52 protein-coding genes and 1 tRNA gene (1 of these 53 only partly in view) are annotated in these 57671 nt (G+C 44.9%); 30 read left to right on the top strand and 23 right to left on the bottom strand.

What is annotated here, in order from left to right; translation table 11 throughout:
• Positions 1-104: 104 nt before the first annotated feature.
• Positions 105-701, top strand: coding sequence for a methyltransferase domain-containing protein (locus MTF70_RS08835; RefSeq protein WP_017820352.1), 597 nt, complete (start codon positions 105-107; stop codon positions 699-701).
• A 288-nt stretch (positions 702-989) separates the two neighbouring features.
• Here the strand turns inward: MTF70_RS08835 and MTF70_RS08840 are convergent, their stop codons facing one another.
• From MTF70_RS08840 to budA, 3 genes are read right to left on the bottom strand one after another with little or no spacing between them, the layout of a single operon-like run.
• Positions 990-1748: an SDR family oxidoreductase gene (locus MTF70_RS08840; protein WP_017820351.1), complete on the bottom strand. Its 759-nt coding sequence runs from the start codon at positions 1746-1748 to the stop codon at positions 990-992.
• On the bottom strand, positions 1745-3448 hold the full coding sequence (alsS, locus tag MTF70_RS08845; RefSeq protein WP_017820350.1) for an acetolactate synthase AlsS: 1704 nt from the start codon (positions 3446-3448) through the stop codon (positions 1745-1747). The genes MTF70_RS08840 and alsS overlap by 4 nt, the downstream gene beginning before the upstream one ends.
• Before the next feature lie 29 nt (positions 3449-3477).
• Positions 3478-4263, bottom strand: a complete 786-nt coding sequence (gene budA, locus MTF70_RS08850; protein ID WP_017820349.1) for an acetolactate decarboxylase — start codon at positions 4261-4263, stop codon at positions 3478-3480.
• Positions 4264-4360: 97 nt separating this feature from the next.
• Between budA and MTF70_RS08855 the strand changes: the two genes are divergently transcribed.
• The 3 genes from MTF70_RS08855 to MTF70_RS08865 all read left to right on the top strand — a co-directional run bounded on the left by MTF70_RS08855 (position 4361) and on the right by MTF70_RS08865 (position 6596).
• A complete protein-coding gene (locus MTF70_RS08855; RefSeq protein ID WP_205461066.1) occupies positions 4361-5242 on the top strand; it encodes a LysR family transcriptional regulator in 882 nt (293 codons plus the stop codon).
• A gap of 129 nt (positions 5243-5371) precedes the next feature.
• Complete coding sequence (gene hxpB, locus MTF70_RS08860; protein ID WP_017820347.1) at positions 5372-6097, top strand: hexitol phosphatase HxpB; 726 nt, start codon at positions 5372-5374, stop codon at positions 6095-6097.
• Positions 6090-6596, top strand: a complete 507-nt coding sequence (locus MTF70_RS08865) for a hypothetical protein (protein WP_020480907.1) — start codon at positions 6090-6092, stop codon at positions 6594-6596. Before hxpB ends, MTF70_RS08865 begins: the two co-directional genes overlap by 8 nt.
• Positions 6597-6729: 133 nt before the next feature.
• Here MTF70_RS08865 and MTF70_RS08870 read toward each other — a convergent pair whose 3' ends face one another.
• From MTF70_RS08870 to MTF70_RS08880, 3 genes are read right to left on the bottom strand one after another with little or no spacing between them, the layout of a single operon-like run.
• Complete coding sequence (locus tag MTF70_RS08870) at positions 6730-6858, bottom strand: DUF2474 domain-containing protein (RefSeq protein ID WP_005373267.1); 129 nt, start codon at positions 6856-6858, stop codon at positions 6730-6732.
• A gap of 20 nt (positions 6859-6878) precedes the next feature.
• A complete protein-coding gene (gene cydB, locus MTF70_RS08875) occupies positions 6879-7886 on the bottom strand; it encodes a cytochrome d ubiquinol oxidase subunit II (protein WP_017820345.1) in 1008 nt (335 codons plus the stop codon).
• Between the two features lie 28 nt (positions 7887-7914).
• Complete coding sequence (locus MTF70_RS08880; protein ID WP_005373264.1) at positions 7915-9279, bottom strand: cytochrome ubiquinol oxidase subunit I; 1365 nt, start codon at positions 9277-9279, stop codon at positions 7915-7917.
• A gap of 136 nt (positions 9280-9415) precedes the next feature.
• Here MTF70_RS08880 and MTF70_RS08885 point away from each other — a divergent pair, with 136 nt between their 5' ends.
• On the top strand, positions 9416-10849 hold the full coding sequence (locus MTF70_RS08885; RefSeq protein ID WP_205461118.1) for a PLP-dependent aminotransferase family protein: 1434 nt from the start codon (positions 9416-9418) through the stop codon (positions 10847-10849).
• Between the two features lie 9 nt (positions 10850-10858).
• On the opposite strand, the gene MTF70_RS08890 is transcribed toward MTF70_RS08885, so the two are convergent.
• Positions 10859-11407 carry a sugar O-acetyltransferase gene (locus tag MTF70_RS08890; protein WP_205461065.1) on the bottom strand — a complete coding sequence of 183 codons (549 nt, stop codon included), beginning with the start codon at positions 11405-11407 and terminating at the stop codon, positions 10859-10861.
• 334 nt (positions 11408-11741) lie between these two features.
• Between MTF70_RS08890 and MTF70_RS08895 the strand changes: the two genes are divergently transcribed.
• Entirely contained in the window at positions 11742-12608 is an 867-nt protein-coding gene (locus tag MTF70_RS08895; protein ID WP_005373258.1) for a mechanosensitive ion channel domain-containing protein, read from the top strand.
• A gap of 99 nt (positions 12609-12707) precedes the next feature.
• Here MTF70_RS08895 and MTF70_RS08900 read toward each other — a convergent pair whose 3' ends face one another.
• The 7 genes from MTF70_RS08900 to MTF70_RS08930 form a co-directional block, all read right to left on the bottom strand.
• Positions 12708-13028, bottom strand: a complete 321-nt coding sequence (locus MTF70_RS08900) for a DUF1840 domain-containing protein (RefSeq protein ID WP_025767896.1) — start codon at positions 13026-13028, stop codon at positions 12708-12710.
• A gap of 175 nt (positions 13029-13203) precedes the next feature.
• Positions 13204-14106, bottom strand: a complete 903-nt coding sequence (locus tag MTF70_RS08905) for a hydroxymethylglutaryl-CoA lyase (protein WP_025767895.1) — start codon at positions 14104-14106, stop codon at positions 13204-13206.
• Positions 14087-16135 (bottom strand): acetyl/propionyl/methylcrotonyl-CoA carboxylase subunit alpha, encoded by a 2049-nt coding sequence (locus MTF70_RS08910; protein WP_005373251.1) that lies wholly within the window; start codon positions 16133-16135, stop codon positions 14087-14089. Before MTF70_RS08910 ends, MTF70_RS08905 begins: the two co-directional genes overlap by 20 nt.
• Positions 16128-16910 carry an enoyl-CoA hydratase-related protein gene (locus MTF70_RS08915; RefSeq protein ID WP_005373249.1) on the bottom strand — a complete coding sequence of 261 codons (783 nt, stop codon included), beginning with the start codon at positions 16908-16910 and terminating at the stop codon, positions 16128-16130. Before MTF70_RS08915 ends, MTF70_RS08910 begins: the two co-directional genes overlap by 8 nt.
• A 104-nt stretch (positions 16911-17014) precedes the next feature.
• Complete coding sequence (locus MTF70_RS08920; protein WP_005373247.1) at positions 17015-18622, bottom strand: carboxyl transferase domain-containing protein; 1608 nt, start codon at positions 18620-18622, stop codon at positions 17015-17017.
• Positions 18623-18736: 114 nt separating this feature from the next.
• Positions 18737-19906 (bottom strand): isovaleryl-CoA dehydrogenase, encoded by a 1170-nt coding sequence (locus tag MTF70_RS08925; protein ID WP_005373245.1) that lies wholly within the window; start codon positions 19904-19906, stop codon positions 18737-18739.
• A 45-nt stretch (positions 19907-19951) separates the two neighbouring features.
• Entirely contained in the window at positions 19952-20338 is a 387-nt protein-coding gene (locus tag MTF70_RS08930; RefSeq protein WP_005373242.1) for a MerR family DNA-binding transcriptional regulator, read from the bottom strand.
• Between the two features lie 209 nt (positions 20339-20547).
• Here MTF70_RS08930 and MTF70_RS08935 point away from each other — a divergent pair, with 209 nt between their 5' ends.
• From MTF70_RS08935 to choV, 14 genes are all read left to right on the top strand, one after another.
• The gene (locus tag MTF70_RS08935) at positions 20548-21726 is read left to right on the top strand and encodes a thiolase family protein (protein ID WP_171345619.1); all 1179 of its coding nucleotides are present in this window, start codon (positions 20548-20550) and stop codon (positions 21724-21726) included.
• Between the two features lie 70 nt (positions 21727-21796).
• Positions 21797-23290, top strand: a complete 1494-nt coding sequence (locus tag MTF70_RS08940) for a CoA-acylating methylmalonate-semialdehyde dehydrogenase (protein ID WP_171345620.1) — start codon at positions 21797-21799, stop codon at positions 23288-23290.
• Between the two features lie 93 nt (positions 23291-23383).
• A complete protein-coding gene (locus tag MTF70_RS08945) occupies positions 23384-24538 on the top strand; it encodes an acyl-CoA dehydrogenase family protein (protein WP_005373226.1) in 1155 nt (384 codons plus the stop codon).
• A 49-nt stretch (positions 24539-24587) separates the two neighbouring features.
• A complete protein-coding gene (locus tag MTF70_RS08950; protein WP_205461064.1) occupies positions 24588-25364 on the top strand; it encodes an enoyl-CoA hydratase in 777 nt (258 codons plus the stop codon).
• Positions 25365-25374: 10 nt separating this feature from the next.
• Positions 25375-26505 (top strand): enoyl-CoA hydratase/isomerase family protein, encoded by a 1131-nt coding sequence (locus MTF70_RS08955; RefSeq protein WP_054577807.1) that lies wholly within the window; start codon positions 25375-25377, stop codon positions 26503-26505.
• Positions 26506-26524: 19 nt separating this feature from the next.
• Positions 26525-27421 (top strand): 3-hydroxyisobutyrate dehydrogenase, encoded by an 897-nt coding sequence (gene mmsB, locus MTF70_RS08960; protein WP_033906449.1) that lies wholly within the window; start codon positions 26525-26527, stop codon positions 27419-27421.
• Between the two features lie 9 nt (positions 27422-27430).
• A complete protein-coding gene (locus MTF70_RS08965; RefSeq protein WP_033906450.1) occupies positions 27431-28189 on the top strand; it encodes an SDR family oxidoreductase in 759 nt (252 codons plus the stop codon).
• Between the two features lie 435 nt (positions 28190-28624).
• Entirely contained in the window at positions 28625-30673 is a 2049-nt protein-coding gene (locus MTF70_RS08970) for a tetratricopeptide repeat-containing diguanylate cyclase (protein ID WP_205461063.1), read from the top strand.
• 605 nt (positions 30674-31278) lie between these two features.
• Positions 31279-31878 (top strand): transcriptional regulator BetI, encoded by a 600-nt coding sequence (gene betI / locus MTF70_RS08975; RefSeq protein ID WP_017820329.1) that lies wholly within the window; start codon positions 31279-31281, stop codon positions 31876-31878.
• 18 nt (positions 31879-31896) lie between these two features.
• Positions 31897-33357 (top strand): betaine-aldehyde dehydrogenase, encoded by a 1461-nt coding sequence (gene betB / locus MTF70_RS08980; protein WP_042523598.1) that lies wholly within the window; start codon positions 31897-31899, stop codon positions 33355-33357.
• 180 nt (positions 33358-33537) lie between these two features.
• Positions 33538-35253, top strand: a complete 1716-nt coding sequence (gene betA, locus MTF70_RS08985) for a choline dehydrogenase (RefSeq protein ID WP_005373209.1) — start codon at positions 33538-33540, stop codon at positions 35251-35253.
• Positions 35254-35289: 36 nt separating this feature from the next.
• Positions 35290-36228, top strand: coding sequence for a choline ABC transporter substrate-binding protein (locus tag MTF70_RS08990; RefSeq protein ID WP_017820327.1), 939 nt, complete (start codon positions 35290-35292; stop codon positions 36226-36228).
• A 75-nt stretch (positions 36229-36303) separates the two neighbouring features.
• A complete protein-coding gene (gene choW / locus MTF70_RS08995; protein WP_248393934.1) occupies positions 36304-37146 on the top strand; it encodes a choline ABC transporter permease subunit in 843 nt (280 codons plus the stop codon).
• 2 nt (positions 37147-37148) lie between these two features.
• The gene (gene choV / locus MTF70_RS09000; RefSeq protein WP_017633664.1) at positions 37149-38327 is read left to right on the top strand and encodes a choline ABC transporter ATP-binding protein; all 1179 of its coding nucleotides are present in this window, start codon (positions 37149-37151) and stop codon (positions 38325-38327) included.
• A gap of 96 nt (positions 38328-38423) precedes the next feature.
• On the opposite strand, the gene MTF70_RS09005 is transcribed toward choV, so the two are convergent.
• Positions 38424-39080, bottom strand: a complete 657-nt coding sequence (locus MTF70_RS09005) for an NAD(P)H-dependent oxidoreductase (protein WP_042523604.1) — start codon at positions 39078-39080, stop codon at positions 38424-38426.
• Positions 39081-39323: 243 nt separating this feature from the next.
• Between MTF70_RS09005 and MTF70_RS09010 the strand changes: the two genes are divergently transcribed.
• The gene (locus MTF70_RS09010) at positions 39324-39758 is read left to right on the top strand and encodes a globin (protein ID WP_031780773.1); all 435 of its coding nucleotides are present in this window, start codon (positions 39324-39326) and stop codon (positions 39756-39758) included.
• Positions 39759-39799: 41 nt separating this feature from the next.
• Here the strand turns inward: MTF70_RS09010 and MTF70_RS09015 are convergent, their stop codons facing one another.
• The gene (locus MTF70_RS09015; RefSeq protein WP_005373196.1) at positions 39800-40582 is read right to left on the bottom strand and encodes a slipin family protein; all 783 of its coding nucleotides are present in this window, start codon (positions 40580-40582) and stop codon (positions 39800-39802) included.
• Positions 40583-40592: 10 nt separating this feature from the next.
• Positions 40593-41969 (bottom strand): nodulation protein NfeD, encoded by a 1377-nt coding sequence (locus MTF70_RS09020; RefSeq protein ID WP_042523608.1) that lies wholly within the window; start codon positions 41967-41969, stop codon positions 40593-40595.
• Between the two features lie 498 nt (positions 41970-42467).
• Between MTF70_RS09020 and MTF70_RS09025 the strand changes: the two genes are divergently transcribed.
• The 3 genes from MTF70_RS09025 (at position 42468) to MTF70_RS09035 (ending at position 46353) form a co-directional block, all read left to right on the top strand.
• Positions 42468-43436, top strand: coding sequence for a cytochrome c peroxidase (locus MTF70_RS09025; protein WP_042523609.1), 969 nt, complete (start codon positions 42468-42470; stop codon positions 43434-43436).
• Complete coding sequence (locus tag MTF70_RS09030; RefSeq protein ID WP_238959067.1) at positions 43429-45786, top strand: ATP-binding protein; 2358 nt, start codon at positions 43429-43431, stop codon at positions 45784-45786. The genes MTF70_RS09025 and MTF70_RS09030 overlap by 8 nt, the downstream gene beginning before the upstream one ends.
• A 99-nt stretch (positions 45787-45885) precedes the next feature.
• Positions 45886-46353, top strand: coding sequence for an OsmC family protein (locus MTF70_RS09035; RefSeq protein WP_017820322.1), 468 nt, complete (start codon positions 45886-45888; stop codon positions 46351-46353).
• 76 nt (positions 46354-46429) lie between these two features.
• Here MTF70_RS09035 and gdhA read toward each other — a convergent pair whose 3' ends face one another.
• A complete protein-coding gene (gene gdhA / locus MTF70_RS09040) occupies positions 46430-47782 on the bottom strand; it encodes an NADP-specific glutamate dehydrogenase (RefSeq protein WP_205461060.1) in 1353 nt (450 codons plus the stop codon).
• A gap of 305 nt (positions 47783-48087) precedes the next feature.
• Here gdhA and MTF70_RS09045 point away from each other — a divergent pair, with 305 nt between their 5' ends.
• Entirely contained in the window at positions 48088-49098 is a 1011-nt protein-coding gene (locus MTF70_RS09045) for a DUF2804 domain-containing protein (protein WP_033906458.1), read from the top strand.
• 7 nt (positions 49099-49105) lie between these two features.
• Positions 49106-49963 (top strand): sterol desaturase family protein, encoded by an 858-nt coding sequence (locus MTF70_RS09050; RefSeq protein WP_005373167.1) that lies wholly within the window; start codon positions 49106-49108, stop codon positions 49961-49963.
• A 16-nt stretch (positions 49964-49979) separates the two neighbouring features.
• Here MTF70_RS09050 and MTF70_RS09055 read toward each other — a convergent pair.
• Positions 49980-50054: transfer RNA gene (locus MTF70_RS09055), tRNA-Gly, on the bottom strand.
• Positions 50055-50425: 371 nt separating this feature from the next.
• Between MTF70_RS09055 and MTF70_RS09060 the strand changes: the two genes are divergently transcribed.
• From MTF70_RS09060 to MTF70_RS09070, 3 genes are all read left to right on the top strand, one after another.
• Positions 50426-50944, top strand: coding sequence for a DUF4136 domain-containing protein (locus tag MTF70_RS09060; RefSeq protein ID WP_042522558.1), 519 nt, complete (start codon positions 50426-50428; stop codon positions 50942-50944).
• Positions 50945-51088: 144 nt separating this feature from the next.
• The gene (locus tag MTF70_RS09065; RefSeq protein ID WP_225478221.1) at positions 51089-51469 is read left to right on the top strand and encodes a hypothetical protein; all 381 of its coding nucleotides are present in this window, start codon (positions 51089-51091) and stop codon (positions 51467-51469) included.
• A gap of 50 nt (positions 51470-51519) precedes the next feature.
• Entirely contained in the window at positions 51520-52200 is a 681-nt protein-coding gene (locus tag MTF70_RS09070) for a DedA family protein (RefSeq protein WP_042522560.1), read from the top strand.
• A gap of 124 nt (positions 52201-52324) precedes the next feature.
• Here the strand turns inward: MTF70_RS09070 and MTF70_RS09075 are convergent, their stop codons facing one another.
• From MTF70_RS09075 to MTF70_RS09085, 3 genes are all read right to left on the bottom strand, one after another.
• Positions 52325-52648: a hypothetical protein gene (locus MTF70_RS09075; protein WP_042522561.1), complete on the bottom strand. Its 324-nt coding sequence runs from the start codon at positions 52646-52648 to the stop codon at positions 52325-52327.
• A gap of 86 nt (positions 52649-52734) precedes the next feature.
• Positions 52735-53193: a hypothetical protein gene (locus tag MTF70_RS09080; protein ID WP_017633653.1), complete on the bottom strand. Its 459-nt coding sequence runs from the start codon at positions 53191-53193 to the stop codon at positions 52735-52737.
• A gap of 328 nt (positions 53194-53521) precedes the next feature.
• Complete coding sequence (locus tag MTF70_RS09085; protein ID WP_025767877.1) at positions 53522-54163, bottom strand: murein L,D-transpeptidase catalytic domain family protein; 642 nt, start codon at positions 54161-54163, stop codon at positions 53522-53524.
• Positions 54164-54985: 822 nt separating this feature from the next.
• Here MTF70_RS09085 and MTF70_RS09090 point away from each other — a divergent pair.
• Positions 54986-55561, top strand: a complete 576-nt coding sequence (locus MTF70_RS09090) for a DUF1629 domain-containing protein (protein WP_205461117.1) — start codon at positions 54986-54988, stop codon at positions 55559-55561.
• 139 nt (positions 55562-55700) lie between these two features.
• On the opposite strand, the gene MTF70_RS09095 is transcribed toward MTF70_RS09090, so the two are convergent.
• On the bottom strand, positions 55701-57671 hold the 3' portion of the coding sequence (locus MTF70_RS09095) for an EAL domain-containing protein (protein WP_025767875.1). The gene runs 390 nt beyond the window's last position; only the last 1971 of its 2361 coding nucleotides appear in the window; its start codon lies off the right edge, out of view; the stop codon is at positions 55701-55703.

The following is a 57671-nucleotide window of genomic DNA, read 5'->3' on the forward strand; positions in this document are numbered from 1 at the left end:
TTGTCATAAAAAACTAACAACGTCAGACAAAAGGCTAGAAAAGGGATACCACATTGCGCTGCGTATCCCTTTATTTTTTACTACCGCAATCAGGGAGCGGGTAAATGAAACAGGCACCAATGATTAACACACAATTCTGGGATGATTTGTTTATCCGAGGCACTATGCCTTGGGATGCCCAATCGACACCTCAAGAACTCAAGGACTATCTCGACAATTCACTTCATGTAGGCCAGTCAGTGTTTATTCCTGGGTGTGGTGCCGCTTATGAACTGAGCACTTTTATTCAATATGGGCATGACGTGATCGCGATGGATTACAGCCAAGAAGCGGTAAAAATGGCGCAATCAGCGTTAGGTAACTACAAAGATAAAGTCGTATTGGGTGATGTATTTAATGCCGATTTTTCTCACTCGTTTGATGTCATTTACGAGCGGGCCTTTCTCGCAGCACTACCAAGAGACATGTGGTCAGAATACTTTGCTATGGTGGATAAATTATTGCCAAGCGGAGGTTTTCTAATTGGTTTTTTCGTCATTGATGATAATTACCTATCACGCTTCCCTCCATTTTGTTTGAGAAGTGGGGAACTGGCATCTTTTCTAGAGCCCACGTTTGAACTTGTGGAATCCTCAGTGGTGGTAAACAGTGTTGAGGTTTTTAAAGGCAGAGAGCAATGGATGGTGTGGCAGAAACGTTAGTCGTCACTGAGACTTCTTTAGAAAGTATTCGCGGAAACTGTCTGGTTCTTTGTGAATCGCTGATACATAAGTCTTCACTCTATACCTGATGGAATGCTCACATAGTTTGTCGGTTTGTGTGAAACATTAATTTCTCGTTGCTGGTTTAAGTTGTTGAGATATCTCTAACAGCGGTTGAGTGGTTGAGTTTATTGCTGGCATGGGTTGTGTGCTCAGAGCGTAAAGCGACAGATCAGCATCGATCCGAAAGGTAGTAGAACGTCTCTTACTGATCTGTCTATTTCATGCTTATACTATTTTAGGTTGACCATCTGATGCGGTGGCACCGCCGTCTACAGGTAGGTTTACGCCATTAATGAAAGATGCGTCATCACTTGCCAAGAAAGTCACGACAGACGCAATTTCTTCAGGTTCGGCTGCTCGGCCAAGCGCAATGCGCTCATTGAATTTATCGCGGATGTCCTGCGGCCAGCCGTTTGTCATGTTGGTTTTTACTAAACTTGGGCATACGGCGTTAATTCTTACCCCATCCGCACCATGGTCCAATGCCATCGCTCGGGTAAGGTTCACCACTGCACCTTTACTCGCGCAATAGAATGCGGCACCCCAGTCACCACCCAAACCGGAAACGGACGCGGTATTTACCATACAACCTTTCGTTTTTAAGAGTTCAGGCAAAGCAAACTTCGCGCAATAAACGACGCCGTCAATGTTTACACCAGAGATCTTCTTCCAGTCTTCCACACTACCTTCAATCACGGAACCAGGGACATGTACGCCAGCATTGTTTACTAAAATATCCAGTTTACCGAAACGGGTAACAACATCAGAAATCAGTGCTGCGACTTTTTCTGGGTCAGAAACATCAATAGAATGCGCAGACACACGCTGTTTATCAAAGCCCTCAACGGCGTTTGCCAACTGCTCTTCATTCCAATCGGCAAGAGCGACGTTTGCGCCTTCTTCATACAAACGTTTTGCGATGGCCAAACCAATGCCATTGGCAGAACCAGTGACGAGTGCGACTTTATTTTTTAATCCTCTCATGCGATTTCTCCTTCGAAACTTACAAAAACGGGATCTTGATTTTTCTCTGTGCGCGGCAACATCAGTTTGTCGTTGTCGCTGTAATCTACGGGGATAGCCACCACTGCTGGTCCTTCAACGTCCATGGCTTTATTCAATGTCGGTAGCAATTCGTGTTGACTAGTCACTGCGAAGCCTTTCGCGCCAAATGACTCGGCGTAGGCCTTGAAATCAATTGGTCCAAATTTCACACCAGAGCAGCGCTGATATTTGTTGATCTCTTGCATTTCTACCATGTTGTAGGCGTTATCAACCCACACAATATGGACGATATTGCAGTTCAGTCTAACCGCGGTTTCTAACTCCATGCTCGATTGCATAAAACCGCCGTCTCCTGATATCGATACCACTTTGCTACCAGGTTTTAGTAGGCTGGCACCAATGGCCCATGGCAGTGCAACGCCCATCGTTTGTTGGCCGTTAGACACCAGCATTTGGCGAGCTCGAAAACAGCTTAAGTAACGAGCGATCCAGATGTGGAAGCTCCCCATATCAAGGCATAGCGTGGTATCTGGTGTGATGATAGATTGCATGGCTTTAATTAGCGCCAGTGGATGAAACCCTTGCTTGTTATAGACTTTGGGATAAGCCTTGATCACTTGCCGTTGCAGTGCTACCTCTTCCAGTATTGAAAGTGCCGTTGGGGAAAGGCGAGCATATTCAGAGATATAGCTGCCCATTTTATCTAATGACTGCGCAATGTTTCCGACGATTTCAACACAAGGTTGATAATTAAGTTGGTATTCTGCTGGTTCAATATCGAGGTGAATCACTGGGTTGCGGTGGCTGTTCCAAAGCTCAGGGTCATACTCTATTGGGCTAAAGCCGATGGTGAGAATTAAATCGGCGTCCCGCAGTAAAACATCGCCAGGTTGGTTATTAAACAAACCGACACGCCCAGCAAAGTGATGATAGTAATTGATGTCTACCGTGCCGGCGGCCTGGTAAGTGCCGACAACGGGTAGCTGCGTATTTTGAAGAAATCGGGCGATAGCAGCAGCGTTTTGACTGCGGCTCGCGTGAAGGCCAAGTAAAACCACACAGCGCTTTGCTTTACTGATTCGACTGACCGCTTCTTCGATTGCTACGATGTCTGCGCAACCAGGCTGTGTGTAAGGCGAGGGGACAATAATGTCCGTTTGGGTTTGCTCGGATAAAACATCTTGGGGGAGACTCAAAAAGCAAGCCCCAGGACGACCTGACTCTGCGATACGAAATGCGTTCGCCATGATCTCGCTTGCGGCGTCCACATGCTGCACTTCAGCACTGAACTTAGTTATAGAGCGAAAAATACTGACGGTATCCATGCTCTGGTGTGTTTGTTTTTGCTGGTCAGTTCGTTTCACCGCACCACCGATAGCAATCAGCGGATCGCCTTCGGAGTTTGCTGTTGCCACCCCCGTAACTAGATTTCCACAGCCAGGGCCTGACGTAACCATTGTGACGCCTGCTTTGCCGGTTAGTCTTCCCATAACGCCCGCCATAAATGCGCCGTTAGCCTCGTGGCGTACCGGAATCATTTGGATGTTAGTGTCTTCAATCGCATCGAACAGTCGATCGATTTTTGCACCGGGAATACCGAAAATGTACTTAATGCCGAGAGACTCTAGCTGTTGAGCGATCAACTGAGCTCCATTTTTATTTGAAGGTTTGGATTGCATTTGTTGTCCTTATTATTTGCCTGACTTTGTTACTTTTCCGCCTTTTCTATGGCGGTATTTATATCTTCCGGAGCCAAATTGGCGTTGAGGAAGTCTGTCGATACTGGGGTATCAATCACTAGCCGTGAGACTTTGCCAATCTGGAGAAATCCTGACGAAATGCTGTAATCCTGGATATGACCACCTCCTTGGCGGTCATCGGTAATAAAATGTTCGTGATAGCCGGGTACATTGATGCCAGTCGTATATTTAGGACTGCGAAAGCCGGCGACCACGCCTTGCTTATGCGTGAAGCGGAATGTTGGTTGTTCTTTGACCACTTCAAGCATTGGTCGATAAGGGCGTGTTTGTTTAGGTACGGTACGAGTACGAACTGAATCGAAAACACCATCAATGCGCACTGCGCAAAATAGGTTATCGCTTGGAACCAGGTCGTCTATGAGGCTATGGACTTCATGACGTGACATGCGCGATGTCAATGGCAGCTCGATATCAGGCTTAAAAAAAGTCATGACAGCAAAGGGCGTTTTTTGCTCTAGGTCTGCCGGGTTTGCGGAGCCATCCGACTTGAGTTGAAAAACTTCCTTATCAAAAGCAATCAACTCACCATCCAATTCATTGAACGTACCTAAACCAAAATCCCCATGTTTCAGCAGTTCTTCTATGGTTGTCGAGCCTTCGTAAACACCAGCGATCAAAGCACTCATTAACGAAGTCTGATAAATCTCACCATCTCCGGTAACGTGATGGTATTCAGAAAATTCTTTCGCTACTTCAAGCGAACAAGCGCATAGAGGGTTATAAAATCCACGCATGAGTAAGACCAGTTATGCAATGAAGAGTATATTTAGATTGACTTCTACACGGTGCTAAATCCAATATAAAAAAGATTTATTTTGATATGGAAAATATATGGAATTTCGCTACCTGAAGTATTTTGTCGCGGTCGCCGAGACTCGTCACTTTACCCGAGCAGCTGAACGGTTAGGGATTGCGCAACCTCCTTTGAGTCAACAAATCAAAAAGCTAGAGCACGAGCTTGGCGTGGACTTATTTAAGCGCTTGTCTAGAGGAGTAGAACTGACCCATGCAGGGCAAGTCTTTTATACGGATGCGGTAAATATTCTTGCTGATGTGGAACGCGCTAAAGCAAAAGCCCGACAGATTGCCCGTGGTGAAAATACGCAGGTTAAAATTGGGTTCGCGACGTCAACATCAACCTGCATTAAGGTATTGGAGAGGATTGGGCGTATTCAAGAGAATGGGGTTCATTTACAGACGGCGGAACTGTCAATGCCAGAGCTTGCCACTCAGTTAAAAAGCAAACAACTTGATCTCGCAATCATGCGGCTACCCTGTTACGCCAGTGAGCCTTTTGAGCACAAGGTGTTGTTTAACGACCCGTTTGTCGCGGTGATTCCGGCGGGCCACGAACTGGCAAAGTATCCCTGTATCCAGATGAAACAGTTGAGAGGCCATAAAATTTTACTGTTTCCACGAGAGACTGGACCCGCATTGTTTGATGGCATGAGTACACTTTTTGCCGACGCAGGAGTAAGGCTCGAACCACAGTTCGCAGCACCGGAACTTCGTACGACGATTGCCATGGCGCAGGCCGGGTTAGGTATTGCTCTCGTTCCGCGCTCACTGGCTGAACATCTCGATGATTCCGCGACAGTCGCCGAGATTGAGGATATCCCTCTCACTAGTCGTGTTGTTGTTGCTTGGGAGGCATCTAATCTCAATAAACAAGCGCTAAAAGTAGCCATGCACATCGGTCATGTTGAGGCTTAAAGATGAGTCATCGAACTGGCTCTGATAGCCACAGGCAAATGTGATACTCTCACTCGTTATATGCAAAGCTATGCTTTGGTTGAATAGACAAATCTTACTCAACGAATAGAACTTACTGAGGATGTACCAATGATATACGCTGCGGTCTTTGATATGGACGGGTTGCTGATTGATTCAGAACCTTTGTGGAAGGAAGCGGAAAAGCAGGTGTTTTCATCAGTTGGTGTCCAAGTGACCGAAGTGCTGTCAAAGCAGACTGCAACTATGACGACAGGTGAAGTAACAAGGTTTTGGTATGAACGTAATCCTTGGCAAGAAAAGAGCCTAGAGGAAGTAGAGAATGCTGTTGTGGATAAAGTGGAGGCATTAATAATTGAAAAAGGATGCGAATTAGAGGGTGTTACAGAAACACTCAAATTGCTTAAGGAAAAAGGGTTTAAGATAGGGTTGTCTACTAATTCACCTTATCAACTCATTCCCATCATTTTGAACAAACTCGGTATTGCCAGTTACTTTGACGCGATATCATCGTCAGACGATGTAGAGCAGGGTAAGCCAGAGCCAGATGTCTACCTTTTAACAATCAATAAACTAGGTGTAAATTCAAGTAACTGTATTGCCTTTGAAGACTCTTATTCGGGTATGCTTGCGGCAACACGAGCAAACATAAAAACAGTCGTGATACCTCAACCTGATAAGTTCTACCAAGAGTTTAATGAAGCCAGTCTAAAGCTGCAAAAGCTATCAGAGTTTAATGAAAGCCATTTGGCGAGTTTAATGGACTTGAATTTGAAAGAAACAATTGCACCAACACCGCATGAAAGTTTTTTAGAAGAAGGACTTGATTGTGAATAGTCGGTCGCTGAAAAAATACCTACTGCCAATGTTCTTATTGGTTTTACCTATAGAATCATTCGCAAAAGATACGACTATGTTGGACGAGCTCAATAATCGATTTGTTACATTTGAAAGGCGATTTGATGATTGTATCAACTCTGCTTCTCAAAATGATATGAGTGAAAACATTGTCGGTCAGATTCAAGCGCTTAATATTGATTTTGAAATTTCGGTTGGCTATTTATACAAACAATCACTTTATTTATGCTCTGATGATGAATTCAGTGATTTAGCAAGAATTATCATGATAATTGAAACCTCCGATAATGATGGATTGCAATTATCAAAGGCAAAAGCTAGTCAAATTAGAAAGCTACTTTTTAGCAAAGTGGATTTACGTTTAGAGTCGAAGTTTCAAAGTTTACCGCAAGATAAAAAGGAAGCATTACTGAGCATTGCGAAAAAGCTTGAACCTTTTGATCTCGTAAGCATGCATGAACGACTTCAGGCAATGTAGACTTATGAAAGAATGTTTTGAGTAGATTCTTAACGCTTGGCTTTTTCATTAAGATTGAGTATTAGGTTCAACGCCTCTAGCTCTTACACAAGATCTAGAGGCATCCATTTTTTATTGACTTAAACGTGTCGAGCTAAGATTTTAACCCTGCAGCGGTCATCATGACGCGAAATAACATAGACACTAACCCTAATGCAGCGACGCTAACGACCCAAATTCCAACCATCCAAGCCCACTGGCGGCACCAATTTTTGATTTTCATACTCACTCCTTATCAACTCGTTAATGGTACGCTTCGTCTTCTTTCACTTTTCCGGAGAAGACGTAGTAACTCCAAAAGGTGTAAGCCAGAATGATCGGGATGATGATCACCGCTCCAACGAGCATAAAGCGCTGACTGCTTGCAGGAGCCGCTGCTTCCCATATCGATATGCTAGGAGGAATGATATTTGGCCAGATACTGATGCCAAGCCCAGCGAACCCGAGAATCACGATCACCAATGCCATCACGAAAGGGCTGCGCTCTTTACGCTTTTTAACGGAGTCGGCAATCTTCAAACAGACCAGCCCAGTAATGACAGGTACGGGCAGTAAGTAGAACAAATTAGGCAGAGAAAACCATCTTTCCGCAATGGCAGGGTAAGCAAGTGGAGTCCAAGCGCTCACAATGACTAATGCGGAGATCATTGCCAGTAGTGTTTTGTTAGTGAAGCGGTACATCGTGTTTTGCAGTTCACCTTCCGTCTTCATGATGAGCCATGTGCTACCAAGCAGCGCGTACGTTGCGACTAAACCCAAACCACAAAAGATGGGAAAAGGGCTGAGCCAGTCGAGTTGGCTACCTACGAAGACGCGGTTTTCCACCGCAAAGCCTTGAATTACCGCGCCAACAACGATGCCTTGGAAAAACGTGGTTAAAATCGAGCCGACCATAAAAGAGCGATCCCAGAACTTTAAGTGGCTTTCCAATGCTTTAAAGCGAAACTCAAACGCGACGCCACGAAAGATCAAAGCAATCAACATCAACGTTAAAGGGATGGTTAGCGCTTCAATAATCACCGCGTAAGCCATCGGAAAAGCGCCAAATAGAGATGCGCCTCCAAGCACAATCCAAGTTTCGTTGCCGTCCCAAACTGGCGCGACACTGTTGACCATGACGTCTTTTTGTTTTTCATCCTTGATGAAGGGCATCAGTATTCCAATACCCAAATCGAAGCCGTCCATGATGATGTACATCAAAGTGGCAAAAACGATGATCGCGAACCAAATCACGGATAAATCAAAATGCATATTCTCTACCTTCACTTTGTGACAAATTCTAAATGCGACCTGAAACGGTCGTCATGTCGTGCTCATCGTGTTCGATTGCATCGGGGCCTTTCTTGATTTGGTGGATCATATAGTAATAACCAAAACCAAATACCAAGCTGTATACAACAAGGAAACACAGCAGGCTGATGCTCATTTGTAGGTCTCCGTGTGCAGAAACCGCATCACGCGTTTTTTGTACGCCATACACGACCCAAGGTTGCCGACCAACCTCTGTCGTAAACCAGCCAGCGAGTATTGCGATAAGACCAGATGGCCCCATAAACAATGAAAACTTGAGGAACCAACGCGAAGTATAAAGCGTGTTCTTTTTTCGTAACCATATGCTGTAGAAGCTTTGAAAAATCATCAGAAGTCCTAGCCCGACCATGATTCGAAATGACCAAAAGACGATAGGTGAGTTCGGTCGTTCCTCTTTCGGGAAGTCTTTCAGCGCCGGGATTGGCTCAGTTAAACTGTGGCGTAGGATCAAACTTCCTAAAACAGGAATTTCTAAGGCATAGTCTGTGCGTTCTTGTTCCATGTTTGGCATGCCGAACAATATCAATGGGGTTGGTTTGCCATCGCTGTTATCCCAATGTCCTTCGATGGCAGCGATTTTGGCGGGCTGGTGTTCCAGAGTGTTTAGCCCGTGCACATCGCCAATCACGGCTTGGAGTGGCGCAAGGAACACTAAGATCCCGAGCGACATCGAAAACATGGTTTTTACCGCAGTCGATTGATTGCCTCTCAATAAATGCCAAGCGGCTGACGCGCCTACAAAGAGTGCTGAACTGACGAAAGCCGCGACGCTCATGTGCGCCAAACGATAAGGAAATGAAGGATTGAAAACGATAGCAAACCAGTCGGTTGGCACCACACGTCCGTCGACAATTTCATAGCCTTGTGGCGTTTGCATCCAACTGTTGGAGGCGAGAATCCAGAACGTCGAAATGATCGTGCCTAACGCCACCATCGAGGTTGCAAAAAAGTGCAGCTTTTCGCCGACGCGACGCCACCCAAACAGCATTACGCCAAGAAATCCGGCTTCGAGAAAGAAAGCCGTTAACACTTCATAAGTCAGTAATGGGCCAGTGATAGAACCAGCGAAGTCGGAGAAACCACTCCAGTTGGTGCCGAATTGATAGGCCATGACAAGACCAGATACAACACCCATTCCAAAGTTAACCGCAAAAATTTTCGACCAGAAGTGATAGAGCTTTTGGTAATCGGGATTGCGTGTTTTTAGCCATAAGCCTTCCAGCACGGCGAGATAGGTGGCCAAACCTATGGTGATAGCGGGGAAAATAATATGAAAGGATACCGTAAAGGCGAACTGTATCCGTGCAAGCATAAATGCGTCGAGGCCAAACATTAAACTTCCTTTGATCTTTTAAGTTTTATGAGAGAGCTATTTTAAGAGGAGCGGAATGAGGGAAGTAGGTACAGACAGTGACTATAAACCTATAACAGATTAAATATTGAAGTGTTATTATTTTGAATTCGGCTTTATGGAAGGGGATTTGCGTTTGGCGAAGTATCAAGAGTTAGTGGAACAGCTTAAAAGGCAGATAAAATCGGGGATATGGCATCCGGGTGACAAGCTGCCTTCGCTGCGTCGCCAATCTGAACACTCGGGTTTGAGCTTGATGACGGTGTTGCACGCGTATCAAATTCTGGAATCTCAAGGCTGGGTCACGTCACAGCCGCGATCTGGTTATCGAGTAGCGCCCAATATTAAGAGCTCAAATGAACCCCAAGCGCCAGCCGCGGTTTCGTGGACTGAGCAGGTAGACATCAATGAGTTTATCTTTGATGTTCTGCAGGCGAGTAAAAATCCATCCATGATCAATTTTGGCTTTGCCTATCCAGACCCAAGTTTGTACCCACGATATCACGTGAATCGGGCGATGAGCGCAGCCGCTCGCAATATGCCGATTTCCACCACCTTTGATAACTTACCGCCGGGAAACGAGCAATTACGCACCATCATCGCGAAGCGTTATGCTGCGAAAGGCATTGAAATTTCACCCGATGAAATTGTCATTACGGCAGGCGCGCTGGAGGCGTTAACGCTCAGTTTGCAAGCCTGCACAAGACCGGGAGATTGGGTGGTTGTGGAGTCGCCTGCATTTTATGGTGCATTGCAATCCTTAGAGCGGTTAGGTTTGAAAGCGCTCTCAGTAAGAACAGACCCAGTCACGGGCATTGACCTAGACTCATTGGAACGAGCGCTGCAAACACACGATGTGAAAGCGTGCTGGCTGATGTCGAACTTCCAGAATCCTCTGGGTTTTACGCTTTCTAACGAGAAAAAACAAAAGCTGATTGAACTGACACAGCGATATAACGTGCCAGTGATTGAAGATGACGTGTACAGCGAACTGCATGCAGGGAATGACTCGGTTTATCCACTAAGAATGTTTGATGACACGGGCAATACCATGTTGTGCTCCTCGTTTTCAAAATCATTAATCGCAGGGCTACGTATTGGTTGGGTTGCGGCGGGAAAGCGGGCGCTAGAGGTACAAAAGTTACAGTTAATGAGTACATTAGCGACGAGTGCACCAGTGCAAATGACATTGGTACACTATTTAACAAGCCGCAATTATGAATCTCATTTGAAGCAGTTACGGAAAAAGCTGTTTGAACGTAAAAGTAAGATGACGGTTCTGCTTAGTGAGCTGTTACCTGAAGCAGTCAAAGTGTTAAGCCAAAGCGGTGGGTACTTTATTTGGTTAGAGCTTCCCAAGCATATTGATGCCTTGCCGATATATCGAGAAGCGCTAAAAGATAATATCAGTATCGCGCCGGGAAAGATGTTCAGCCTGACAGAACAATACGATCACTGTATTCGTCTTAACGCTTCTTTTGAGCTCAATGACAAATACGTTCATGCTCTCAATCTGCTTGCCAACATTATTCGCGATCATTTGGCGAAATAGCGACTTTCTTCATTTTTTGGGTTTAATGGAGCGCGCCGGATTTCCAACGACTCGATCGCCCGGCGCAACGTCTTTGGTTACGACAGAGCCAGCGCCGACGACGGCCTCATCGCCAATGGTCACGCCTGGCAGTATGATTGCGCCCCCACCAATCCAAACGTTATTGCCAATTGTTACCGGTTTGGCGATCTCATCTCCGGCTAAGCGTCTTTGTGTATCGAGTGAATGAGCGGCTGTGTAAATTTGCACTCTAGGCCCAATCATGACGTTCGCGCCAACCTCAACCTGCCCATTGTCCAGAATAATGGCATCCCAGTTGATGTAGGTGTTTTCTCCGATGGACAAGTGACAACCGTAGGTAAGTTGAAGCGGTGGCTCTATACAGGCGCTGTTTTCTAATTGGACGCCCATTTCTGCCAATAGTTGTCTACGTATATCTGGGTTTGGCTCGTGGTTAAATTGGAATACAAGCTGCGCGGTTTTGGCGCGCATGAGCTTTAGTTCTTCATCCAGACAATTATAGGTTTCTCCAGAGCGCATCCGAGTCAGTTCTGACATAACAATCATTCCATCAATGTTATTCGCAATAAGGTGCATAATAAGTGAGAGTGATTCGAAGTGAAAATTTGATGCTTAAAAATCAGAAAGTTATCACTGATTTGCCTTGCGTATCCAGTCGGTTGATTGGCTCGTTTAGTACACAAAGACGTACTCCCTAAGTGGCTTAATCGGTTGAAGCCAAAGTGGGAAACCACTTGAAGCGTTTTACATAGATTACAATATAGTTAATAAGAAGAACTTAATTGAGCCGCTTGCGCTATCGATTGGGCTAAAAATATAAGACTTATGCGCTCTGGCTTGCTGGCAACGATGAATCAAGAGTGAGCACTTTATGTTCGAACGGGTCATTTCATTTTTAGAAACAACACTGTTTACCTTTAACGAACAACCTATCACGTTATGGGCGATATTGATGGTGCCGACATGGGTGATTGTCGCTTTATGGTTATCAAAAATTTTAATCAAAACCGTTACGTCAAGAATGTCTTCATCGGGGAAAGACCCAAACGTGATTCATTTGGTTAAACGGATATTATTTGTCATCGCTCTCGCCATTATTTTTATGACCACACTTTCGATGATCAATGTGCCAATTACCGCGTTTGCCTTTCTGTCTGGTGCCATCGCTATCGGCTTCGGTTTTGGTGCGCAAAACATCATTAACAACTTCATAAGTGGCTGGATTTTGATTGGTGAAAAGCCAATCCGAATTGGGGACTTTTTAGAGGTTGAGGGCGCCAAAGGCACTGTCGAGCAAATAAATACACGCTCAACGAGAATCAGACGAACCGATGGTGTTCATATGCTCATACCCAACAGTCAGTTGATTGAGAACGTGGTGATCAACTGGACGTTATGCGACAGATTAGTTCGTGGCTCTGTCGTCGTCGGTGTCGCGTATGGGAGCGATGTCAAACAGGTTGCTGCCTTAATGGCGGAAGTGACTTCGCAGCAAGCGCAAGTTCTGAGTTCGCCAGCGCCAGATGTGTTTTTTCAAGACTTTGGTGACAATGCTTTGATCTTCGAATCTTATTTTTGGATTAACTCAACGGTTGAGGGCGGTATTCGCTCGGTCGCAAGTGCCATGCGTTTTGAAATCTACGAAGCTTTCGAAAAGCACGGCATTGAAATCGCGTTTCCACAACGAGATGTGCACATTGATGGGCAAATCAAGTTGTCTAGGGAGAGAAACGGATAGGGCGATAAGCGGTATTGGTGTTCTTATCTTGGTGTCGAGTAACCAAAAGCGAGGCGGTCACAACACGGATTCACCTCGTTAGAAACCAGTTTGAAGGCGTTATTGGTTGTCCCACATGACTTCGCATTCTTCTTTGATTGCTGATTTTAGCAACTCAATCAGTGGAAACGCTCTGCGTCCTAGGCTTACCGCGGGCTCTGCTTGTTCTTCCTCCTCGTCTACATCAGTATGGAGATTTTCTTCAGCTGCATTTTTCGCAGATAGAGCAGAAGTTAATCTTGATAACGCGTCAGGAACATCTTGAGCGGAAATTGATCCCGGCACCGTGCCGCTGTGACCCATCATTTTGAGCATATCTAATGCAATATCACCAAACATTGTGACGTTTGAGTGGCTTCGACAACGAAATGTTATGAGCATTTACCTGATCCTGTTTTATACGTTCGCTTTGAAACTAAATTGTAGCTGAAATCAGGCACTAATTAATGTGATGAAGACCGTTGAGCGTTAAGGTTTTTATGAGTAACAATAAAAAACGGGCACGTACGTCTGCATGCCCGTTTAAATACATTATTTGATTATGATAGTTGATGATTTACAAGCTATACGGATCGCCTAGAGCCAATGCGACCCTAGAAGCAGGAGACTTTCCTAACGCACGGCAAATTTGCCAACCCGCTTCATTGATGACGCTAAGGTCAACGCCCGTTTCAATCCCAAGTTGCTCACACAGATAAAGTACATCTTCCGTTGCAACATTGCCACTGGCTCCTTTCGCGTAAGGGCAGCCGCCGAGCCCCGCTACTGCGCTATCAATGGTGTTGATGCCCATTAACAAGGCTTGATAGATATTGGCTAATGCTTGTCCATAAGTGTCATGAAAATGTACTGCGAGCGCGTCTTTTGGCAGTAGCGTTAACAACGAATCCAGCATGGCGATAACGCGATTAGGCGTTGCTTTACCGACAGTATCACCGAGCGAAATCTCATAACATCCCATATCAAACAACGTATTGGCGACCTTGGTAGTTTGCTCTGGCTTGACTACTCCCTCATATGGACACACCATGGTACAAGACAAGTAACCGCGTACAGGAATGTTATGCTGGTTCGCCAATTCGATAACGGGTTCAAATCGAGCGAGACTTTCGGTAATGCTGCAGTTGATGTTCTTCTGGCTGAACGTTTCTGAAGCGGAGCCAAACACCGCAATTCGCTTTACACCGCTTTCCAGCGCACGTTCTAACCCTGCGAGATTTGGTGTGAGCGCGCTATAAACCACGTCAGGCTTTTTTGAGATACCAGCAAACACCTGATCGGAATCGGCCATTTGAGGCACCCACCTTGGAGAGACGAAAGATCCCGCCTCAATATGCTTTAAGCCACTGCTGCTTAGTTGGTTAATCAAACGGATTTTATCAACCAGCGTCACTGACGTTTCATTTTGCAGACCATCACGAGCGCCGACTTCGACGATATTAACCTTCGCTGGTAGCATATTCGCGCTCCTTATCTTCACTGACGTTATCCGATATCAAAGCCAAATTCAGCAGGATGGAACCGTGCTGTACTTGGTCCCCGTGCTGATAAAACAATTCGTCGACTTTTGCTGCTACCGGAGCCGTGATGGTGTATTCCATTTTCATTGCTTCGAGTACCAAAAGCGGATCGCCCGCCGCCACTTCGTCACCTTTAGCCACCATAACTGCTGAAATTATGCCGTTGAGTGGTGCGGTTGGACTTAGTTCATCATCTACATCTTTTGCAGAGTCAAAGTTAGGTTGATGAGCGAACGTGCGCTGCTGACCAAGATAAAATAGTGTTGTTCTTTGTTCATCGCTAAGTGCATTAAAGGTGTAACGCACATTATCAATATCGACGATAAACTGGTTGTCACTTTCAAGCAGGATGACCTGATGCAGATCCTCGCCGCATCGGACAGTGAAGTGAGATCCTGTATCTTGCGATGATTGTTGCAAACGTGCCTGATGGTTGGCATTGGCATCCGTGAAGTTAAATCGATAAACGTTGTCAACTGACAGTCTAAAACCTCGTTTGGTTGGCGCGGGTAACGTTGAGCTGTCTGATTTTGAAATGAGATCATTCCAACGAGCAACCGCCGCCAATGTAAGCCAGATTGAATCCGAGACGTCTTGCTGCTCATTTATGCCTTGTTGATGTCTTACGAGGAAACCTGTATCTAGCTCAATCTCGGCAAAGGCTGGCTGCGAAATAATACTGTGCAGATAACCAATGTTTGTCGTTACGCCACGTACGTGATATTGAGTTAACGCCTGCTTAATCTGCTTTAGAGCGATATCACGAGTTTGCCCCCAGACGATCAGCTTGCTGATCATTGGATCGTAATATTCGCTGATGCTATCGCCTTGGGTAACACCACTATCAACGCGTACGCACGCTAGGCGCACACTACTGTCTGATACGGGTTCTTTTAAGTAATCAATGCGGCCAGTCGACGGCATAAAGTCATTGTCTGTATCTTCTGCGTAAATTCGCAGCTCAATTGAATGACCGTTGTGGGTGATTTCCGATTGCGAAATAGGTAAATGCTCGCCAGCTGCGACTTTGAATTGCCACTCCACCAAATCAACGCCGGTGATCAATTCAGTGACAGGGTGTTCAACTTGCAGACGGGTATTCATCTCCATGAAGTAGAATTGACCTCGGCTATCGAGTAAGAACTCCACCGTGCCAGCGCCAACATAGTCGATCGCTTGAGCGGCCTGAACCGCAGCTTCACCCATTTGTTTACGCAGTTCATCACTAAGACCGGGAGCTGGTGCTTCTTCGACTACTTTTTGGTGACGACGCTGAATGGAACAATCGCGATCAGAAAGATAGACACAGTTGCCACGCTGGTCTGCGAATACCTGAACTTCCACGTGGCGAGGCTGCAATATGCATTTTTCGATTAGAAGCTGCTTATCGCCAAAGCTTGAAAGTGCTTCACGCTGCGCTCCGTCGATAGCCAGCGGCATTTCGGCTGCGCTGTTGACCACTCGCATGCCTTTGCCGCCGCCACCTTGTGTTGCTTTAAGCATCACTGGGTAACCGATTTTTTCAGCTTCCGCTAATAAGTGCTCTACGCTGTTGTCTGTGCCGTGATAGCCGGGAACCAAGGGCACGTTCGCCTCAGACATGATGGCTTTGGCTTGCGACTTCGAACCCATTGCTTCAATTGCGCTGGTGGGAGGGCCAATAAAAACAATGCCATTTTCGCTGCACGCTTTCGCCAGTTTAGGGTTCTCGGAAAGAAAACCATACCCAGGGTGGATAGCATCGGCTTGCCATTTTTTCGCAGCGCCGATAATTGCATCGATATCGAGATACGATTCACTCGCAGGAGCGGGGCCAATGAATTCAGCGAAATCCGCTTGTTTAACATGTAAGCTGCTGCGATCCGCTTCGGAATAGACGGCAACCGTCTCTATAGCCATGCTTTTTGCGGTTTTAATGATTCGGCAGGCAATTTCACCGCGGTTTGCGATCAGTATTCTTTTAAACATGATTCCTCCAATTGGCGGCGCGCTTTTCAAAAAATGCACTCAGTCCTTCTTGTCCTTCTTCGGACACGCGGGCGGTTGCAATAGCTTGGCTGGTGTATTCAATTAATGAATGCTCGATAGGTTGATTGTCACAACGTAAGCAGAGCGTTTTTGCTGCCTGCATGGCTTGTGGACCGTTGTTAAGCAGGTGATCAATGGTGCGATTGACGGCTTCACGTGGTTGAGAGTCTATCTGATGAAGAATACTCATCGATAGTGCGGTTTCGGCATCAATCAGTTCCGCGGTTAAAAAGTAGCGTCGGCTTTGTCGTTGTCCAATCGCTCGAATGACGTAGGGTCCGATTGTCGCGGGTAACAAACCGAGTTTCACTTCACTCAAACAGAAGCGGCTTTCAGGTGTACCGATAGCGATATCGCAGCAGCAGATAAGCCCAAGTGCGCCGCCAAATGCAGCGCCATGCACCATAGCAATGGTTGGTTTGCTAAAGGTATCCAGTTTGTGCAAGAGCAACGCTAACTGCTGTGCATCTTGCAGATTTTCCCCCTCGGTTTTGGTGGCCATTGACTGCATCCAGCCAAGATCCGCACCCGCAGAAAAGTGTTTACCTTGCGCCGTTAGTACCAATGCACGTAGAGAGTTGTCTCTCTCAAGTTTTTCCAAGGTGTCGATAAGTGAAGCAATTAATTCATCATTAAACGCGTTGTGTTTCTCTGGTCGATTGAGGCTCAACCAAGCAACGCCATTGCTGTCTTTTTCAAGCAGTAGTCCGGTCATGTGACTTCCTTTGTCTGACATTTCAGTCTGTATTTCAATGCTCGCTAACCATTACTTTTTAAACATCGGTATTCGCGAGGAGTTAAGGTTTGCCTTGCATCCGGCTACATGCGGAAGATGCCAAATTTACTGTCTGGTATTGGCGCATTAAGCGCAGCAGACAGAGCAATGCCGACAACATCACGGGTTTTCGCAGGGTCAATAATGCCGTCGTCCCACAGGCGTGCACTGGCGTAGTATGCATGGCTTTGAGTCTGATATTGCTCCGCAATTGGACGTTTGAACGCTTCTTCTTCCTCTACGCTCCAGCTTTCACCTTTGCGAGTTTTGATATCGCGGGTCACTTGCGCCATCACGCCAGCCGCTTGCTCTCCACCCATGACGGAGATGCGCGCGTTTGGCCACATCCACATCATGGTTGGATCATAAGCGCGGCCACACATGCCGTAGTTTCCTGCGCCATACGATCCACCAATAACCACGGTAAACTTCGGCACGTCTGCACACGCAACAGCAGTTACCATTTTCGCACCATGTTTGGCGATGCCTTCGGCTTCGTACTTCTGACCGACCATAAAGCCCGTGATGTTCTGCAAGAAGAGCAGAGGAATTTTGCGTTGTGCGCACAGCTCAATAAAATGCGCGCCTTTTTGTGCTGATTCCGAAAATAGAATGCCGTTGTTAGCGACAATGCCAATCGGCATACCGTGAATATGGGCAAAGCCACAGACCAAGGTTTCGCCGAACAAGGCTTTAAATTCATCGAACTGGGAATCATCAACAATTCGGGCAATGACCTCTTTAACATCAAACGGCTTTTTGAGATCGGTCCCGACGATGCCGTACAGCTCTTGGGCAGGAAAATGTGGTTCCTGTGGTGCTTTTTGCTTGAGTTGAACGGGTTTCAAGTGGTTAATTTGAGAAACGGCTTGTCTTGCCAACTCTAACGCGTGGTGATCATTTTCTGCGTAATAGTCCGCCACACCAGAGGTGCGACAATGAACGTCTGCGCCACCAAGATCTTCCGCACTGACTTCTTCACCTGTCGCTGCTTTTACAAGAGGTGGACCTGCCAAAAAAATCGTGCCTTGTTCTTTGACTATGATGGATACGTCGCACATGGCAGGGACATAAGCGCCGCCAGCGGTACATAGCCCCATGACCACCGCAATTTGTGGAATGCCTTTGGCCGACATACGGGCTTGGTTGTAGAAAATACGGCCAAAATGGTCTTTATCTGGGAAGACTTCATCTTGGCGGGGGAGGTTAGCACCGCCAGAGTCGACTAAGTAAACACACGGCAGTTGGCATTTTTCTGCAATTTCTTGTGCTCTTAAGTGCTTTTTCACGGTGAGTGGGTAGTAACTGCCGCCTTTTACCGTCACGTCGTTCGCGACGATCATGCACTCAGTGCCGTCAATCACACCCACACCTGCAACCACTCCAGCACATGGAACGTAATCTGGATACACATCCCAGCCAGCAAATTGACCAATTTCTAGAAAGGACGAACCAGGGTCGAGTAGGGCAAGAATGCGCTCACGTACCGGAAGTTTGCCTTTCTTCTGCTGATGCTCGCGGGCTTTCTCACCGCCACCATCTTCTATTTGGGCAGTCACGGTATAAAGTTGATCTACAAGTGACGCCATAGAGCGGTAGTTTTCCTGATACTGCTCTGAATGGGTATTAATATTGGTCGTCAAACAAGCCATAAATAGCCGATCTCCATTCGGTAGACGGGTGACACCACCCGTCTTTATCTATGTTGAATAAGATTTAGGTTGAATAAGGAAGTTATTTAGAGTCAGAGCGCCTAGGTATGATGATTAGGCGCTTTCGTTAAACAATTCGCGACCAATAAGCATGCGGCGAATTTCTGACGTGCCCGCACCGATTTCATACAGCTTGGCATCTCGCAACAAACGGCCCGTATCAAACTCGTTGATGTAGCCGTTACCGCCAAGTAGTTGAATCGCATCCAGTGCCATCTTGGTTGCCAGCTCTGCGCTGTAGAGGATCGCGCCAGCAGAATCTTTACGTGTGGTTTCACCGCGATCACAAGCGGCAGCGACGGCGTAAACATACGCTTTAGCGGCATTCATTTGTGTGTACATATCCGCGATTTTTGCTTGAACTAGCTGGAATTCACCGATGGATTTACCGAACTGTTTACGGTCGTGAATGTAAGGCACAACGATATCCATACACGCCTGCATGATGCCAAGTGGGCCGCCTGCAAGCACCACACGTTCGTAGTCGAGGCCGCTCATCAATACTTTCACGCCTTGGTTTTCTTCGCCGAGAATATTCTCCGCAGGGACCTCGCAGTTTTGGAAGACCAGCTCACACGTATTCGAGCCGCGCATGCCCAACTTGTCGAGTTTTTGTGCTTGAGTAAATCCAGGGAATCCGCGTTCCACAATAAACGCCGTGATGCCTTTGGAGTGCTGGCTTGGGTCGGTTTTTGCGTAGACAACATAGGTGTGTGCATCAGGGCCGTTGGTGATCCACATTTTGTTGCCATTTAATAGGAAAATATCGCCTTTACGTTCGGCTTTAAGCTGCATAGAGACCACATCAGAGCCGGCGCCGGGTTCACTCATAGCAAGGGCGCCGATATGTTCACCGGAGATGAGCTTAGGTAGGTATTTCTCTTTTTGCGCTTGTGTGCCGTTACGGTGGATTTGGTTGACGCAAAGGTTGGAGTGAGCGCCGTAACTTAACGCAACCGAAGCGGATGCTCGGCTTATTTCTTCCATAGCGATAACGTGGGCGAGATAGCCCATGCCTGCACCACCAAACTCTTCGCTGGTGGTCACACCTAAAAGACCCATGTCACCTAATTTGGACCAAAGATGGTTTGGAAAGTCGTTAGTTTGGTCGATAGATTGCGCTAGCGGCGCAATTTCTCTTGCAGCAAAACTATTGATTTGCTCGCGAAGCAAATCGGTATTTTCGTCATAAACAAAGTTCAGGGAAGAGTAGGTAGATTTCATTGCGTGTCCTTGCCTTTACGTCACCTACATCCCAGAGTTGAGGTGTTAGGTGACTTTTTCGCCTTTCATGGATCTCAGTGTGTTTTGGCATCGCAACTGCGCAGCATTTAACTCCATCATTACCGCTTGAATGTCGTTTGCTTGCTGTTGCAATGCTGCCTTCTTCTCTTCGATCAACCGAATCATATAGTTCAACTGCTCAGTACTTTGATCGGTATCGTAGAGTTCAAATAACTCTTTGATATCTGCAAGAGAAAAGCCCAATCGCTTACCTCGCAAAATCAGTTTTAGTCGAATTCGATCGCGACCATTGTAGATTCGAGTGTTGCCTTTACGTTCTGGAGTTAGGAGACCTAAATCTTCGTAGAAGCGAATGCTTCGAGTAGTAATGTCGAACTCTTTCGCGAGCTCGCTGATCTTAAATGTGTTCATTCCTTAACCTTACGACTTTCGTATAACATTCACATGAATATACAATTCGTTAACGTTAAAGTAAACAAACAACATCCACTCTTGAGCCTTGATATCACTCGCATTTACTCAAAATCAAAGAGTCACTCGAACAAACAATAACCTCAAACTTGACGTTAACGTAAATGTTAGTATAGTTATGACGTAAACGTCAACAAAAGGTTAATGGAATGAAAAATGAAACATGGATTGTAGCCGCTAAGCGAACGCCTATCGGCTCTTTTCAAGGTGCATTAGCTTCAACAGATGTCACGGAACTTGGTGCGAAAGCCATTCAAGGGGCGCTAGCCGAAAGCCAACTCGATGTGCACAAAATAGACGAAGTGTTGATGGGATGCGTTTTACCCGCCGGTGTGGGGCAAGCGCCTGCAAGACAAGCAAGTCTTAAAGCTGAAATGCCACAATCGATTGGTTGTACGACACTGAACAAAGTTTGTGGATCGGGTATGAAAACCGTCATGCTGGCATATGACCTTATTCAATCTGGTAATGCGCATGCTGTCATCGCTGGTGGCATGGAAAACATGTCGTCTTCTCCTTATCTATTAAAGAAAGCGCGTGATGGTTTCCGTTTAGGTCACGAGCAAGTGCTTGATCACATGTTTTATGACGGGTTGCAGGATGCCTACCAAGGCGAGCTGATGGGTGTCTTTGCAGAGCAGACGGCGCAAAAGTATCAGTTCAGCCGTGAAAGTATGGATGCCTGGGCGCAACAGTCGGTGACTCGTGCGCAGCAAGCAATCGAACAAGGTTTGTTCAAAGAAGAGATCGTGCCTGTTAACGTAAAAAGTCGACGCGGCGAAACCCTGGTTGTAGATGATGAGCAACCGAGCAAACTCGACGTCACTAAAATTCCTACCTTACGCCCTGCGTTTGCCAAAGATGGCGGCGTAACCGCAGCAAACTCTAGTTCCATTTCGGATGGTGCGTCGGCAATGATCTTAGTCGATAGTGAGTTTGGTCGTCAGGAAAACCTTCAGCCTCTAGCCAAAATTGTCGCGTACAGCACGCATGCAAGACAGCCTGATGAGTTCACCATCGCACCAGTCTTCGCGATTGAATCGCTGCTGGAAAAAACGGGCTGGGACAAATCAGACGTGGACCTTTGGGAAATCAATGAAGCGTTTGCAGTTGTAACGCAGTACGCAGTGAAAGCGCTTGAGTTGGATGCAAGCAAAGTGAATCCACGTGGCGGCGCATGTGCGTTAGGCCATCCAATTGGTGCAAGTGGTAACCGAATCCTCGTCACTTTGATTCACGCTCTTAAACAGGCAGGCGGCAAACGCGGTGTCGCATCACTTTGTATTGGTGGTGGCGAGGCAACCGCTATCGCGATTGAAATCTGCTAAATCACTCTCAACAAAGTTTCACTTACATAACAGTAGTCAGTAACAAGCTGAAAAATACAAGGATGTCATCATGACAGAACAAGTAAAGCAGTATATCGGTGGTGAATTTGCCATCTCCGATTCAAAACAATGGCTAGATGTAACCAACCCGGCAACCAACGAAGTGATTGCACAAGTACCTTGTGCCACGGAATCGGAAATGAATGCGGCGATTGCCAGCGCAACAGAAACGTTCAAACGCTGGAAAGAAGTTGCAGCGCCGGAGCGTGCGAGATTGATGTTGCGCTACCAACATCTGTTAAAAGAGCAACACGATGAGTTGGCGATACTGCTTTCAAGTGAGACAGGCAAAACCCTCGCGGATGCAAAGGGTGACATTTGGCGCGGAATTGAAGTGGTAGAGCAAGCTGCAAACATTTGTAGCTCAATGATGGGCGAAACGGTGGAAAACGTCGCGACCAATATTGATGGTTACTCTTACATTCAACCGCTCGGTGTTTGTGCTGGCATCACACCCTTTAACTTCCCTGCGATGATCCCATTGTGGATGTTCCCGATGGCGATCGCTTGTGGCAACACCTTTATTCTAAAACCTTCGGAACAAGTTCCGCTGACTGCAATGAAATTGGCGGAGCTGTTTGAACAAGCTGGCGCACCAAAAGGCGTATTGCAAGTTGTTCACGGGACCAAAGAGCAAGTCGACCGCATTCTGACTGATCCAGTCGTTCGTGCGATCTCTTTTGTTGGCTCTGTGCCCGTTGGTGAGCACATCTACAAAACAGGTACAGACAACCTGAAACGCGTGCAGTCATTTGCAGGTGCTAAGAACCACATGGTCATTATGCCGGATGCAAACAAACAGCAAGTCATCAATAACCTAGTTGGTGCGTCAGTTGGTGCTGCAGGCCAACGCTGTATGGCGATTTCGGTTGCCGTATTTGTCGGCGAAACCAAAGAATGGATTCCAGAGCTTAAAGAGGCGTTAGCTCAGGTTCAGCCTGGCGCGTGGGATGATGAAACCGCCGGTTATGGTCCACTGATTAGCCCTCAAGCGAAGCAGCGAGTGGTGAATCTGATTAATGAAGGCAAAGCGTCAGGCGCGAATTGTGTTCTGGACGGGACAGAGTGCCAAGTACCTGGCTTCCCGAACGGTAACTGGGTGGGGCCAACACTGTTTACCAACGTGACCACAGACATGTCGATTTATCAGGAAGAAATTTTCGGGCCTGTGCTGTTAACTATGGAAGTGGATGACCTAGATGAAGCGATTGAACTGATCAATGCAAACCGCTTTGGTAATGGTACGTCTATTTTCACGGCGAACGGCGCTGCCGCGAGAAAGTATCAACACAATATCGAAGTAGGTAACGTAGGCATCAACGTTCCGATTCCGGTGCCATTGCCATTTTTCTCATTTACTGGGTGGAAAGGCAGCTTCTACGGCGACCTGCATGCTTACGGTAAACAAGCGGTTCGCTTCTACACCGAGACGAAAACGGTCACCGCGCGTTGGTTTGAAGATGACATTCCAAGCGGTCCAAACATGACCATTCAACTTAGCTAATTACTGGATTAGCGACACCTCTAGCCAAGCGCCACCGTTTAAGTGGGCTTGGCTCGGATACAAATGCAACGAATTAGACCTTAGGACTTCAAGATGGATTTTGAATTAAACGAAGATCAACTCGCGTTTGCCGAAGTAGCAAAGCAGTTTGCAGACCAAATGTTAGCGCCTCATGCGGCCGAGTGGGATGAAAACCATCACTTCCCTAAAGATGTACTGCGTCAGGCGGGTGAGCTGGGCTTTCTGAGCATCTATACGCCGCCAGAGCATGGTGGCTTAGGGTTATCTCGTTTGGATGCGGCGATCATTTTCGAGCAGTTGGCTATGGGTTGTACCGCGACTACTGCGTTTATGACCATTCACAACATGGCGACGTGGATGATCACCAGCTTTGCCAAAGCAGAAGTGGCGCAGCAATTTAGCGCGGATCTAATTTCGGGTGAAAAGCTCGCTTCCTACTGTTTAACCGAACCTAATGCCGGCTCTGACGCCGCTTCTCTAACGACTAGCGCAGTGCGTGATGGCGATGAGTTTGTCCTCAATGGCGCAAAAGTGTTTATCTCGGGTGCGGGTGATACAGATGTTCTCGTCGTGATGGCGCGTTCGTGTGGTGAAGGAGCGGGTGGCGTTTCTGCATTCGTTGTTCCTGCTGATTGCGAAGGCATTAGCTACGGTAAAAAAGAAGCCAAAATGGGTTGGAACTGCCAGCCAACTCGCATGATTACCTTCGAAAATGTCCGCATTCCGGCTGACTATCTGTTGGGTGAAGAGGGAGAAGGCTTTAAGTTCGCCATGCTTGGCCTTGATGGTGGTCGAATCAATATCGCTACTTGTTCCGTCGGTACTGCGCAACAAGCACTGAACGAAGCCAAGCAATATATGAACGAACGCAAACAGTTCGGCCGTTCACTGGCGCAATTTCAAGCGTTGCAGTTCAAGCTTGCTGATATGGCGACTGAGCTGGTCGCTGCGCGTCAAATGGTGCGACTCGCTGCCGCTAAACTCGATGCCCAGCACGCAGAAAAAAGTGCGTACTGTGCCATGGCAAAACGCTTTGCTACTGATGTGGGCTTTAAAGTCTGCGATCAGGCGCTGCAAATTCACGGTGGCTATGGCTACATCAAAGAATATCCAGTCGAGCGCCATTTCCGAGACGTTCGTGTTCACCAAATTCTTGAAGGTACCAACGAAATCATGCGTCTGATCGTCGCAAGACGATTACTAACGGAAGGCGTTGAGCTGCTTTAGTCAGCGAGACACAGCCTTACCTAAAGAAATTAAAAAGGACTGAAAGATTATGACGGCACAAATCAAATTAGAGCGCGAAGCGCATATTGCCAAGCTCACGATTAGTAATCCGCCAGCGAACACTTGGACGCTTGAGTCTTTGAATCAGCTAAAAGAGTTGGCAATTGAACTTAGTAATGATCGCTCTATTTATGCGTTGGTTTTAACAGGCGAAGGCGAGAAATTCTTTTCTGCTGGAGCAGATCTTAATAACTTTGCATCGGGTGATAAATCACAAGCAGCAAACATGGCGTTCGCATTTGGTGAAGCGTTTGAAGCGCTTTCTGCATTCGATGGGGTTTCTATCGCAGCGATTAATGGTTACACGATGGGCGGCGGTCTGGAAGTGGCGATGGCGTGTGACATTCGTATCGCAGAAGAACAAGTACAAATGGCACTTCCTGAAGCATCGGTAGGTTTGTTGCCGTGTGCGGGTGGGACGCAAAACCTGACCGCGTTGGTAGGTGAAGGTTGGGCGAAGCGTATGATCCTGTGTGGCGAGCGTGTGACGGCCGAGCGAGCGGAAAAAATTGGGTTAGTCGAAGAGGTGGTGGCGAAAGGTCAAGCACTCGAAGCGGCTATGGAGCTAGCACAGCGTGTTGCAGGTCAATCACCGAAATCTGTGTCTGCGTGCAAAACGCTAATTCAAGGTCGACGCAGCCAAACTCATGCAGCTGGATTGGTTTTGGAGCGTGAACTGTTTTTACAGCTGTTCAATACACAAGATCAGACTGAGGGTGTGAATGCGTTTTTGCAAAAGCGCAAGCCACAATGGACAAACAGCTAGCGGAGGCCAAATGACAGGTACAGTAAATGTTTCAAAACTTGAGTGCGCTGATGGCTCTGTTATTGGTGTGCTGGAGCTGGATAATCCAGCTGCTCTCAACGCGTTGAGTTACGTGATGATTGAGAAGTTGTACAAACAGCTTAGTGAATGGCAAACGGACGACAGCGTCGTCGCGGTATTCTTGCATGCTCAAGGTGAAAAAGCGTTTTGTGCTGGTGGCGATATTCAAGCGATCTACCGTGCACTTGAAAACAAAGAGCAAGACTTTGATTCTGCGTTTTCAGCGATGGAAACCTTCTTTGACCTCGAATATCGCTGTGACCATCTTATTCATACTTATCCAAAACCGATCATCGCGTGGGGACATGGTTATTTGATGGGCGGGGGAGTTGGCCTGTTTATGGGTGCCAGCCATCGCGTAGCAGAAACCACCACACGCTTTGCAATGCCAGAGATTAAAATTGGCCTTTACCCAGATGTAGGCGCGACGTACTTCCTGAACCAGTTGCCAAAACATTTGGCACTGTTCTTAAGTTTGACGGCTTGTCAAATTAACGCAACAGATATGAAAGCGTTGGGGTTAAGCCAATGGATTGCACAGCCAGAAAACAAGCAAGTGCTGCTGGATCTGCTTGCATCGGTAAGTTGGAAAGGTGAAGCGAACATCAACGAAAAAATCGCCACTACGCTGCGTTCGGTACACGTGGACGAGCCAACCGAAGGGATGTTGATGCCCTATGCGGAATTGATTGAGCAGTTATGTTCGGGTGACTTAGCGTCAATTGTTGATGCAATCAGCCGTGCTAACGTTGATAACAAGTGGTTCGTCAATGCGCAGAAGTCACTGAACTATGGCAGTCCGTTGTCGCTCAGTATCACTTATCAGCAGTTAACGCAGTATCAAAACCTCTCTTTGAAAGCGTGTTTTGATATGGAATTTAACCTAACACTACGTTGTGGCTTAGAAGGTGATTTTAGAGAAGGGGTTCGTGCGCTGATTATTGATAAAACCAATCAACCGACTTGGCAACATCGCACGGTTTCTGACGTAACGCCACAAGTTTTGGAGCGCTTCTTCTCGCCAATTGACTCAGCAGAATACCCACTGACCGCATCGTCGGTAGCTATAGCGGCACTTTAGTACAAGGAAGAAATACGATATGGACAAAATTGCATTTATTGGCCTTGGTAACATGGGTGCGCCTATGGCTAAGAATCTACTTAAAGCGGGCTTGAACGTCGAAGTATTTGATTTGAACCCAAACGCAGTTGAGGAGTTGACCGCATTGGGCGCTTCAAGTGCCGATTCCGTTCAGCAGGCAGTACAAGGTGTTGATGTGGTTGTCACTATGCTGCCAGCGAGCCAACACGTTCAAAGCGTTTATCTTGGTCAAGATGGCATATTAGATAGCGTCGAATCAGGCACCTTGCTGATTGATTCATCCACCATCGATCCTGCGACTGCTCGTTTGGTTGGCGAAAAAGCATCGCAACTTGGTATCAGTTTTGTTGATGCACCAGTATCTGGTGGCGTTGCGGGCGCAGCAGCAGGTACGTTAACTTTCATTGTTGGCGGCTCGCAAGAGAACTTTGTTCAAGCCAAAGCGGTGCTTAGCCACATGGGTAAAAACATCTTCCATGCGGGCGATGTTGGAGCTGGTCAGGTCGCGAAGATCTGCAATAACATGATGTTGGGCATTTTGATGAGCGGCACCTGTGAAGCACTAAATTTAGGGATGGAAAACGGACTCGATCCCAAAGTGCTTTCCGACATCATGTTGCAAAGTTCAGGGCGTAACTGGGCGCTAGAGCTTTATAACCCTTGTCCAGGTGTGATGGAAAATACGCCTGCAAGCAATGGTTATCAAGGCGGCTTTATGAGCCAGTTAATGGCTAAAGATCTGGGTCTTGCGATGGAAGCGGCGGTTGCCAGTCAAACATCAACGCCAATGGGCAGCTTGGCTCGTAATCTGTTTAATTTTCACAACGGTCAGGGCAACGGGCAAAAAGATTTTTCAAGCTTGTTTGAGTTCTACCAAAAGCAAAATCAGGCCTAAGGAGCGCTTATGGAGTTAGCAAATAAGGTCATTGCGATCACGGGGGCAGGGCAGGGGCTGGGTAAACAAATGGCACTGTCACTGGCGGAAAATGGCGTTCATCTTGCGCTTATCGACCTCAATTCAGAGCAACTGGCTGAAACGAAAGCGGAATGTGAATCTCTCGGCGTTACCGCTCGTTTTTATGTGACGAACGTGACTGACGAACAGCAGGTGTGCACTGCTTTTGAGCAAATTGAGGCAGATTTCAAGCAGCTCAATGGCGTTATCAATAACGCAGGTATTATGCGTGATGGTATGTTCATTAAAGTCAAAGATGGTCAGGTTAACACGATGTCGCTGGAACAATTTCAGTCTGTTCTAGATGTGAATGTAACAGGCACTTTCCTGTGTGGCCGTGAAGCGAGCAAGGTAATGCTGAACACCGATAGCAAAGGGGTTCTGATCAACATATCCAGCGTTGCGCGTGCCGGGAATATTGGTCAAACCAACTATTCAGCATCTAAAGCGGCGGTAGCCACCATGGCAACGGTGTGGGCGAAAGAGTTAGGGCGTTTCGGAATTCGCTCAGTGGCGATTGCTCCGGGTGTCATCAAAACTGCCATGACAGACCAAATAAAACCTGAAGCGATGGAACGTTTAATCGGAATGATTCCGGTTGGACGTTTAGGTTTGGCGGATGAAATTTCATCGACCATAAAATACGTGTTAACCAACGAATTCGTGACCGGACGAGTGTTCGAAGTCGATGGCGGAATGCGAATGTAACCCCCTCTGCAACATAAAAAAGGGGAGCGAGTTTGATTGTCCGCTTCCTTCCACTTTCTTCTTTCTTTTATTGCTTCTATCTGAAAAATGTATTGGATGCATGGTCGACTGCTATCTCATCGAACGGTATAAAAATTGATTCTATTTCTAATGTGAATGGTTAGTTCTATATTGCTTGTCATGTAAATGTATTAACTCACAACTAAGACGATCTTTTGTCTCACTAACGAGATCGTCATTCTTGGTGTGTAAAAAACATTCTCATTGGTCATATTGTAACCGAAAACTATTTCGGCATCTAAAGATGGTGATTTATTATTCAGCGCAAAATACATGGGAATATGAGGCTGACTGAATAACCTTCAGTTGTCTTAATAATAAATAATCAGAATTCTCAATTACACTGAAGTAACTACCCATTAGGGAAGAGCAATAATGTCACTATTTCATTCGCTTAGGACGATGCCGCTATTATTGGGGTGTCTGTGTTTTTCTGTTCAGGCATCCACAGAAAAGGTGGAACAGGAAGGTAAGTTTTTACAGTCGTTAGAAGGCATCGAAAATCAAATTTACGCATTACCTCAGAGTTCTTTAGCTTTGATTGAAGCGTTAGAAGAAGAGTCTTTACTACAAAACCAACCAACAGCGCTGTTGGTGCGTTACTGGCTTGCCAAGGCCACGGTTTTAGAGCTGCTAGGGCGCGTAGAAGAGAGTCAGAGTGTCGTTCAAAAAGGATTGGAGCTTGTGCGTCCACAGAGCCATGAGTATCTCCTGTTTAAGTTGATTCAGATGCGAACTATGGTTGGAAAGAGCGATATCGATACCGCGCTTTCTGCGTTGGATAGCTTGTTGGAAACATCGCGTGAGAATGGTGATAAGCAACTTGAATCAGAAATCCTGTTGCTAAAAGGACGCTATTACGATGAGCAAGGTGAGTTTAAAAAATCCTATGCTGCACTTATGTCGTCCATGGATGCGGCTGAATCTTCAGGTGTTCACGGGCTGGTCGAACGTGCAGCACTAGAGCTAGGTGACGTACTTGTCAAAATTCAGGGTTACGACCGATCTGAGGCGCTTTTGGAACAAGCATATCGCTATTTTAGGGATAGGCGTATGTCGTTCAATGAGTTGTTGAGCGTTTTGACGATAGCGAAACTTCATAAAGCACAGTTCCAATACGAAGAGGCGATAGCGTCATATCAGCGAGCGTTAAAGCTGGCTCAAATTATCGGTGATGGACGCTTTAGATTTCGAGTTAACCTTGAACTTGCAGCTTTATATCGCGAGACGAATCAAGAAAAGAAGATGGTTAACCACTTGAAGCTGGCGGAGAATTTACAGTACAGAGAAACGTCTAACGCGTATTTGGCAACATTTAAGTTGTTACAAGCCGAATATATGTTAGAGCAGCAGCAATTTGAAATACTTTTAGCGATGATTGCACCAATGCTGCCGGAGATTATAGAGAGTCGATACGTCAAGCAACAGCAAATGGAGCTACTAAAAGTCGCCGCTATGGCCTATGCGGGAAGCAATGACTTTAAACTAGCATTCGAAACTTACGGTAACTATCACGATAAATTTATCCAATTTAGCAATCAAAGAGAAGTTGAAAATCTTGAGCGCCAGCAGACGTTATTTGAGTTGGAACGACTTGAATATGAGAACGAAGATCTTAACTGGAACAATGTGTTGCAGCGTATGGAGCTAGAAAATAACCGTCGTACTTTTTACTTATTGGGTGAAGCGCTACTTGCGCTCATCGGTGTTCTATTTTTGATGGCGGTAGTATTTCTCGTCGTCAATCGCTCGCGTTTGAGAATGCGTCGCCTCGCAAAGACAGACACATTGACAGGGTTGTTCAATCGCCGTTTTTTAGAGGACTGGTTCACTAAGCCAGTAGAAGTGAGGCGTGAGCGAAAAGAGAAACCGGTACCTCAATCTAAGCAAGAAAAAATACAACACTTTGTTTTTGAGCAAGTCGAGCAAGTTAAGTACGGTTATCTAGCTTTAAATAAATGGGTAGATAGCAAACTCGATAAACAGAAAATGGTGCCAAATAAACCACAATCGGGGCCAGTAACTTTAGCGTTAATCGATGTGGATTATTTCAAGCAGGTAAATGATACCTATGGGCATGTGTTTGGAGATACCGTACTAACTGGCGTTGCCAAAGTGTTGGAGGAAACTGTACGTGAAAACGACATTGTTGCTCGCTTTGGTGGTGAAGAGTTTGTTGTTGTTATGCCCAATACAGACCATGAAAACGCCCTTATTACTGCCGAACGTTTACGTAGCGCTTTATCCCTACATGGCTTTGTTACGGAACAGAAAGAAGAAGTGAGAGTGACCTGTAGTTTTGGAGTCGTTACCACTGAAGATAATGAGATGAGCTTTAAATCACTTTGCGATCAGGCCGATAAATTGCTTTATCAAGCGAAAGCGAACGGACGCAACTGCGTGAAAGGTCGTTCGCTAGCGTAACAGAAATCAAGAGTTCAGGCTCATCGCACGATGAATCTGAACTTATCCCTCCCATTTACTTTGATAGCCAAGTGACTTTGAGATCCTTGCTTCGAATATAAAACGCTGAATCTAACATCTTAAAGTCACTTGGCGATATTACTTAAAAATGGCTTAAGGATATCGAATCGCATATTCATGGCGTTCAACATAACCTCTCTTTTTGCCTCCTTCACCTTCAAAGTGCGAATGCCACTTGTGTCTACAAAACTATAACAAACTAGTGTGTCTATTCTTTGTACAAACAAACCATGTACAGGTGAAATGATTAGTGGTCGATATAAATTTTTTGTGGCACAGATTTTTGTTGTTCAAAAATCAACTCGTTCATCATCGTTTTAAAAATAGAGAAAGAGTTAAGTGTTTGATTTTGTTTTTCTTGTTTGTTTGTTCTTAAACTGAAATCTAGTTATCCCGACAAGTTCTTACCGAGCGATTTTTCGTACACCCTCAACTTTTCATCCTTTTTTACTAACATTTTTCTTTAAAAATAATTTGAGTTCGAATTAATTTTCAGGCATTTTATATTTAACTAACCGTTCAATTAAAAATAACAGGGACGCAAAATGCCAAAGGTGGGGATGCCTGAAATCAGAAAACCGCAGCTTGTGAAAGCGACAATGTCAGTGATTGATAGAGTCGGTTTACACGCGGCGAGTATTTCGTTAATCAGCAAAGAAGCCGGTGTATCAACGGGGATTATCAACCACTATTTCGGTGGTAAGCACGGATTGCTGGAGGAAACGATGCGCGAAATCTTGCGTCAGCTTTCGTCCACTATCACACAGAAGTTACGTGAGCTGCCAAGTGATGCTCATCACCAAAGAATTAACGCCATCATTGATGGTAACTTTGTCGGCTATCAGGCAGAAAACCAAGTTGCTAAGACTTGGCTGGCGTTTTGGTCCTACTCAATGCATGACGAGCAGCTCAAGCGTTTGCAGCGTGTCAACGAACGACGTCTATTGTCCCATCTAAGAAAAGAACTCAAAGCATTATTAAATGCAGAGCAGGCTGAATTGGTTGCTCATGGTATTGCATCACTTATTGATGGAATTTGGCTGCGCGGAACGCTCAACCCGCAAGGCATTGATGCAGAAAGAGCGAGAATCATCATCAACGATTATCTCGAAAAACAACTTACGTTTTATTCTGAAAAAATATAAAAGTTACAGGTCTTCAAAATGGAAATGAAAGCACACTATATCAATGGTGCGATGTACGACGGGTGTTCAGATGAACACTTCACCACTTACAATCCGGCGAATGGTGAGCCATTGGCCAACATTAAACAAGCGAACCAAGACGATCTTCAAGCAGCGATTGAATCGGCAAAGAAAGGTTTTGCTGCATGGTCGGCGATGACTGCGATTGAGCGCAGCCGTATTTTACACAAAGCCGTTGCCATTTTACGTGAGCGTAATGACGAGCTGGCTGCATTGGAAGTGGCAGATACTGGTAAGCCAATTCAAGAAGCTATCGCGGTTGATGTCACAACAGGTGCCGATGTTCTTGAGTACTACGCTGGCCTTGCTCTAAGTCTACAAGGTGAACAGCAGCCGCTCAGCGACGATCAGTTTTTCTATACACGTCGTGAGCCATTGGGCATTTGCGCGGGTATTGGCGCTTGGAATTATCCAATTCAAATTGCGATGTGGAAATCGGCGCCAGCACTGGCTGCGGGCAACGCAATGATCTTCAAGCCATCAGAAGAAACACCATTAACGGCGCTTAAGCTCGCCGAAATTTATTCAGAAGCGGGCATGCCAGATGGCGTATTTAATGTCGTGCAAGGGGATTACCGAGTAGGACAGATGCTAACGGCGCATCCTGATATCGCAAAAGTGTCATTCACGGGTGAGTCAGGCACCGGTAAAGTCGTAATGAGTGACAGCGCTAAGACACTAAAACAAGTAACGATGGAGCTTGGTGGTAAGTCTCCACTGATTATTTTTGATGATGCGAAGTTAAACGATGCCGTTTCTGCGGCCATGGTGGCGAACTTCTACACCCAAGGTGAAGTTTGTACGCACGGTACACGCGTATTTGTCCATGAAGGTATTTATGACGACTTTATCACACAACTTAAAGCCCGAACCGAGCTGTTAGTCGTCGGCGATCCGCTTGATGAGAACACGCAGATTGGCGCGCTAATCTCTAAAGATCATGAATCGAAAGTTTTAGGAGCGATTGAAGCCGCGAAAGCGAGTGGCGCGACGTTACTGACTGGCGGCTACAAAGTAACAGACAATGGCCTAGCCAATGGTAACTTTGTTGCTCCAACCGTATTTGTCGATTGCGATGATGACATGAGCCACGTTCAACAAGAAATCTTTGGCCCGGTAATGTCAGTTCTGAAATTCCGCGATGAGTCGGAAGTGATTGCGCGTGCAAATGGCACCGATTATGGCTTAGCGGCAGGTGTATTTACTCAAAACCTATCTCGTGCGCACCGTGTGATCCATCAAATTCAAGCGGGTATTTGTTGGGTGAACACATGGGGTGACTCACCTGCGGAAATGCCAGTTGGCGGCTACAAGCAATCAGGTGTTGGCCGTGAAAACGGAGTCGAAACCCTTAAACATTACACACAAACGAAGAGTGTTCTGGTTCAGCTAAGCGACTTCGAAAGCCCTTACAAATGATACTACTCATAGTAGATAACTGACCACTTTAGCTTGTTAAAATGCTCGATAACTATGTTGTCAATTTTGATTGTAGGTTAACTACTTATCAAAATTTCCGCCTTGTTCTCAAGCATTTTTCCTACGCTAATTTCGTTCACTTATCTAGGGTGATTAGTATTAACTCCTAGGAGATTAAAAATGCAACAACACTACGATTACATCATCGTCGGTGCGGGTTCGGCCGGCTGTGTGTTAGCGGATCGCTTAAGTGAAAGTGGTCAAAATTCGGTCCTATTACTCGAAGCGGGTGGGTCGGATAAAAGTATTTTTATCCAAATGCCAACAGCGCTTTCTTACCCGATGAACACTGAAAAATACGCGTGGCAGTTTGAGACGGTTGAAGAGCAAGGGTTGGATGGTCGCCAACTTCATTGTCCTCGCGGAAAAGTTCTGGGCGGTAGCTCATCTATCAACGGCATGGTTTACGTTCGCGGACACGCTTGTGACTTTGACCAGTGGGAAGAGGAAGGCGCGAAAGGCTGGAATTATCAGTCGTGTTTGCCTTATTTCCGTAAAGCAGAGTCTTGGATTGGTGGTGCTGATGAATATCGGGGCGATCACGGTCCAGTCGGCACATGTAACGGCAACGATATGAAGCTCAATCCACTGTACCAAGCTTTTATTGATGCAGGCAAAGAAGCTGGCTACCCAGAAACAAAAGATTACAACGGTTATCAGCAAGAGGGCTTTGGCCCAATGCATATGACCGTCGACAAAGGCGTACGCGCTTCGACCTCTAATGCATACTTAAGCCGCGCTAAAAAACGCAAAAACTTCACCCTAATGAAGAGGGTGACGGTTCATCGAGTTTTATTAGAAGAAACTGGTGCAGAAGGTAAGAAAGCGGTAGGCGTTGAATTTGAAAAGTCAGGTTCAATTCAGCAATGTTTTGCGAATAATGAAGTGATTTCGAGTGCGGGTTCGGTTGGCTCCGTTCAGCTGTTGCAGCTTTCAGGCATTGGCCCTAAGGCAGTATTAGAAAAAGCGGGCATTGAGGTGAAACACTCGTTGGAAGGGGTAGGTAAAAACCTGCAAGATCACTTAGAAGTGTACTTCCAATATCATTGTAAGCAACCTATCACGCTCAACAGCAAATTAGGCTTGGTGAGCAAGGGCTTGATTGGCACTGAGTGGATATTAACTCGCAAAGGCCTAGGGGCTACTAACCACTTTGAATCGTGTGCGTTTATCCGCTCTCGTGAAGGACTAAAGTGGCCAAATATTCAATATCACTTCTTGCCAGCGGCAATGCGCTATGACGGGCAAGCTGCTTTTGATGGTCATGGTTTCCAAGTGCACGTTGGACCTAACAAGCCAGAAAGTCGCGGGTCGGTTGAAGTTGTCTCTGCGAATCCGAATGATAAGCCGAAGATTGAGTTTAACTACATTTCCACTGAACAAGATAAGCAGGATTGGCGTGATTGTATTCGCCTTACTCGCGAGATCCTCAATCAGCCAGCCATGGATGAGTTTCGTGGGGATGAGATCCAACCCGGTCTGAACATCACAACGGATGAACAGATTGATGAATGGGTGAAGCAAAACGTCGAGAGTGCTTACCATCCATCTTGTACCTGCAAAATGGGCGCAGATAATGACCCATTAGCCGTCTTAAATGAGCGATGCCAAGTACGCGGTATTCAAGGCTTGCGTGTGGTGGACTCTTCTATTTTCCCAACCATTCCGAACGGTAATTTAAATGCGCCAACGATTATGGTGGCAGAACGCGCCGCGGATATGATTTTGGATAACGCCCTAGAAACGTCGAACAACGTACCAGTTTGGATTGCACCGGACTGGCAAGAGATGCAACGAATGCATCCGCCAAAAAGAGATCTCGATTCGATCTCATAAAATGAAAAAGTCAGTAATCATTACAAGGAATTCAACATGTCTAAGATGACAAAAATCTTCTCAACAATTGCACTAAGTACTTTAGCAACAGGCGCTTACGCCAACCAATGTGAAACGGTTCGTTTCGCAGATGTAGGTTGGACTGACATCACAGCGACCACTGCCGTTACATCAGAGTTACTTAAAGGGTTGGGGTACAAAACGAAGACCGATCTTCTGTCTGTGCCTGTAACTTACTCCTCTATGGCTAATGGCGATATCGACATTTTCCTAGGTAACTGGATGCCAACGATGGAAGGTGATATCGCGAAATACCGTGATGCAGGTACTGTTGAAACCGTACGCGCGAACCTCGTTGGCGCAAAGTACACGCTAGCGGTTCCAAAATACGTTTATGACGCAGGCGTAACCAACTTCGCTGACCTAGTAAAACATGCCGACAAATTTAAAGACCGCATTTACGGCATTGAACCAGGAAACGATGGCAACCGCTTAATTCAGTCAATGATTGATAGCAACGCATTCGGCCTAAAAGATTTCAGCCTAGTTGAGTCCAGTGAAGCTGGCATGGTGTCTCAAGTATCACGTGCCGCACGCCGCAATCAATGGATTGTGTACCTAGGTTGGGCGCCGCACCCAATGAATAGTAACGTTGAAATGGAATATCTAGCGGGTGGTGATGACTTCTTCGGTCCTAACTACGGCGGCGCGAACGTCTACACAAACGTACGTAAAAATTACCTCGCTGAGTGTCCAAATGTAGGTCAGCTAGTGAAAAATCTAGAGTTTAACCTAGAAATGGAAAATGAACTGATGGAAGCGATTCTTAACCAGAAACAGAAGCCATCAAAAGCAGCGCAAGCATGGTTGAATGCAAACCAAGAGCAAATTGCAGCGTGGCTAGAAGGCGTGAAAACGGTGGATGGCCAAGATGCGCTAACAGCTATTACAAACTACTTAAAAACAAACGCTTAATAAGCAGTATTTGAGCTCGTTTTTTTAAAAGAAAGTGGGCAGTTTTGCCCGCTTCATTAACACAAAGGTTTTATTTTGAATTTTATTACGGACAACAAACTACCGTTGGGCCAATGGATGGAAACTGGCGTCGATTGGTTAACCATCAATGCATCGGGTTTTTTCGATGCAATCTCTATTACACTTGAAACGATCATTCTTTTCGTGGTGGACATTTTTAAATGGATGCCACCTGCAGCGCCAATCATTATGACGGCGGCAATTGCTTGGTTCTTACATCGCAGCATTCCTCTTTTCGTATTTATCGTGTTGGCCTTACTCGCAATTCTCAACCTTGGTTACTGGCAAGAAATGCTGGAAACCTTTGTCCTTGTGTTTGCAGCGACAACGATTTCCGTATTAATTGGCGTGCCGTTGGGCATTATGGCGGCGCACCGTCCTTGGTTATACACCTTGTTGCGGCCAATACTCGATTTAATGCAGACCGTACCGACATTCGTTTACCTAATTCCAACCTTGGTTCTGTTTGGCTTAGGTATTGTCCCTGGTCTAATCTCGACCATCATTTTCGCTATCGCTGCACCCATTCGATTGACGTACCTCGGCATTATTAAAGTGCCGGAGGAGCTACTTGAAGCGGGTAAAGCATTTGGTGCCAGCCGCATGAAGCTACTGTTTAAGGTGGAGTTACCTGCGGCATTGCCAAGTATTATGGCTGGCGTTACGCAGTGCATTATGTTGTCTCTGTCTATGGTAGTCATTGCGGCGCTTGTTGGTGCTGATGGACTTGGTAAACCAGTCGTACGCGCACTGAATACGGTAAACATCTCGCAAGGTTTTGAAGCTGGTTTAGCGATTGTACTCGTTGCCATCATTCTTGATCGCTTGTGTAAAGCACCAAACCAGAAGGAGGCATAATCATGGACGCTATTACTATTAAAAATCTTGATGTCGTTTTTGGTCAGCAACAAGCACAGGCGCTAGCACTACTAGATCAAGGGAAGTCTCGACAAGAAATCATTGATGAAACTGGCCAAGTGGTTGGGGTTGATAATGTTTCGCTGAACGTGAAACAGGGTGAGATCTGTGTCTTGATGGGGCTTTCAGGCTCGGGTAAATCAAGTTTGCTGCGAACGGTTAACGGATTGAACGATATTTCTCGTGGCTCTCTGAAAATTAAAGACGGCGACGACATGGTTGAGCTCTCTAACTGTGACGAACAGAAACTGCGCCACCTTCGTACGCACCGCGTGTCCATGGTGTTTCAGAAGTTTGCATTGATGCCTTGGTTAACGGTGTTAGACAATGTAGCGTTTGGTCTAGAGATGCAAGGCATTGGTAAAGCGGAGCGTCGTAAAAAGGCGCGTGAACAGCTCGAAATGGTCGGTTTATCTGAGTGGGAAACCAAATTCCCGCACGAGCTTTCTGGTGGTATGCAGCAGCGTGTTGGCCTAGCGCGAGCGTTTGCGATGGACACTGATATCTTGTTAATGGATGAACCGTTTTCAGCACTTGATCCATTGATTCGTGCTCAGCTTCAAGATGAATTGATTCTGCTTCAAGAAAAGCTAAACAAAACCATTCTTTTTGTGAGTCACGACTTGGATGAGGCGCTTAAAATCGGCAACAACATCGCCATTATGGAATCAGGAAAGCTGATTCAACATGGCAAGCCAGAACAGATCATTCTTGCTCCAGAAAACGATTATGTGGCGGACTTTGTTGCTCACACTAATCCATTAAATGTGCTGAAGGGACGTTCCTTAATGCGTGACGATTTGGTTCGCGAAGATACGCGTGTTCTGATTTGCCCTGATAAAGATATTTGGGTGATACAAGAGAGCAAGGGGTTAAGTTTAGCGGATAAAGGTAAATCGTTGATTCAATGGAAGAGCGATTCTTCGAACCTTGACGAAGTTAATGAAAACTCTCTGGTTCAGGTTAGTCCAGAAATCAGTATGCGAGAAGCGATTGAACTTAAACAGCGCAGCAATCAGCCTCTGCTTATGGTTGAAGATAATAAGCTGGTTGGTGTGTTAAGCGACAATGAGCTTTACGATGCATTGCTTGGTAATTTTAAGTCAGAGCAAGTTGCGTAAAGTTGACGCAGAACCAAGTAAAAAAGAGCCGCACATTAGTGCGGCTCTTTTTAGTTTGAACAATGATTTAAGTCGCTAAGCTAAGACAATGGTCGACTATAGAGTCGTAATTACGTCATCCATTGCAAGGCGCGCTTTTGGAAGACCATGATTATAATCTTCTCCATCTTTATGGTAGCCAATCGCCAGCGCAACTTCACAAATATGGCCCTCGAGCTCTTCTTTAAACTCTTCTCCAATCAGAGCCGGATCGACACCTTCCATCGGTGTTGAATCAATGCCTAGTCGTGCCAATGTGTGTAGTAGGTTGCCTAGTGCCAAATAGACTTGTGCTTTTGTCCAGTTTCCGTTGAAGCCATTTTCGTCCGTATTTGCATCGGCAAAAGCGTAAGCACCCATAAAGTTGTTGTACATCTCCGCTGGCAAGTGGCCAGATGTTACTTCTGCATCCACACGCTTCGCAAATTTCTCTTTAGTAAATTTAGGATCGTAAGCAAACAGAATCGTATGTGATGCGGCTTTCGCGTGTGGTTGGTTAAACTGATGCATATTTGCAAACGTATTGTGGAAACGTTGCTTCGCTTCATCACTTTCAATAACGATGAATTTCCATGGTTGTGAGTTGATAGAAGACGCCGACAAACGCAGTGCTTCTTTGATTATCGCCATGTCTTCTTGAGAAACGCGCTTGGTTTCATCATATTTTTTTGCAGTGTAACGGTTATTTAGATCGGTAATGATTTGATGGGACACGTTTATATCCTCTTTATGTGATGACAGATGAGGATGCACTAGCATCGACAACCATGCGTACCTCGAATATGGGTTCATGATAATGGATATTTTTTCATTGATAAGAGGGTGTTTATTTAAATCACTTTTTACTTTTTGTTGAAAATCGATGTGAGTTGATCGATTTGAAACTTAAAAGTCCTTATTTGGAAGCTTTTATTTGATATTAAATTAAACTCATATTGAGGCGTAGGGGAAAGCAACATGAACGTGATTGAAGTTTTTAATGATAGCTATGAACGTTGTACTTCAGATCAGGAGTTTTTCGACTTGTTCTACAAAAATTTATGGTCGAAAAGCGCCAACTTTAGACAGAAGTTTGACGGTATAGACATGCACCAACAAGTGAGAATGCTTAGAGGGTCTATCGTGTTTTTTATGATGGCAGATACCTCGACCGAAGCGCACAAAATGGTGGAAAAGTATGGGAAAAAGCATGCAAGTGCCGAAATTGGTATAGAGCCGCAGGATTTTGATGTTTGGCTTGAGAGTTTGTTAGAAACGGTTCGACAGTGTGATTCTGGGTACGATGCCGATGTTGAAACCGCTTGGCGAACATGCTTTAAAACGGGCTTAGAAGTAATGAAACAAGAATGTGATAAAGAAGATGGGCACATCCTTAAAGCGAGTACCAAATAAGGAAGTAACGTGAGCGGTCGTTACTTCCTAGGGGCAAAATCTTACTTATCTTGTGTCTCTTTATTCTTTTTCACCGCTTCGGCGATATCACTGACAGCTTCGACAAGATTGATCGGCATTGGAAAAATAATAGTGGATGTTTTGTCTGTAGTGATTTCAGTGAGTGTCTGCATGTAACGTAATTGCAGTGCATTCGGTGCTTCGTTGAGCATTTGCGCTGCTTCTTTTAATTTATTTGAAGCCTCTAACTCACCAGTAGCGTGAATGATCTTCGCCCTACGGTTACGTTCTGCTTCTGCCTGACGGGCTAGGGCTCTGACCATGCTGTCATTTAAATCAACATGTTTGACTTCAACCGTAGCAATCTTGATTCCCCAGTCATCAGTCTGTTGATCGAGAATGGATTGTAAATCCTTATTGAGGCGTTCTCGCTCTGATAGCAATTCATCGAGTTCATGCTGACCCAATACCGAGCGCAGCGTGGTTTGTGCTAGCTGGCTGGTAGCATCGCTGTAGCTTTCAATATTGTTAATCGCCATTTGAGGATCGACTACGCGAAAATAAACGACCGCGTTGACGCGCACAGAAACGTTATCTTTGGTAATTAAATCTTGTGTCGGCACATCCAAAACGACAGTACGTAAATCAACCCTCACCATTTGCTGAATAAATGGGATAAGGATGATCAAACCAGGTCCTTTGACTTCTTGAAATCGACCAAGAAAGAACACAACCCCACGTTCGTATTCTCTCAAAACCTTGAACATTTGGGTCGCTAGTGCGAACAGCAGCACCACGATCACCGCAACGGTATAGAGCATCATAAAGCGCCTCCTATTTATTTTGGCGGTCATCAGGCATCACAGTTAAGGTCAGCCCTTTAACATTAACAATGGTGACGTGATCACCTTGTTTGAATTGTTGATGGTCTTTGGCTTTAGCTCGCCATAACGCACCGTTGAGTTGAACGCGTCCTTCGCCATCGATAAAGTCATCGCTTACCACAGCGACCTTCCCAGGGTAAGTCTCTAAACCCGTCGTTACACGCCGGCGGCGAATTTTGAGCAGCAGGCCGACGGTCAGCACGATTAGAGCTACGGAAAATATGGCAATACCAAAAATCAAAGGAAGGGCGATCTGGAACCCTGGTAACTCACTGTCCATGAGAAATATCGAACCGAGTACAAAGGCGACAACGCCGCCTAACCCCAAAATACCAAAGCTCGGACTGAATGCTTCCGCTATCATTAGTGCAATACCGAGTAACAGCAGACCAAGACCTGCGTAGTTGACAGGCATCATTTGTAGTGCGTACATGGCAAGAAGCAGACAAATCCCACCTAGCACACCGGGTAAGCCAATTCCTGGGTTGTAAAATTCAAGAAGTAAACCGTAGATGCCGATGAGCATTAGAATGTAGGCAACGTTTGGATTGGTGATAACGGCTAACATTTCTGCTCGCCAATCTGGCGTTCTTTCAACCCATGTTGGATTTTCAAGTGACAATGTCACAGTGCGATTGTTTACTTTAACAGTTTGCCCATCTATGGCTTTGACTAAGTCCTCTGGCGAATTGGCGATGTAATCGATCACGTTTAATTCTAATGCTTCTGTTGCATCCAAGCTCGCCGCCTCGCTTACTGCTTTCTCTGCCCATTCTGCATTTCGTCCATGAAGTTTTGCTAAGCCTTTAATGTAGGCTTTGGCGTCGTTAATTACCTTTTTCTCCATTGCGGTTTTAGCGGGAACTTTTTCTGAGCTTTCGTTGGTTCCTTCTGGCGTTTCTTCCGCGTTTTGATCTTTGCCATCATCCGATGAAGGAGGTTGAGGCGCACCACCTAACGCGACGGGCGTTGCAGCTCCGAGGTTTGTCGCTTCAGCCATGGCGGCTACGTGACTAGCGAGCAAGATGTATGTTCCGGCACTGGCGGCTCTAGAACCAGATGGGCCGACCCAAGTCGCAATGGGAGTCGAGGAGGTGGTAATCGCGTGAATAATATCTCGCATTGCGCTATCTAAGCCGCCTGGTGTGTCCATCTCTAAGATCACTAAACTGACACCGTTTAGTTGAGCTTCTTCTATTTCACGAGATAAATAGTCGCTAGTAGCAGGCCCTATAGCGCCTTTGACAGGAACAATCCAAACGGTATTCGCCAGTGCTTGACTGGCAATCAAGAGTAAAGGTAAGAACCATATCCATAGTCGTTTCATGCAGTCCTCCTTGTGTGGTCACAGGGACTTTTTGAAATCCTAATTCAAGTATATCCAAATAACTTAGAGATGCTTGAGTATAGGTTCTAATGAATAAGTTGCCGAGGCTAATTAGGAGACTACTTTTTTATATATAAACGCTGTGTGAGATAGTAAACTAAAGCAAATTATTGGTAATTGTGATGTTTATGTTTATTGTTCAGCGTTTGATTAAGTTGGCCGTTATCTGTGCCGTTTTCTTTACTATTTTCGATCTGATCTCCTATGGAGAGGTGACTTGGTTTCAACGGTTTTTGGCTTTTCTACACTAAACTCAGATTTCAATACGTTAGCTACTCATAAGGCGATAGGTTTCTTCCTATTCGCCTTATTACTCCCTCTTCAACCAAAGCCTTAAACAAAGCAATACTTAACTCGTTTTTTCAACTTCCTGTCGGTGGAAAAAACGCCAAAATGCAACTAAATTCATATCAATGACAAGTTTAAGGTATGTAGTTGATGAGGCAATTCAGCGCAATCGCACTAGCTGTTGTAACACTCATTTTGAGCCAAACAACAACCGCAAGAAACGCGAAGATGTTAGGTGATATCTCCCTAGTTCAGCCCATACAGGGTGATCCTAATGTGGATATTAAGCTAGCGAGAATTGGCTGGCATCTCTTCCGCGATCCTCAATTATCGTCAAATGGTAATGTCAGCTGTGCGACATGCCACAATCTGCAAACCAATGGCGCTGAAAATACACCTGTCTCTACGGGGGTGAAAGGTGATGGAATTAGAAATTCTATAACAGTGTTTAATGCAGCGTTAAATTATCGTTTTTTATGGGATGGTACGGAAAACACCTTGATGGCTCAGATTGATGGTCCAATCCATAATCCAATGGAAATGGACTCAAACTGGCAAACAATAGAGCAATATGTAAAAGAGAGTGAACATTATCAAGCTCTATTTAATCGTGACGGTGAATTGCCGATTAACGTTCATAATATCAAGTCCGCTATTGTGGAGTTTGTTGAAGCGCTGCAGACGCCTGGCGCACCATTCGATGCTTACTTATTGGGTTACACGCATGTACTGAGTGAACAGCAAATCAGAGGTTGGAAAACATTTCAGACTTCAGGTTGTGTGCAGTGTCATCAGGGCAAAAATATCGGCGGAGCGATGATCCAAAGGTTCGCCTATTTCAAGGATAAGCCAGTAGTAGAGGACTCGGGCAGGCAACTCGTTACGATAGAAGATGAAGAGCGATTCTATTTTAGAGTAGCCAGTTTACGCAATGTCGCGCTAACGAGTCCTTATTTTCATAATGGGCAAGTCGATAAGTTATCCGACGCGATACAAATCATGGCTAAAACCCAGCTCGGTATAACGATGAACGATGAGAATGTCGCGGACATTGAAGCATTCTTGCAGTCGTTGACAGCACCTAGACCCATAATTTTAGAGGTGTTGGAAAATGAATAAATTCAAACTGATCAACTTTTGCTTTTTTATTGGGATACTGACGTGCTGCACACTGGCGTATATGTCGTATATGAATTCAAAAAACGCTCAAGAATTTCATGCAGGGCTAATGAATATCGGACATGAGTTGATTGAAGAGCGTGATGTTATCGTGAACCGATATGCCGTTGAAGATAGGAAAAACTATGAGTTAACAACATCTTTAGTAGAGATAGAAATCGCAGCACAGGCACTGTTGGAATCATCAAAGGCATCAGTTTGGTTTCCCGTGACACCCAATCGTATAAAAGTTAGGGATACGCTTGAACAGTTTAAGGAGCGAGTGCTTCAAACAACGTTGAAGCTTGATATGTTAATTGGTGTTCAGGTAGAAAATCGGTATGCATTACTCATGTTGTTCAATTTATATCAGCAAGAGGTTTCTATCGAGAGCGGTCAATCATTGGGTGGCAGTCGTTATTTTGAATTTCTCAACCAGTTGCTTCTAACACAAACTGAAGTTGAGAGTGAAAAAGAAGCGAACTTCCTTAAACGGCTTCAAACGAGTGATAAAAGAATTGAATTGCTGACGAATGAACTGCTTGATCACACTTATATTGAGTTTGTCGAAAGCTCAGAGCATCGGTTACTCAATATTGCTCAAAGTGAGGCGCGTTTTACGTGGTTGTTTGTATTTATCGCGGTGATGTTTCTAGTTAGTGCGTTTGTTTATCAGTCACATCACCGAATGCATAACTTAAAACAGTTGAATCTTGAAATTGAAGAGGCGAGAAACAAAGCCGAGCGAGCGGCAAAAGCGAAATCAAATTTTCTTGCTGCAATGAGTCACGAACTAAGAACGCCGATGAATGGCGTACTAGGGCTTTCTCAAATGATTGCAGAAGAGACCAAAGAGCCGACGACGAAAGAGCACATTAGGGTTATTCTTGACTCTGGCCAGCATCTGATGACTATCCTCAACGATATTTTGGATTTTTCTAAAGTTGAAGAAAACAAACTGGAATTTGAGCAAGCTAAGTTTAAGCTCGATCAAGTGCTTTCTCCGGTGTGTAGCGCAATAAAACCACTTGTTGATGAAAAAAATATCGAGCTAATCTTGGAAAACGAGGTTTCTGAATATACTGAATTTACTGGGGATTGTGCGCGTTTACGACAGATCTTATTTAATCTCGCCGGTAACGCGGTGAAGTTTACCAATGAAGGGCATGTGCTGGTTAGAACCGAGTTAGATGAATCGAATCAGTTGTTGGTCATGTGCGTGAGCGACACCGGTATTGGTATTGCGCCAGACAAGCACGAGCATATTTTTAACTCGTTTGAGCAAGCAGACTCATCAACGACTCGAAGGTTCGGCGGAACAGGGCTTGGGTTAGCCATCGTCAAAAAACTAACCGATTTGATGGGTGGCCATATTACTCTGAAGAGTATAGAAGGCGTTGGAAGTCAATTTATCGTTGAGTTGCCGATTCCTTGGGTAGAATCTGCTCCGAAAAAGCAGCAAGAAGCACCGAAACCTCGCGCAAAATCACACCATTTAAAGATACTACTTGCTGATGATAACCGTGTGAATGCCATTGTGGCAAAAGGGTTTTGCGAAAAGCTTGGGCATGAAGTGGATGTTGCAGAAAATGGATTAATCGCGGTTAAAAAGGCGAAAGATAACGAGTACGACCTGATCTTGATGGACAACCACATGCCCGAGATGAATGGTGTTGAGGCGACACGCGTTATCCGACAAGAGTTAGGTATCAAGACATTACTCTTTGCGTACACGGCAGACGTATTTCGTGAAGCTCACGATAGCTTTATTGAAGCAGGAGCAGACCATGTGCTTACAAAACCGCTACAGCATGAGAGCTTTTCAGACGCTCTCAAACAGTTTGCAGCCAGACTCGAACCGAAACGGAATCCGCCACTAACGAATGACAGCAATGTGCTTCAGTTGCAACGTAAGCCAATTGAGAACTTAAGGTTAACAGAGGAAGAACTCTCCCACTCAGGCATGTTTGCTTCTTTACGAGATGAGCCAGAAGCGCTCGACGAGCTGCTAAAAAGCATTATTGTCGATTTTGAGACATCTGTTGATGAGCTTATTGAATACTTTATGGCTGAAGACTTTGCTTCATTAGAGCTGACGTTGCACAAAACGAAAGGGATGGCACTGAACCTAAGTTTACCTATTTTGGCGAGCCAAACGGAGGCCCTGGAAACTCAACTTAAAGCCAACCAAAGTCCCGAGATTGAGCAGTTGCAGATGCTGATCAATCGGTTACAGGTCAACATCCATCAGTCTCATAGACTTTTGGATGATATCCAGAAGAACAATGCCGATCCTCAACAGATTTTATAGTCCCTGTGAGTGCGATGCTTTCCTTAACTCATTTTGTTGTGGTTTACTGTGGCAAGGACGGATAGTGTTGATTCGTCGTCGGAAAATCAGGGAGTTAGAATGAGTAAGCATTCCGCTTTAATCAAATGGCATCGTAAAGCTGGCGAAGAGTTTAGTGATAATAAGTATAGTAGGGCACACATTTGGCAATTTGATGGAGGGTTGCAAGTCCCAGCATCTCCATCTCCCCACGTAGTACCATTACCACTATCCGTAGAAGAAAATGTTGATCCAGAAGAAGCGTTTGTCGCGGCACTTTCTAGTTGTCATATGCTCGTTTTCCTGTCTATTGCAGCAAAGCGACGTTATGTTGTGGACAGTTACTTCGATGAAGCGGTAGGGGAGCTTGAAAAAGGCGAAAACGGAAAAGAGTGGGTATCAAAGGTAACGTTAAACCCTAAGATAACATTTTCAGGTGAAAAACAACCGACACCATCTCAATTAGAAAAACTGCACCACATGGCCCATGAGAATTGCTTTATCGCCAACTCCGTTAAAACAGAAGTGACAACGCTTATTGCGAATTAAGTGGAGCTCTTTATCAAAAAGCGCGGCCTATTGCGGAGTTATATTAAGCCAGCAGTCATCCTGCTGGCTCGTTCATCTAGACGACACCTTGCTCAATCATTGCATCAGCGACTTTTCTAAAGCCTGCAATGTTGGCGCCTAAAACTAAATTTCCAGGTTGGCCAAACTCTTTACTGGTTTCGTTTGCATTGATGAAAATATTTTTCATGATGGTTTGCAACTGACTATCCACTTGTTCAAACGTCCAGTTTTGCATGCTGGCGTTTTGCGCCATTTCAAGTTGACTGGTTGCAACGCCGCCTGCATTGGCTGCTTTTGCAGGCCCATAAGCTATGTCCGAGTCCACGATAATATTGGCAGCATCACGGGTGGTTGGCATGTTCGCCCCTTCACTAATCAAAATACATCCGTTTTCGATAAGAGCCAGTGCGTCGTCTGACGTTAATTCATTTTGAGTCGCACAAGGGAAGGCAGCATCAGCCTGATATCGCCAAACAGCATGTCCTTCATTAGGATAGTCGCCCTCTGGTGTGTATTCTGCTTCAGGGTAAGTTTCTAAATATTCTTCTAAGCTTGCTCTTTTCACTTCTTTCAGTTGTTTTAGGAGCTTAAGATCAATACCGTGCTCATGATAGATCGTACCTCGAGAGTCGCTGCATGTAACTGGCGTTGCTCCCATATGGTACAGTTTTTCAATGGCGTGGATAGCCACGTTGCCAGCACCAGAAACGAGACAAGTTTTCCCTTTCAATGAATCGTTGCGGTCGTTGAGCATGCACTCTGCAAAATAGACGGCGCCATATCCTGTCGCTTCTTTTCTGGCGAGTGAGCCACCCCAAAGCAGACTCTTGCCTGTAAGCACACCTTCGTAGCGGCCCGTCAATCGTTTGTATTGACCAAACATATAGCCAATTTCGCGCGCCCCGACACCGATATCGCCTGCGGGCACATCGGTGGTAGGACCGATGTGACGGTACAACTCGTTCATAAATGATTGGCAAAATCGCATGATCTCGCCGTCGGATTTTCCTTTAGGATCGAAGTTTGAACCGCCTTTGCCGCCACCGATAGGAAGGCCAGTCAGTGCGTTTTTAAAAATTTGCTCAAAGCCGAGAAATTTTATGATGCTCGCATTGACTGAGTGATGGAATCTCAATCCTCCTTTGTACGGCCCCAAAGCAGAGTTGAATTCAACTCGATAACCTTTGTTTACTTGTACATTTCCAGCATCATCAACCCAAGGAACTCGAAACATGATTTGACGTTCTGGCTCGACGATCCTCTGGATAATCGCTTGTTCCTTATATTTATTATTGCCTTCTATTACCGGCGCGAGAGAAGTTAATACTTCTTCTACCGCTTGGTAAAATTCTTTTTGCGCAGGGCTACTGTGTTGCAACGCAACAATAGTATCGTGTATGTATGACATAGATTTCTTCCTTGATGTGAATAAGCAATCAGTTTATATGAATGTATTTCCATTAAATAGTGATTTTGACCAAGATTCAATGGTTGTAGTGGTCTTTCCTGCGGATGAGAATGTGCAGCTTCTAACCCAGGCTGTGTTGGTTGAGATAGGTAGGGCTAGCTAAGTAAGCGGGTGGTTGAGTGATCAGTTTCACATATAACAAGCAGAAATCACTTTAGTCGATGTTGTTGTGCAGTTACGCAAATTGTTTATGTTAACGTCATGTTAAAGTTTGTGTGTGTGATAACTTGTGAAAAGACAACTATATGGATGAGCTTAAGGTTCTGAACTCGTTTATTCAGCAGAATGGCCTACCAGCGTTTGGCCACCTTGATGGAATTCCAACATCGTTACAGCTAGATAAATTTACCTACCTCGATGAGATGGATAAGCCGGTATCTAAGTGGCGCCGTTACCGCGATTATAAGCAGTTTCAGTTCGTCAATTTGGTCACACCTAATTACGTCATTGGAGTAGCGATTGCTGATATACGGTATTTAGCATCCGGCTTTTGCTACCTGTTTGATATTAAAAAGAATAAGTTGATTGAGCAACAATGGTTGAAACCTTTTAATATAGGTTATCAAACTCAGCCTTCCAGTTGGTGCAGTCTTGCCCATCTTGCTAACAAAAGAGTTCAGTTTTCTATTAAGGATGGTATTTGGCACGTCCACTTTGTGACAGAGTCAGTCAATGCGGATCTCTATTTACGTCCAGAAAATATGAGTTTGCCATTAATGTTGTGTACGCCAACAGGATATGCGGGTTGGACATATACTCAGAAGCACAATGCGTTAGCAGTAGACGGTAACTTGTTCATATTAGGAAAAGAGCAAGATCTTTCAGAGGTGGCTGCTGGTTACGATTTTTCCGCTGGGTACATGCGGCGAGAAACAAGTTGGCGCTGGGCGAGTATCAATTGCTTTGAGGATGACAGGCGTCTGGGGTTGAACTTGGCAGCTGGCGTTAATGAAACTGGCTATTGCGAAAATGTATTGTGGATTAATGGTCAGCGTCACTTTTTGCAACCTGTGCAGTTTCAGTTTTCACGAAGTGATGAAGGGCAAAAGTGGCATATTACGTCTGAAGATAAACGAGTTAACTTACAGTTCACGCCTTTGAATCGACGCTCAGAGAAGAAAAATTTTTGGCTTCTCAAAAGTAACTTTCGTCAGTACATCGGTTATTTCTCTGGCTATATTATCGATGGAAATGGCATCAAACATCAGTTAGAAGAAGTTATGGGTCTTACTGAAGATCACTATGCAAAATGGTAGAAACACAATGGATTGGACGCAGTTGATGGACCGCCCAGAATTACTTCTGATGATTCTGGCTCCAGTTTTCTTTTTCTGCATGCTTGCCGAATATTGGTTCGGACAAAGAAGAGGACGCTTGCCTGAAAGCGCGACGTATTACTTCCCTGAAGTAGCGTGTAATTTTGTTCTTGCGGGCTTACACCAAGCGACAGACATACTCACGGGTTTACTGATTGCTCAGTTGTATTTGTGGTGGTTTGATTGGCGTTTGTTTGATATCGAAATGAGCGTCTCAGCTTTTCTTTTACTTGTTGTCCTGCAAGATTTTTTCTATTACTGGTTTCATCGGGCTAGCCATCGTATTCGTTGGATGTGGGCCGCGCACGTTGTTCATCACAGTTCGGAAAGAATGAACTTCAGTACCGCCTTTCGTCAAAGTTTAATGTATCCGCTAGCGGGGATGTGGATTTTTTGGTTGCCCTTGGTGATTATTGGTTTTGAGCCAAAATGGGTTGTCTTCGTTGTGTTGTTTAATCTGGGCTTACAGTTTTTTGTTCACACCCAATCAATTCGTTCGCTCGGGCCACTAGAGTGGGTATTTAACACGCCGTCTCACCATCGCGTTCATCATGGTGTGAACCGTCAGTACATCGACAAAAATTATGCGGGTGTATTAATTATTTGGGATCGAATGTTCGGAACGTTTGAACCAGAGGTGGAAACGGTTCGGTATGGGGTTTCTAAACCTGTAAACAGCTTTAATCCCATCCGCGTGACGTTTGCAGAATGGAAAGACATGTTTTATGACGTAACTCGACCAAACTTATCATGGAAACAACGCTGCCGCCGTTTGTTCGCTCCGCCATCGGATTTTTATGAGTAAATTGAGATAAAGAGATTGGAGCGGGCAGCGGGAATCGAACCCGCATCATCAGCTTGGAAGGCTGAGGTAATAGCCATTATACGATGCCCGCGCATCGATAGGACTCAGTTAATATGCCACACTGGACGAAAAAGAAAAGTCTTTTCTCATCAAATGTTTGTCAGTTGCCTAAAAAAGTAGCGGACTGATGTTAAAGTGTTCATTGTCTCTGGTTTTTTGTGGCACTCGCGATTCCGCTACTAAGCCTAGGGGCTTCCAATTAGGTCGTAAACACCGAATTCTTAGGTGTTTAGATGTTGATGATATTCAAGATTTTCTGTGTAAAGGTTAATCTCGTTTATTGAACAGTCACGTTTCATGGTCAAGACTAGATATTGAAATGATTACTTTTTACTGTTGATGCGTATGTATAACACAGGGTAATTCTGCTGAAACAGTCAGCTTAACCAAAGGAGATTTAACATGATGAGAGGTTTGATATTAGGGCTGGTGGTGATGCTGGTATCTGCTTGTACTACCGTTACAACCGATGTAGATAAACAAGCCGACTTTTCAGCTTACAGAACGTTTGACTTCGGTGCTCAGGCGGAAGCTCCTACCAGTATTGATGGTCGACGTATTGAGCAAGGGCTTGCTGAACAGCTTGAGGGTAAGGGTTTAATTAGGGTAAATAGTGGCGGTGACCTTTACGTACATCATGATATCGTAGAAGAATCCGAGCTTGTTTCCTCAGGATCGTCGGTGAGCTTTGGCTATGGCTGGAATAGCTTTGGTGTGATCACTTCAAGCCCAGAAAGATATAAAGAACGTAAGTATGGGAAGTTGGTGGTTGAACTGGTTGATGCAAAGGCTAATCAAGTCGTTTGGAAAGGCGTTTCAAGTCGTAAACTGTCTGAGTCAATGAGCTCTGAGAAAAGAGAATCTCTCATCCAAGAAGAAATCGCGAAGATGTTTGAAAGCTACCCTTACGCTGAAAAATAATTAGTATTCTTAACGATTAAGAATACTAATTGCCAATAGTTACGCACAGGGTTAAAAGAACTTATCATTTTGGTTCTGGTTACCTTTGTGCGTACGACTCTGATTGCTTTACTCGGACTACTTTTCTGCTTGTTGGCTCCGAGCATGAGCCTGCCGTACTCACACCCAAATTTTCTTTCCTTTCATAACCAGAATATTGCTGTTGACGCTAAGTCGAAGCACTTTTCAGAACATCCTATCTCTCCAGTACAACAAGACTATCCGAGCTTAAACAGCCGGAATAGATTGAGGGTTAGCCATGCTAAGGAAATGAGCTCGAACGACGATGTAGAACCCGAATGGTTTGAAATGCTTGATGTAGCATGGTGGGCGCATCGTTCGGCAATTTACTCGATGAAGCGGCTAAAACGCATCGGCAATGAGGCTTTAGGTTGTTGTATTGAAAGTATTTTTACTCACTTTAAATACAGAATCGGAGTGAGAAAAGAATCGAATTTCATATACCGCTTTATACATGCTCGCTAACACATTCCATGTTTTTGCAACTTTTGGTTAATTATGCTTAGGAGCGGTTTATGTTTGATTTGATCATTCAGGTCTTGAGTGCTTTTTGGCATCAAGATTTCACGGCGTTAATGGCGCCAGGCAGTGCAGGTTTGGTTTATTTTGTTGTTGCTGTGATTATCTTTTTGGAAAGTGGTTTTATTCCTGCTGCACCTTTCCCATGCGACAGTGTCGTCGTATTATCCGGTACGCTGGCGGCGGTTGGCGTCCTTGACCCAATTATGATCATGTTGGTGATAGCTGTTAGTGCGGGGTTGGGAAGTTGGGCGGCTTATTTACAAGGCAAGTGGCTAAATCGCTTACCTAAGGTCCAAGGCTGGGTGAGTGCGGTTCCTCAAAAGCGTTTGGAACAAGTCGACGTATTACTCAGTAAACATGGATTGATTGCGCTTTTGTGCGCGCGGTTTATTCCGGTTGTTCGTTCCCTATTGCCATTAATGATGGGGTTGCGAGTGAAACGTATTAGTAAATTCCATTACTTTGCGTGGCTGAGTGCGATTTTATGGACGCTGATATTATGCGGTTTCGGTTCATTACTTCCTTTGCTACCGGAAAATATGAGCAAAGCAATCACAATGCTATTAATGGCGGCACCAATAATTACTCTTGTGATTGGAGTGCTTAGTTTCTTGTTTGTTAAAGCACGTCGAGCGTTCTGTAAACCCAAGGATGTGTCTGAGTTTTCTCAGTAAGTTTACTTGATTTGCACTTTTAAGCTTGTATGCAGATTAGACATCTAATCGACAGGCTTTTGTCAGTAAAAAGAAAGGCGCATACATTGCGCCTTTCTTTTTGAGTGTCGTTAGGGTTTCGAATTTAATAGCCAATGCTATATAGGTATTCGCCAACTTCTTTGCACTGAGACTTGTAGATGTTCTCTACTTCAGACTCATTCTTATCTGCTGCTTTAAATTCGAGTTCGGCAGACGATAGCTGGTCAAAGCTGTAGTCTCTCTCAGACATTAAGTAGTGTCTGAACATCGCTCTGTGTTCCGGAACTGCAATACGTGCGTTAGAAACGTTGGCACACTCTAACAGAGTGTCGTTACTCATTTCTTCTGGCTTAGTTTCTGTGTTTGCAAAGGTTGAGCCCGCTGAAAATAGTAATGCTAGTGCGATGGTTGTAGCGATTCTTGTCATTATATGGACCTCAAATTGGTTCTAGTAACAATGAGCATATTGGCTCTTATCGTTACATTTTCGTGTTCTCTGTATGTCATAAAAAGTTAAACAACAGAGAAGGCGTTGCGACCATGAGTAAAGACGTACATTAAGTTCGCTTCCTTTCTTCCTGAGAGGCGATAAAGAGAGCGTTGACTCATGAGTCCGCCATAACTGTCTAGAGGTAAGCGAGATGCTTGTTTTGCCAACTCCAGTAGTGGTGGAGAAGAGAAAGCAATAAGTAAAAAATAATCAGGAGTAAAATCTGATGATAAAACGCCATCAGTAGCTGATGTTCGGCGACAGGAGACAAGCCCGAACAACTCGCGCTTTATATGTAGGTAGTAACTTTCTGAACCCCAAGAGCTCAGAGAAGCTGAGGCATGAAAATCAGTGTGTGCTAGCTCAAAATCGTCTTGTTGAGAGAGTTTAAGTAGGCGCTCGGAAGTGTAATGTTTGGTGTGGTGCCACTCATGCGCATATGAAGCTGTGATGAGCCCTGAGAGCAGGGACAAAGAAAGCATCAATAATATATGGTGTAGATAACGCAAGAAGTAACCCTAAACATATAAAGCCACAGTTACCCACCATGATTAAGGAATCTTAGTGGAACTATGATAACGACGAAAGCCAGTGTCTGATGAACTCAGCGTATACTAACGAGATGGAAGGGGGATGAACAGAGTTTTCTGATCGCACTTAGGTATATCAGCGAATAACACAATAGTTTTCGCTTTCGAGTAAGCGAAAATGGAAAGAGAGTCGTTGCACAAGGACGATTAAGCTAACAGGATTATTACTGGGGAAGAAATAGAATCTTCTTTTGTCTTCCCCATATGTGTCGCATCGGTATTACGCGCTTGCGTAAATAACGCTGCCGCCTTTTATAGTGTCAATGATCTCGCGAGACAACTTCTTTGGTAAAGCAGGGCAACCCCAACTGCGTCCGAGGTATCCATTCTTCTTGATAAAGGAAGGGTTTGCGTAATCGGCACCGTGCACGACAATGTAACGCTCGCGAGCTTTGTCGTTTAATCCAGAGCTTAGCCCATCTAATCGAAGTGAATAGCCATTTGAGCCGTAGTAAGTGGTATCAGTCAAAAAAGTGCCCAATGATGTTTTTCGCGAGTTCACGACATTTGAAAACTGTGTCGCTGTTTTCTTTCCGCTGTTCACGCCGTGAGAAACATACGTATTGTAGATTAGCTTCTTTTTATCTAAATCCACCACATAAAAACGCTTTTCAGTTGATGGTTTACTATAGTCGATGATCGTTAGTACCGACTTCTTTCTATCGGGTGTCTTCTGATAAGCGATGTAAGCGTCACTGAACAACTTAAAGTCTACTATGCCATCTAGCTTGGCTTGTTTAAACACATGTTCAACTTGCTTTGGTCGTAAATGATCCCTGGGTTCGTTATCTGATTGTTTTGCAAAAGCAAAAGGTGAGACAGACAACAGCGCACATGTAAATAATAAAATTAACTTTTTCATCTTGGCTAAATAAAACTCTATGGTGTTACAAATTTACCGATTGCTTCATGCATTCGTTAAAACAACATGCACATCAATATAATTCTATTCCCAATGTTTCTTATTGCACGCTTAGGTGCTTGATATTGGGTTGACGATAAGTTTTCGAGTTAAAAACTAACTAATTGAAACTTATATAAAATATGAAGTTTAACGATGGTTTCTATAAACTTCGGCGTAAATAATATCTGATATATGTAATTAATAAAACTGTGTTTAAGGATATTTGTGAAGTTGCTAATTTATAAAAACGGCGTTTTATTTTTCGTACTTTAGAAACTCTTTTTATTTCAATGTGTTTTCTTTTTCTACGCTTTATCCAATACCTCAAAAGTTTGTGATTTAACTCGTAACAAATCGTAACGCCGAATCGTTATGTGTATAAGTGCATTTATAATGTATGAATAAACAACAGGGTGGTAAGAAAAGGCAGTAAAACAGCGGTGAATCGGTTGTTTTTAATTCACGATTGACAAAGCCAAGTCTAAGTCGTACAAAAATTGAACTTGTGAATGTATCGTTTAAGTGAGAGTGATGAGCTCGACAAAAGTGAAGTGATGCGTGCTATTGTTTATTCTCTAATTTATTCGATTACATAAGGAAGGGTACATAGTAAAAATTTAAAAAATAATTCTATCGTGTGGATTAAAATATATAAATAATAAAACTTAGAAATTAAAAGATAAGAACGCCAGATCTGAATTCATTAAATTTTTGAACATGAAAGTAAACTCTATTTATTATGTTTGGTTTGAAAGCGCTCAAATTGATTTAAGGACGGTTATGACAGCATTTAATAAAGTGTTTATTGTCACTCCCAATGTTAATGATTTTGCAATGTTGCGAGAGTCGCCATTGGAAATGTCTCTTCAAGTAACGGCAAGCAAACCTATCCAACTCTATGGAGAGTCTGTTAAAGCCAGTTGGAAAAGTATTGATATTGAATGGTTAGACGTTAAGGGTGAAAAGCCATTACCCAGGCCTGATATTGCAGCATGGGGATCTTTTACTCTTGCTGTATCCGCTTCTATTGCGGATAAGCTCGATGTGTTGAGCGAGAATGTCGAATTTTTACCATTAAATCTACAAGGAAAGCCTTGGCGAGCATTAAACATTGTCACTCAAATTGATGCCATTGATACCTCTGCTACCGAGTATAATCTTCGTCATGGTAAGCTAAGTCGTGCTAGACCGTTTAAGAAACTCGTTTTGAATAGGGAAGCCGTTAATGAATCTGACTTGTTCAGAGTAAAAGGTGCTGGGCTCAGAACGTTTTGCACGGACAAAAAAGGTGGCTTGTACGATAGCTTCAAAGCGCTGAATTTGACCGGTTTGGATTTCAAGGAAGTGCTGGTTTAAAAACGAATAAATAGTGATTTACTCGACTAAAGTCATAGATATAGGTATGGGGGAACAAAAGCTGAGCATCTATCAATGAAGCTCATATATAACTAAATACAGCCGCCACAGTTGTGACAGCTGTACGTCTCCCCTTAACTTATGTTCTTGAAACCCTAATTGAGCTGGCCATGGACGCATCAAATCGACTGTCGTCATTTGCCGATTGCCACCACAAGCTCAATTGTTCTTTAGTCATTGGTTTGCCAAATAAATAGCCTTGCATATAGTCGCAGCGGTATGCCGATAGCCATTCATGCATCATATTGTGTTCAATACCTTCTGCTGTAACCGTTTTATTCTGGGCATGGCATAGCTCAATAATAGGTTTGATCACATGGCCGTTGTTGGTCTTCATCAATGTAACGAGGAACTCTCGATCAAATTTGATTTTTTGAACCGGATACTGAACGAGCTGAGTTAACGATGTGTAACCAGAACCAAAGTCATCAATTGCAAGACGGTAGCCACGTTTTGATAGCTCATCAAGTAGAGCCGTGCCTTGTTGTTCTGCGGCAAAGGTTTCGGTTATTTCTATCTCAATACATTCTGGTTTAACACTGTGCAGTGTCGCTTGTTCATGGATGTAGTTTGCCATTTCTATCGAGTTTAGCTCTGCTGATGAAAGATTGACCGAAAGAACAATATTCTTACCGAAAATATTCCTTAATTGATGGTATTCCGCCGTTGCATTGGCGAAAACCCAGCGGTCAATTTTATCAAATAATCCGGCTTGCTCAGCAATTGGAATAAACTCCTTTGGAGGGATAGGGCCGATACCTTCGGCTTCCCAGCGCAACAAGACTTCTAACCCCTCAATTTCGTTGCTTCGATTGTTCATATAGGGTTGAAAAACAAGGTGAAATTCTTCCTCTACATTGCTTTTTCGGAGCGCACGTTCAAGTTGACTTCGTCTTTGAGACTCAATATTGAGAGCGGCTGAATAATAGGCGTATTGATTTTTCCCTGCCCGTTTTGCTTGATACATAGCCGCATCGGCACTGGAGAGTAACTTCGCGATGTCAGTACCGTCTTGAGGATATTGTGCAATACCTACGCTTGCCGTAACGGGAAATGAATTACTCCAAGATGAACTGAGATTACTAATCGGTTTTAGTAACTCTGATGCAAGCAAATCAGGCAAGCGTTTTACCTCTTGATTTGAGCTCAGCAAAATTGCAAATTCGTCACCAGATAACCTGGCGGCAAAGCAGGGGCTGTTGTAATCGTGCGAGAACTTTTGACAGGCATTCTTGATGTGTGATGAGAACACTTTTAATAAGTTATCTCCCAATTCATGCCCGTATTTATCATTCACGTATTTAAAGTTATCAAGATCGACGTAAACAACCCACAGAAACTGCGAAGGGGAGAGAAGTTCACGAGTGGCAAGCTCATGAAAACGATGGCGATTGGCGAGTTGCGTCAGGTGATCCGTTTCAGCTAGGCGTTTTGTCTTTTTATAGATGACATTAAGTTCCTCATACATATCAAAAAAGCGTGCAGAGAGGCGTCCTATTTCATCGTTTGTTTCTAGCTTTTCAATATTGTCACGTTGATTAGATTCAAGTTCGTTCAGCTGCTTATCAAGGCGAGAAACAGGGCGCAACACATAGCGGTACAACACCAAAATGATTAATGTGATGGTGAAAAACGCCGCTACGCCAAAGGAGAAAGCAAGTTCTAGCCACACTTTATCGACTTTATTCCACATTAAATATTCGGCAGGAGAAAGCACGGCATAAAAGTGCGGCAGCAGCTCAATGGTTTGAGCGAGAGGAATATCAAGATAAATGGGTTTGTCGGCGAAAGTAATCACGCTGTGTGTGTCAAACTCGATGTCATGCTTAATCTCGTTAAAGGCTTCAAGTGATACGGAAACTACCACAAAAAACACATTTTTCGAGTCAAAGCTCAAAGGGTGAGTCCCCGTTCTTTTGTCGACGACCTCATATTGAAGAAGAATGCTTTGTCCACTGGAGTTATAAATAAAGCCAGTGTGACTGAAAGCCTCTCTCTCATTGAAACTTCGTGATATGTACTCTAACACCTTTGGGTCGACCACGCCCGA

This window comes from Vibrio sp. 2CM40D (assembly GCF_023161825.1).
Classification (GTDB): domain Bacteria; phylum Pseudomonadota; class Gammaproteobacteria; order Enterobacterales; family Vibrionaceae; genus Vibrio; species Vibrio alginolyticus.

Excerpts from the sequence above, each read along its gene's own strand:
- gdhA (WP_205461060.1), bottom strand. The coding sequence starts at position 47,782 with ATGTCATACATACACGATACTATTGTTGCGTTGCAACACAGTAGCCCT.
- MTF70_RS09015 (WP_005373196.1), bottom strand. The coding sequence starts at position 40,582 with ATGATGCTCTATACCGTTGCGGTGATCGTGGTGCTGCTGTTCGCACTA.
- MTF70_RS09070 (WP_042522560.1), top strand. The coding sequence starts at position 51,520 with ATGTTTGATTTGATCATTCAGGTCTTGAGTGCTTTTTGGCATCAAGAT.
- MTF70_RS09045 (WP_033906458.1), top strand. The coding sequence starts at position 48,088 with ATGGATGAGCTTAAGGTTCTGAACTCGTTTATTCAGCAGAATGGCCTA.
- alsS (WP_017820350.1), bottom strand. The coding sequence starts at position 3,448 with ATGCAATCCAAACCTTCAAATAAAAATGGAGCTCAGTTGATCGCTCAA.
- MTF70_RS08905 (WP_025767895.1), bottom strand. The coding sequence starts at position 14,106 with ATGCTACCAGCGAAGGTTAATATCGTCGAAGTCGGCGCTCGTGATGGT.
- MTF70_RS08870 (WP_005373267.1), bottom strand. The coding sequence starts at position 6,858 with ATGAAAATCAAAAATTGGTGCCGCCAGTGGGCTTGGATGGTTGGAATT.
- MTF70_RS09060 (WP_042522558.1), top strand. The coding sequence starts at position 50,426 with ATGATGAGAGGTTTGATATTAGGGCTGGTGGTGATGCTGGTATCTGCT.
- hxpB (WP_017820347.1), top strand. The coding sequence starts at position 5,372 with ATGATATACGCTGCGGTCTTTGATATGGACGGGTTGCTGATTGATTCA.
- MTF70_RS09065 (WP_225478221.1), top strand. The coding sequence starts at position 51,089 with ATGAGCCTGCCGTACTCACACCCAAATTTTCTTTCCTTTCATAACCAG.
- MTF70_RS08855 (WP_205461066.1), top strand. The coding sequence starts at position 4,361 with ATGGAATTTCGCTACCTGAAGTATTTTGTCGCGGTCGCCGAGACTCGT.
- betI (WP_017820329.1), top strand. The coding sequence starts at position 31,279 with ATGCCAAAGGTGGGGATGCCTGAAATCAGAAAACCGCAGCTTGTGAAA.
- choV (WP_017633664.1), top strand. The coding sequence starts at position 37,149 with ATGGACGCTATTACTATTAAAAATCTTGATGTCGTTTTTGGTCAGCAA.
- MTF70_RS08890 (WP_205461065.1), bottom strand. The coding sequence starts at position 11,407 with ATGTCAGAACTGACTCGGATGCGCTCTGGAGAAACCTATAATTGTCTG.
- MTF70_RS08880 (WP_005373264.1), bottom strand. The coding sequence starts at position 9,279 with ATGTTTGGCCTCGACGCATTTATGCTTGCACGGATACAGTTCGCCTTT.
- MTF70_RS09010 (WP_031780773.1), top strand. The coding sequence starts at position 39,324 with ATGAACGTGATTGAAGTTTTTAATGATAGCTATGAACGTTGTACTTCA.
- cydB (WP_017820345.1), bottom strand. The coding sequence starts at position 7,886 with ATGCATTTTGATTTATCCGTGATTTGGTTCGCGATCATCGTTTTTGCC.
- MTF70_RS08930 (WP_005373242.1), bottom strand. The coding sequence starts at position 20,338 with ATGAACACATTTAAGATCAGCGAGCTCGCGAAAGAGTTCGACATTACT.
- MTF70_RS08955 (WP_054577807.1), top strand. The coding sequence starts at position 25,375 with ATGACAGGTACAGTAAATGTTTCAAAACTTGAGTGCGCTGATGGCTCT.
- MTF70_RS09075 (WP_042522561.1), bottom strand. The coding sequence starts at position 52,648 with ATGACAAGAATCGCTACAACCATCGCACTAGCATTACTATTTTCAGCG.
- MTF70_RS08920 (WP_005373247.1), bottom strand. The coding sequence starts at position 18,622 with ATGGCTTGTTTGACGACCAATATTAATACCCATTCAGAGCAGTATCAG.
- betB (WP_042523598.1), top strand. The coding sequence starts at position 31,897 with ATGGAAATGAAAGCACACTATATCAATGGTGCGATGTACGACGGGTGT.
- MTF70_RS08945 (WP_005373226.1), top strand. The coding sequence starts at position 23,384 with ATGGATTTTGAATTAAACGAAGATCAACTCGCGTTTGCCGAAGTAGCA.
- MTF70_RS08915 (WP_005373249.1), bottom strand. The coding sequence starts at position 16,910 with ATGACCGGACTACTGCTTGAAAAAGACAGCAATGGCGTTGCTTGGTTG.
- mmsB (WP_033906449.1), top strand. The coding sequence starts at position 26,525 with ATGGACAAAATTGCATTTATTGGCCTTGGTAACATGGGTGCGCCTATG.
- MTF70_RS09050 (WP_005373167.1), top strand. The coding sequence starts at position 49,106 with ATGGATTGGACGCAGTTGATGGACCGCCCAGAATTACTTCTGATGATT.
- MTF70_RS09025 (WP_042523609.1), top strand. The coding sequence starts at position 42,468 with ATGAGGCAATTCAGCGCAATCGCACTAGCTGTTGTAACACTCATTTTG.
- MTF70_RS09080 (WP_017633653.1), bottom strand. The coding sequence starts at position 53,193 with ATGCTTTCTTTGTCCCTGCTCTCAGGGCTCATCACAGCTTCATATGCG.
- MTF70_RS08900 (WP_025767896.1), bottom strand. The coding sequence starts at position 13,028 with ATGCTCATAACATTTCGTTGTCGAAGCCACTCAAACGTCACAATGTTT.
- MTF70_RS08910 (WP_005373251.1), bottom strand. The coding sequence starts at position 16,135 with ATGTTTAAAAGAATACTGATCGCAAACCGCGGTGAAATTGCCTGCCGA.
- MTF70_RS08990 (WP_017820327.1), top strand. The coding sequence starts at position 35,290 with ATGTCTAAGATGACAAAAATCTTCTCAACAATTGCACTAAGTACTTTA.
- MTF70_RS08895 (WP_005373258.1), top strand. The coding sequence starts at position 11,742 with ATGTTCGAACGGGTCATTTCATTTTTAGAAACAACACTGTTTACCTTT.
- MTF70_RS08940 (WP_171345620.1), top strand. The coding sequence starts at position 21,797 with ATGACAGAACAAGTAAAGCAGTATATCGGTGGTGAATTTGCCATCTCC.
- MTF70_RS09030 (WP_238959067.1), top strand. The coding sequence starts at position 43,429 with ATGAATAAATTCAAACTGATCAACTTTTGCTTTTTTATTGGGATACTG.
- MTF70_RS09035 (WP_017820322.1), top strand. The coding sequence starts at position 45,886 with ATGAGTAAGCATTCCGCTTTAATCAAATGGCATCGTAAAGCTGGCGAA.
- budA (WP_017820349.1), bottom strand. The coding sequence starts at position 4,263 with ATGCGTGGATTTTATAACCCTCTATGCGCTTGTTCGCTTGAAGTAGCG.
- betA (WP_005373209.1), top strand. The coding sequence starts at position 33,538 with ATGCAACAACACTACGATTACATCATCGTCGGTGCGGGTTCGGCCGGC.
- MTF70_RS08970 (WP_205461063.1), top strand. The coding sequence starts at position 28,625 with ATGTCACTATTTCATTCGCTTAGGACGATGCCGCTATTATTGGGGTGT.
- MTF70_RS08935 (WP_171345619.1), top strand. The coding sequence starts at position 20,548 with ATGAAAAATGAAACATGGATTGTAGCCGCTAAGCGAACGCCTATCGGC.
- MTF70_RS09020 (WP_042523608.1), bottom strand. The coding sequence starts at position 41,969 with ATGAAACGACTATGGATATGGTTCTTACCTTTACTCTTGATTGCCAGT.
- MTF70_RS09085 (WP_025767877.1), bottom strand. The coding sequence starts at position 54,163 with ATGAAAAAGTTAATTTTATTATTTACATGTGCGCTGTTGTCTGTCTCA.
- MTF70_RS08965 (WP_033906450.1), top strand. The coding sequence starts at position 27,431 with ATGGAGTTAGCAAATAAGGTCATTGCGATCACGGGGGCAGGGCAGGGG.
- MTF70_RS08885 (WP_205461118.1), top strand. The coding sequence starts at position 9,416 with ATGGAAGGGGATTTGCGTTTGGCGAAGTATCAAGAGTTAGTGGAACAG.
- MTF70_RS08840 (WP_017820351.1), bottom strand. The coding sequence starts at position 1,748 with ATGAGAGGATTAAAAAATAAAGTCGCACTCGTCACTGGTTCTGCCAAT.
- MTF70_RS09090 (WP_205461117.1), top strand. The coding sequence starts at position 54,986 with ATGACAGCATTTAATAAAGTGTTTATTGTCACTCCCAATGTTAATGAT.
- MTF70_RS08925 (WP_005373245.1), bottom strand. The coding sequence starts at position 19,906 with ATGAAATCTACCTACTCTTCCCTGAACTTTGTTTATGACGAAAATACC.
- MTF70_RS08835 (WP_017820352.1), top strand. The coding sequence starts at position 105 with ATGAAACAGGCACCAATGATTAACACACAATTCTGGGATGATTTGTTT.
- MTF70_RS08950 (WP_205461064.1), top strand. The coding sequence starts at position 24,588 with ATGACGGCACAAATCAAATTAGAGCGCGAAGCGCATATTGCCAAGCTC.